This is a genomic window from Psychrobacter sp. DM8 (assembly GCF_051307025.1).
Taxonomy (GTDB): Bacteria; Pseudomonadota; Gammaproteobacteria; order Pseudomonadales; family Moraxellaceae; genus Psychrobacter.
Genome location: NZ_CP195538.1, coordinates 865,071 through 922,741, shown reverse-complemented (window position 1 = coordinate 922,741; position 57,671 = coordinate 865,071). Strand labels below are relative to the sequence as shown.

General features: G+C 44.5%; 55 protein-coding genes, 2 tRNA genes and 1 other RNA gene (2 of these 58 cut by a window edge). 21 read left to right on the top strand and 37 right to left on the bottom strand.

What is annotated here, in order from left to right; genetic code table 11:
- Positions 1-837 carry the 5' portion of an ATP phosphoribosyltransferase regulatory subunit gene (locus ACR64J_RS04105; RefSeq protein WP_435950563.1) on the bottom strand. Its footprint begins 438 nt before the window's first position, so the window shows 837 of its 1,275 coding nt (coding positions 1-837); its start codon is at positions 835-837; its stop codon lies beyond the left edge, outside the window.
- 449 nt (positions 838-1,286) lie between these two features.
- On the opposite strand from ACR64J_RS04105, the gene ACR64J_RS04100 reads away from it, so the two are divergent.
- Both ACR64J_RS04100 and corA read left to right on the top strand, forming a co-directional pair.
- Positions 1,287-1,676, top strand: a complete 390-nt coding sequence (locus tag ACR64J_RS04100; protein WP_317199939.1) for a DUF2237 domain-containing protein — start codon at positions 1,287-1,289, stop codon at positions 1,674-1,676.
- 18 nt (positions 1,677-1,694) lie between these two features.
- Positions 1,695-2,897, top strand: coding sequence for a magnesium/cobalt transporter CorA (gene corA, locus ACR64J_RS04095; RefSeq protein ID WP_435950561.1), 1,203 nt, complete (start codon positions 1,695-1,697; stop codon positions 2,895-2,897).
- Positions 2,898-2,959: 62 nt separating this feature from the next.
- Here corA and ACR64J_RS04090 read toward each other — a convergent pair whose 3' ends face one another.
- The 8 genes from ACR64J_RS04090 to ACR64J_RS04055 all read right to left on the bottom strand — a co-directional run bounded on the left by ACR64J_RS04090 (position 2,960) and on the right by ACR64J_RS04055 (position 9,664).
- On the bottom strand, positions 2,960-3,478 hold the full coding sequence (locus tag ACR64J_RS04090) for a phosphate-starvation-inducible protein PsiE (protein ID WP_435950559.1): 519 nt from the start codon (positions 3,476-3,478) through the stop codon (positions 2,960-2,962).
- A gap of 103 nt (positions 3,479-3,581) precedes the next feature.
- The gene (gene folD / locus ACR64J_RS04085; protein ID WP_435950557.1) at positions 3,582-4,478 is read right to left on the bottom strand and encodes a bifunctional methylenetetrahydrofolate dehydrogenase/methenyltetrahydrofolate cyclohydrolase FolD; all 897 of its coding nucleotides are present in this window, start codon (positions 4,476-4,478) and stop codon (positions 3,582-3,584) included.
- A gap of 201 nt (positions 4,479-4,679) precedes the next feature.
- A complete protein-coding gene (locus ACR64J_RS04080) occupies positions 4,680-5,105 on the bottom strand; it encodes an amidohydrolase family protein (protein WP_435950556.1) in 426 nt (141 codons plus the stop codon).
- A 65-nt stretch (positions 5,106-5,170) separates the two neighbouring features.
- The gene (locus ACR64J_RS04075) at positions 5,171-6,211 is read right to left on the bottom strand and encodes an amidohydrolase family protein (RefSeq protein WP_435950555.1); all 1,041 of its coding nucleotides are present in this window, start codon (positions 6,209-6,211) and stop codon (positions 5,171-5,173) included.
- A 23-nt stretch (positions 6,212-6,234) separates the two neighbouring features.
- Positions 6,235-6,504 (bottom strand): hypothetical protein, encoded by a 270-nt coding sequence (locus ACR64J_RS04070; protein WP_435950553.1) that lies wholly within the window; start codon positions 6,502-6,504, stop codon positions 6,235-6,237.
- Positions 6,505-6,671: 167 nt separating this feature from the next.
- Complete coding sequence (locus tag ACR64J_RS04065; protein ID WP_435950551.1) at positions 6,672-7,406, bottom strand: hypothetical protein; 735 nt, start codon at positions 7,404-7,406, stop codon at positions 6,672-6,674.
- A 176-nt stretch (positions 7,407-7,582) separates the two neighbouring features.
- The gene (locus tag ACR64J_RS04060) at positions 7,583-8,482 is read right to left on the bottom strand and encodes an SMP-30/gluconolactonase/LRE family protein (protein ID WP_435950550.1); all 900 of its coding nucleotides are present in this window, start codon (positions 8,480-8,482) and stop codon (positions 7,583-7,585) included.
- 570 nt (positions 8,483-9,052) lie between these two features.
- Positions 9,053-9,664, bottom strand: coding sequence for a DedA family protein (locus ACR64J_RS04055; protein WP_435950548.1), 612 nt, complete (start codon positions 9,662-9,664; stop codon positions 9,053-9,055).
- A gap of 269 nt (positions 9,665-9,933) precedes the next feature.
- Between ACR64J_RS04055 and ACR64J_RS04050 the strand changes: the two genes are divergently transcribed.
- Complete coding sequence (locus tag ACR64J_RS04050) at positions 9,934-11,439, top strand: phosphatase PAP2/dual specificity phosphatase family protein (RefSeq protein WP_435950546.1); 1,506 nt, start codon at positions 9,934-9,936, stop codon at positions 11,437-11,439.
- On the opposite strand, the gene ACR64J_RS04045 is transcribed toward ACR64J_RS04050, so the two are convergent.
- From ACR64J_RS04045 to msrB, 6 genes are all read right to left on the bottom strand, one after another.
- On the bottom strand, positions 11,436-11,909 hold the full coding sequence (locus ACR64J_RS04045; protein WP_435950545.1) for a hemerythrin domain-containing protein: 474 nt from the start codon (positions 11,907-11,909) through the stop codon (positions 11,436-11,438). The two genes, ACR64J_RS04050 and ACR64J_RS04045, sit on opposite strands and share 4 nt — an antisense overlap.
- A gap of 202 nt (positions 11,910-12,111) precedes the next feature.
- Positions 12,112-13,113 (bottom strand): D-cysteine desulfhydrase family protein, encoded by a 1,002-nt coding sequence (locus ACR64J_RS04040; RefSeq protein ID WP_435950543.1) that lies wholly within the window; start codon positions 13,111-13,113, stop codon positions 12,112-12,114.
- Between the two features lie 118 nt (positions 13,114-13,231).
- Positions 13,232-13,308 (bottom strand) — tRNA-Asp (locus ACR64J_RS04035).
- 52 nt (positions 13,309-13,360) lie between these two features.
- Positions 13,361-13,436, bottom strand: a tRNA-Val gene (locus ACR64J_RS04030).
- A gap of 343 nt (positions 13,437-13,779) precedes the next feature.
- Positions 13,780-14,265 carry a glutathione peroxidase gene (locus ACR64J_RS04025; protein WP_317199929.1) on the bottom strand — a complete coding sequence of 162 codons (486 nt, stop codon included), beginning with the start codon at positions 14,263-14,265 and terminating at the stop codon, positions 13,780-13,782.
- 143 nt (positions 14,266-14,408) lie between these two features.
- Positions 14,409-14,831 carry a peptide-methionine (R)-S-oxide reductase MsrB gene (msrB, locus tag ACR64J_RS04020; RefSeq protein WP_317199986.1) on the bottom strand — a complete coding sequence of 141 codons (423 nt, stop codon included), beginning with the start codon at positions 14,829-14,831 and terminating at the stop codon, positions 14,409-14,411.
- Positions 14,832-15,098: 267 nt separating this feature from the next.
- Between msrB and ACR64J_RS04015 the strand changes: the two genes are divergently transcribed.
- Complete coding sequence (locus tag ACR64J_RS04015; RefSeq protein ID WP_317199928.1) at positions 15,099-16,787, top strand: aminotransferase class I/II-fold pyridoxal phosphate-dependent enzyme; 1,689 nt, start codon at positions 15,099-15,101, stop codon at positions 16,785-16,787.
- A 73-nt stretch (positions 16,788-16,860) separates the two neighbouring features.
- Here ACR64J_RS04015 and ACR64J_RS04010 read toward each other — a convergent pair whose 3' ends face one another.
- On the bottom strand, positions 16,861-18,468 hold the full coding sequence (locus ACR64J_RS04010; protein WP_317199927.1) for an anion permease: 1,608 nt from the start codon (positions 18,466-18,468) through the stop codon (positions 16,861-16,863).
- 524 nt (positions 18,469-18,992) lie between these two features.
- Positions 18,993-20,672 carry an ATPase gene (locus tag ACR64J_RS04005; protein WP_435950541.1) on the bottom strand — a complete coding sequence of 560 codons (1,680 nt, stop codon included), beginning with the start codon at positions 20,670-20,672 and terminating at the stop codon, positions 18,993-18,995.
- A 220-nt stretch (positions 20,673-20,892) separates the two neighbouring features.
- Between ACR64J_RS04005 and ACR64J_RS04000 the strand changes: the two genes are divergently transcribed.
- The 5 genes from ACR64J_RS04000 to ACR64J_RS03980 all read left to right on the top strand — a co-directional run bounded on the left by ACR64J_RS04000 (position 20,893) and on the right by ACR64J_RS03980 (position 26,040).
- The gene (locus tag ACR64J_RS04000; protein WP_317199925.1) at positions 20,893-21,603 is read left to right on the top strand and encodes an FFLEELY motif protein; all 711 of its coding nucleotides are present in this window, start codon (positions 20,893-20,895) and stop codon (positions 21,601-21,603) included.
- A gap of 84 nt (positions 21,604-21,687) precedes the next feature.
- Complete coding sequence (locus ACR64J_RS03995; RefSeq protein ID WP_435950539.1) at positions 21,688-22,398, top strand: FFLEELY motif protein; 711 nt, start codon at positions 21,688-21,690, stop codon at positions 22,396-22,398.
- Positions 22,399-22,639: 241 nt separating this feature from the next.
- Positions 22,640-23,578: a bifunctional demethylmenaquinone methyltransferase/2-methoxy-6-polyprenyl-1,4-benzoquinol methylase UbiE gene (gene ubiE / locus ACR64J_RS03990; protein ID WP_435951022.1), complete on the top strand. Its 939-nt coding sequence runs from the start codon at positions 22,640-22,642 to the stop codon at positions 23,576-23,578.
- Between the two features lie 87 nt (positions 23,579-23,665).
- Positions 23,666-24,358, top strand: coding sequence for a ubiquinone biosynthesis accessory factor UbiJ (locus ACR64J_RS03985; protein WP_435950537.1), 693 nt, complete (start codon positions 23,666-23,668; stop codon positions 24,356-24,358).
- Between the two features lie 26 nt (positions 24,359-24,384).
- Complete coding sequence (locus ACR64J_RS03980; protein ID WP_435950535.1) at positions 24,385-26,040, top strand: ABC1 kinase family protein; 1,656 nt, start codon at positions 24,385-24,387, stop codon at positions 26,038-26,040.
- Positions 26,041-26,107: 67 nt separating this feature from the next.
- Here ACR64J_RS03980 and ruvB read toward each other — a convergent pair whose 3' ends face one another.
- The 5 genes from ruvB to ACR64J_RS03955 form a co-directional block, all read right to left on the bottom strand.
- Positions 26,108-27,088: a Holliday junction branch migration DNA helicase RuvB gene (gene ruvB, locus ACR64J_RS03975; protein WP_435951021.1), complete on the bottom strand. Its 981-nt coding sequence runs from the start codon at positions 27,086-27,088 to the stop codon at positions 26,108-26,110.
- 159 nt (positions 27,089-27,247) lie between these two features.
- A complete protein-coding gene (gene ruvA / locus ACR64J_RS03970) occupies positions 27,248-27,868 on the bottom strand; it encodes a Holliday junction branch migration protein RuvA (protein WP_435950534.1) in 621 nt (206 codons plus the stop codon).
- Between the two features lie 73 nt (positions 27,869-27,941).
- Positions 27,942-28,976 carry a class II fructose-bisphosphate aldolase gene (gene fba, locus ACR64J_RS03965; protein WP_435950532.1) on the bottom strand — a complete coding sequence of 345 codons (1,035 nt, stop codon included), beginning with the start codon at positions 28,974-28,976 and terminating at the stop codon, positions 27,942-27,944.
- Between the two features lie 262 nt (positions 28,977-29,238).
- Positions 29,239-29,625, bottom strand: a complete 387-nt coding sequence (locus ACR64J_RS03960) for a hypothetical protein (RefSeq protein ID WP_317199919.1) — start codon at positions 29,623-29,625, stop codon at positions 29,239-29,241.
- A 150-nt stretch (positions 29,626-29,775) separates the two neighbouring features.
- Positions 29,776-30,978: a phosphoglycerate kinase gene (locus ACR64J_RS03955; protein WP_435950530.1), complete on the bottom strand. Its 1,203-nt coding sequence runs from the start codon at positions 30,976-30,978 to the stop codon at positions 29,776-29,778.
- Between the two features lie 265 nt (positions 30,979-31,243).
- Between ACR64J_RS03955 and ACR64J_RS03950 the strand changes: the two genes are divergently transcribed.
- Positions 31,244-31,573: a TraR/DksA C4-type zinc finger protein gene (locus tag ACR64J_RS03950; RefSeq protein ID WP_435950529.1), complete on the top strand. Its 330-nt coding sequence runs from the start codon at positions 31,244-31,246 to the stop codon at positions 31,571-31,573.
- A 110-nt stretch (positions 31,574-31,683) separates the two neighbouring features.
- Here the strand turns inward: ACR64J_RS03950 and ACR64J_RS03945 are convergent, their stop codons facing one another.
- On the bottom strand, positions 31,684-32,784 hold the full coding sequence (locus ACR64J_RS03945) for a serine hydrolase (RefSeq protein WP_435950527.1): 1,101 nt from the start codon (positions 32,782-32,784) through the stop codon (positions 31,684-31,686).
- 414 nt (positions 32,785-33,198) lie between these two features.
- On the opposite strand from ACR64J_RS03945, the gene ACR64J_RS03940 reads away from it, so the two are divergent.
- From ACR64J_RS03940 to ACR64J_RS03930, 3 genes are all read left to right on the top strand, one after another.
- The gene (locus ACR64J_RS03940) at positions 33,199-33,834 is read left to right on the top strand and encodes a response regulator (protein WP_317199915.1); all 636 of its coding nucleotides are present in this window, start codon (positions 33,199-33,201) and stop codon (positions 33,832-33,834) included.
- Between the two features lie 117 nt (positions 33,835-33,951).
- The gene (locus ACR64J_RS03935) at positions 33,952-35,604 is read left to right on the top strand and encodes a sensor histidine kinase (RefSeq protein WP_317199914.1); all 1,653 of its coding nucleotides are present in this window, start codon (positions 33,952-33,954) and stop codon (positions 35,602-35,604) included.
- Between the two features lie 104 nt (positions 35,605-35,708).
- Positions 35,709-37,394: a sigma-54-dependent transcriptional regulator gene (locus ACR64J_RS03930; protein WP_435950525.1), complete on the top strand. Its 1,686-nt coding sequence runs from the start codon at positions 35,709-35,711 to the stop codon at positions 37,392-37,394.
- A gap of 66 nt (positions 37,395-37,460) precedes the next feature.
- Here ACR64J_RS03930 and ACR64J_RS03925 read toward each other — a convergent pair whose 3' ends face one another.
- Positions 37,461-38,921 (bottom strand): S41 family peptidase, encoded by a 1,461-nt coding sequence (locus ACR64J_RS03925; RefSeq protein WP_435950523.1) that lies wholly within the window; start codon positions 38,919-38,921, stop codon positions 37,461-37,463.
- A 212-nt stretch (positions 38,922-39,133) separates the two neighbouring features.
- Positions 39,134-40,801 (bottom strand): 2,3-bisphosphoglycerate-independent phosphoglycerate mutase, encoded by a 1,668-nt coding sequence (gene gpmI, locus ACR64J_RS03920; protein ID WP_435950521.1) that lies wholly within the window; start codon positions 40,799-40,801, stop codon positions 39,134-39,136.
- A 213-nt stretch (positions 40,802-41,014) separates the two neighbouring features.
- On the opposite strand from gpmI, the gene ssrS reads away from it, so the two are divergent.
- Positions 41,015-41,210: non-coding RNA, 6S RNA (ssrS, locus tag ACR64J_RS03915), on the top strand.
- Between the two features lie 165 nt (positions 41,211-41,375).
- Here the strand turns inward: ssrS and ACR64J_RS03910 are convergent.
- Positions 41,376-42,011 (bottom strand): FxsA family protein, encoded by a 636-nt coding sequence (locus ACR64J_RS03910; protein ID WP_435950520.1) that lies wholly within the window; start codon positions 42,009-42,011, stop codon positions 41,376-41,378.
- A 158-nt stretch (positions 42,012-42,169) separates the two neighbouring features.
- Here ACR64J_RS03910 and ruvC point away from each other — a divergent pair, with 158 nt between their 5' ends.
- Positions 42,170-42,754 (top strand): crossover junction endodeoxyribonuclease RuvC, encoded by a 585-nt coding sequence (gene ruvC, locus ACR64J_RS03905; RefSeq protein ID WP_317199909.1) that lies wholly within the window; start codon positions 42,170-42,172, stop codon positions 42,752-42,754.
- Here ruvC and ACR64J_RS03900 read toward each other — a convergent pair whose 3' ends face one another.
- From ACR64J_RS03900 to ACR64J_RS03875, 6 genes are all read right to left on the bottom strand, one after another.
- The gene (locus tag ACR64J_RS03900; RefSeq protein WP_317199908.1) at positions 42,755-43,675 is read right to left on the bottom strand and encodes an META domain-containing protein; all 921 of its coding nucleotides are present in this window, start codon (positions 43,673-43,675) and stop codon (positions 42,755-42,757) included. It lies immediately after the preceding gene.
- A gap of 209 nt (positions 43,676-43,884) precedes the next feature.
- A complete protein-coding gene (locus tag ACR64J_RS03895; protein ID WP_435950519.1) occupies positions 43,885-44,541 on the bottom strand; it encodes a glutathione S-transferase family protein in 657 nt (218 codons plus the stop codon).
- 166 nt (positions 44,542-44,707) lie between these two features.
- On the bottom strand, positions 44,708-45,346 hold the full coding sequence (locus ACR64J_RS03890; RefSeq protein WP_435950517.1) for a peroxiredoxin: 639 nt from the start codon (positions 45,344-45,346) through the stop codon (positions 44,708-44,710).
- Between the two features lie 257 nt (positions 45,347-45,603).
- Complete coding sequence (locus ACR64J_RS03885; RefSeq protein ID WP_435950516.1) at positions 45,604-46,353, bottom strand: phospholipase D family protein; 750 nt, start codon at positions 46,351-46,353, stop codon at positions 45,604-45,606.
- A gap of 108 nt (positions 46,354-46,461) precedes the next feature.
- A complete protein-coding gene (locus ACR64J_RS03880; RefSeq protein ID WP_435950514.1) occupies positions 46,462-47,475 on the bottom strand; it encodes a patatin-like phospholipase family protein in 1,014 nt (337 codons plus the stop codon).
- 102 nt (positions 47,476-47,577) lie between these two features.
- Positions 47,578-49,305, bottom strand: a complete 1,728-nt coding sequence (locus tag ACR64J_RS03875; protein ID WP_435950513.1) for a glutamine--tRNA ligase/YqeY domain fusion protein — start codon at positions 49,303-49,305, stop codon at positions 47,578-47,580.
- 322 nt (positions 49,306-49,627) lie between these two features.
- Here ACR64J_RS03875 and ACR64J_RS03870 point away from each other — a divergent pair, with 322 nt between their 5' ends.
- Together ACR64J_RS03870 and ACR64J_RS03865 are read left to right on the top strand one after the other, a co-directional pair.
- Entirely contained in the window at positions 49,628-50,140 is a 513-nt protein-coding gene (locus tag ACR64J_RS03870; RefSeq protein WP_435951020.1) for a peptidylprolyl isomerase, read from the top strand.
- A 63-nt stretch (positions 50,141-50,203) separates the two neighbouring features.
- Positions 50,204-51,043 carry a UDP-2,3-diacylglucosamine diphosphatase gene (locus tag ACR64J_RS03865; protein ID WP_435950511.1) on the top strand — a complete coding sequence of 280 codons (840 nt, stop codon included), beginning with the start codon at positions 50,204-50,206 and terminating at the stop codon, positions 51,041-51,043.
- A 100-nt stretch (positions 51,044-51,143) separates the two neighbouring features.
- Here the strand turns inward: ACR64J_RS03865 and orn are convergent, their stop codons facing one another.
- Entirely contained in the window at positions 51,144-51,731 is a 588-nt protein-coding gene (gene orn / locus ACR64J_RS03860; RefSeq protein ID WP_317199901.1) for an oligoribonuclease, read from the bottom strand.
- A 152-nt stretch (positions 51,732-51,883) separates the two neighbouring features.
- On the opposite strand from orn, the gene rsgA reads away from it, so the two are divergent.
- From rsgA to secB, 4 genes are all read left to right on the top strand, one after another.
- Positions 51,884-52,987, top strand: a complete 1,104-nt coding sequence (gene rsgA, locus ACR64J_RS03855; RefSeq protein WP_435950509.1) for a ribosome small subunit-dependent GTPase A — start codon at positions 51,884-51,886, stop codon at positions 52,985-52,987.
- A gap of 117 nt (positions 52,988-53,104) precedes the next feature.
- The gene (locus ACR64J_RS03850; RefSeq protein WP_317199899.1) at positions 53,105-53,557 is read left to right on the top strand and encodes a rhodanese-like domain-containing protein; all 453 of its coding nucleotides are present in this window, start codon (positions 53,105-53,107) and stop codon (positions 53,555-53,557) included.
- Between the two features lie 311 nt (positions 53,558-53,868).
- The gene (gene grxC, locus ACR64J_RS03845) at positions 53,869-54,132 is read left to right on the top strand and encodes a glutaredoxin 3 (protein ID WP_317199898.1); all 264 of its coding nucleotides are present in this window, start codon (positions 53,869-53,871) and stop codon (positions 54,130-54,132) included.
- Positions 54,133-54,239: 107 nt separating this feature from the next.
- Positions 54,240-54,692: a protein-export chaperone SecB gene (gene secB, locus ACR64J_RS03840; RefSeq protein ID WP_317199897.1), complete on the top strand. Its 453-nt coding sequence runs from the start codon at positions 54,240-54,242 to the stop codon at positions 54,690-54,692.
- A gap of 147 nt (positions 54,693-54,839) precedes the next feature.
- Here the strand turns inward: secB and adk are convergent, their stop codons facing one another.
- From adk to ACR64J_RS03820, 4 genes are all read right to left on the bottom strand, one after another.
- Complete coding sequence (gene adk, locus ACR64J_RS03835; protein ID WP_435950508.1) at positions 54,840-55,496, bottom strand: adenylate kinase; 657 nt, start codon at positions 55,494-55,496, stop codon at positions 54,840-54,842.
- A 224-nt stretch (positions 55,497-55,720) separates the two neighbouring features.
- Positions 55,721-57,001: a c-type cytochrome biogenesis protein CcmI gene (gene ccmI, locus ACR64J_RS03830; protein WP_435950506.1), complete on the bottom strand. Its 1,281-nt coding sequence runs from the start codon at positions 56,999-57,001 to the stop codon at positions 55,721-55,723.
- A complete protein-coding gene (locus ACR64J_RS03825; RefSeq protein WP_317199894.1) occupies positions 56,998-57,594 on the bottom strand; it encodes a cytochrome c-type biogenesis protein in 597 nt (198 codons plus the stop codon). Before ACR64J_RS03825 ends, ccmI begins: the two co-directional genes overlap by 4 nt.
- On the bottom strand, positions 57,591-57,671 hold the end of the coding sequence (locus ACR64J_RS03820) for a DsbE family thiol:disulfide interchange protein (protein WP_317199893.1). Its footprint extends 555 nt past the window's final position; the window shows 81 of its 636 coding nt (coding positions 556-636); the start codon falls outside the window, past its right edge — the gene reads right to left on this strand; it ends in the stop codon at positions 57,591-57,593. Before ACR64J_RS03820 ends, ACR64J_RS03825 begins: the two co-directional genes overlap by 4 nt.

Here is a 57,671-nt window from a genome sequence, read left to right as displayed (position 1 = left end):
ATCCTGTAGATGGCTTGTAAGCAGTTGTAGCTCATCGATCGCGCTAGCGATTTGTTTGTCTTGCTTGGCATCATCTGATAGCTTTGCCAATAGCTGCTCGGTATCGTGTCCATTGCGTGCTAGGACATAAAAATCTGTGCCCATCGGCAGGGACTGGCAGACTCGTTTAAGCTCTGGCAAGTTCTTGTTGGCATAGAGATACATGAGCTGCTCAGTATCATTATCTGATAATTCAGCTAGCTCGCTTAGACGCTTAAAGATAGCCACATGACCTAAGTCAATGTGCAAATTAGCGCTCATTTTTAGCGCCGTTATCATCGTCATCAGCACATCTATCAGCTCGATATCGGCGTCAATAGCATGACAGCCAAAAATCTCAGCGCCTAATTGCAGCGGCGTACGCGAGCCAAACAAGCCCGATGGCAACGTATGAATAACGTCGCCTGCATAACAGTAGCGAGCGATTGCTCTGCCGCCGTGATGAGCATCAATACGCAAAATCTGCGGAGTGATATCCGCGCGCACCCCCATCAAACGCCCAGTCAGCTGATCGATAATCTTAAACGTTTGCCTTTTTAGATCCTCTGAGGCGTCTCTTAGCAGAGACTCAGTAAACTCAATTATCGGCGGATTAACCAGCTGATAGCCATGGGTGATGAGCTGCTGGATCAATTGATGACGCAAGATTTCTTGCTTTTGCGCATCATCAAATAAGACGTCAACGACGCCATCAGGCAGTAGCCAATGATTGGCTGTTTCCCCTGCAAATTGGCTAAGGTGAGCACTGCTTAGAGTCGGCAGAGCATTAGATTGAGCAGAATCAGAACTAGCAGGCACAATAAATCCTTGTTTGGTATATCGCTTACCAAAAACGCAGTATGATAAAAGGTGACGATCAAATAAAAGTTTTTAGCACACAACACTATCTGCCTAATGATACTAAAATTATTAATACCAAAACTAGGTCATACCTAAACGGTGGCAGTAGAGATTATTGAGAGGCTAAAATAGATAATCAAAATGCTTTTTACTGGTTATATAACCAAGTACTTGTTCTTAATACTTTGCTATTTAAGCACTTTGCGCTTAAGTTTAGCATAGCGACTAGAGTTCGCCTAGCCATAATTAACGCCAATAACGACTGATTATTTATATTCTTTCGCCTGCGGCGCTACCTGCTGGCTTAAGCTTTACCATTGGCAGTCAACCTAGATATAAAATCTGCCATGGCAGCAAGATAGACTCATGGTACACTAGCGCTTACTTATCATTTATCTGGAAATCTTATGTCGATTGACCACCACCCAAGTCCCGATATCAACCAAACCAACGTATTAGGCACCGCTCTTGCTAGCTGCTGCTTTGATCCTATTACTGGCTACTACCGTAATGGATTTTGTCACACAGGTCACTTTGATGTCGGTCAGCATACTGTCTGCGCCAAGATGACTAGTGAATTTTTGAGCTTTTCAGCCGATCGTGGCAATGATTTGATCACCCCGTTACCTGAGTATAATTTTGCTGGTCTCAAACCTGGTGACTACTGGTGTATCTGCGCGCTGCGCTGGGTTGAGGCGCTCGATTTTGATATTGCTCCGCAAATCAAGCTAGAGGCTTGTCATGAAAGCTTACTGACCTTAGTCGATATCGATACGCTAAAACGCTTCGCTCTTTAGTTTAGGCATGGATAAGAGATGATGGATAACGACGATCTTGCGGTAAAAACCAATACCCATATCACCCCTGATACCAACCTCAAACATATCTACTCAGGTCAGCCTTATATTGCTGATTATGACAGCTATATCTATGGCGACGCTGATAGCACGCTTGCAGATACTATCGAGACCATGACGGTTTATGATCCAGATTCTGAGCGCTATGAAGATATAGAATATACCAGCATTGATGAAGTCGTCAGCTGCTATTCCTACTCACGTAAAACAGGTGAAAAGATCACTCAAGTGGCACTCAACGATGTCAGCCGCGCTCTAAGTAATAGCGGTCAGTTTATCTGGCTCGGTCTTTATGATCCCAGTCTTGAGACCATGATAAAGGTACAAAACGCCTTTGGACTCCATGAGCTGGCGGTTGAGGATGCTTTTGCCGATCATCAGCGCGCTAAGGTTGAGAACTATGATAATGACATGGTATTTGTCGTTCTGCGTACTGCCAAGTTAGAGGACAACGTCATCCGTTACGGTACTACCGCGATATTTATGGGCAAAAACTATCTGATTACCATTCGTAATGGCCCCTCAAATTCCTACGCGCCTGTGCGCGAGCACTGCCATCGTCGCCCTGAGAAGTTGCGTATGGGGCCTATCTTTGTTTTGCACGCCATTCTCGATTTTATCGTCGATAACTATATGCCTATCACCGATCGCTTAGGGCAGTATCTGCGCGAGCAAGAGCGCTATGTCTTTACCTATGAGTTTAATAAGAGCACATTAAAAAACCTCTATGAGCTCAAATCACAACTAGTGCATATGCGCGCTATTATCTTGCCCGTACAAGACATCTGCAGCTTTTTTATCAATCACAAAAAGAGCGAGCTGGTCTCAGGCTTCTCACAAGCAGCTAAACCCTACTTTCGTGATGTGAACGACCATCTATTACATTCTTTAGACGCCATTAATGGTCTCAATGAGATGCTCAGCGTGGTAATGAATACCTATATGGCCATGGTCAACATGGGACAGAACGAAGTGGTGCGTAAGCTGGCGGCTTGGGCAGGTATCTTGGCAGTACCAACGGCTATTGCGGGTATCTATGGTATGAACTTTGACTTTATGCCAGAGCTACATTGGAAGTACTCTTATCTGGTCATCATGGGACTCATTCTTGCACTGTGTAGTTATCTGTACTACAACTTTAAAAGGTTAAAATGGTTATAGAGCATTATATAACACAGCACTACCTACTATAGCTTAGCCAGCTGTATAATTTTTAGAAGCCCTTATTTATGATCAGATTTCGGCTCGTTATTTGAATTTTGAGCATTTTGCAGCAGTAGTGTTTTTAGTGTTGTATCTGTATGTTGGCGCTGAATATTATCCTCTGGTCGACCAAACGTTTTTGCCGTCCACGTTAGAACGACAATAGACGCGCTCAACGCCAAGATAGCTATAGAGATGGTTGCCAGTAGCCATAGATGAAAGTAATCCGATACAGCCTGCACATCAACTACTAAGTGTCGTGATAAAGCGGTAATCGCAATGAATATCAAAAACTGAACAGGCAGACGATGGGTTTTAAAATAAATACCGATCATAGCGAGCAGCTCAAGATAGATAAATAGCATTAAAATATCTTTCAAAGCCGCTGAACCTTTTTGAACAATATAAATAAACTCTTTGCCTGCAGTCCAGATGACTACCACACTGATCAAAAACAATATAATGTAATGCGCAACATCTAAAAATTCTCTGCCGATACTTTGTAGTCGCTTATGAATATCTACATCTCTTTTAGTCATTTCAGATTCTACCTACTGGTAATGATAGTTTAAGTGAGTACATTCTCAAACGTTTTAGGTACTGGCGATCAGTGTAGAAATGCTCAGCGAAAATTTAATACGTTTACACTTTGAGTGCCAACCCTGCTGATTTTTCAGCGGCCTCTACTGTTTGGCGAATAAGGGTATTGATAGTCATCGGTCCAACGCCGCCTGGTACTGGCGTGTAAGCACTGGCTATTTCTGCTATCCCTTGCATTTGAATATCTCCAACGCCGCCGTCATCTGTTGGATGAAAGCCTGCATCAATAACAACCGCGCCTGCTTTTATCCATTCTGATTTGATTAGCTCAGGTACGCCTACTGCACCGACGATGATATCAGCGCGCTGTACATGAGCGGCCAAATCCTGCGTTCTAGAATGACAAATCGTCACCGTACAATTAGCATTTAATAACATCATCGCCATCGGCTTACCTAAGATGGGACTACGACCTACGACCACTGCTTCGCGACCTGCCAGCTCAATATTATAATGCGCGAGCAAATGCATGATGCCTTGGGGCGTACACGAGCCGTAAGCAGGCTGCTGCATGCTCATACGACCAAAGCCCAAACTGGTCACGCCATCGACATCTTTTGCTAGTGCGATCTGCTCAAAACAGGCACGCTCATCGATATGCTCAGGCACTGGATGCTGAAGCAAAATACCGTGGACATCAGCGTTGTTATTGAGTTCATCAATCTTTGCCATCAGCTGCTCAGTCGTCGTCTCACTTGGCATCTCAACACGAATAGAGTCCATACCGACACGCTTACAAGCATTGCCTTTCATACGCACATAGGTGGCAGAAGCAGGGTCGCTGCCGACTAATATCGTCGCAAGGCTTGGCGTGCGTCCTGTCTTAGCTTTGATCGCTGCAACGCGAGTCTGTAGTTGCTGCTCTATCTCTTTGGCAAGGGCTTTGCCGTCCAAAACAGTAGCAGAGTGAGCGGTTGACGACGCTTGAGCAAGTGACATGATAACTCCAATAAAAAAGCGAAAAAATAAGGACAGCGCGCGTAAGTATCTTACATGCCTGTCCTTTGCTTAATAAGTCTCTGTGTATATCTAGTATTGTACCTGCCTACGCGCCAAAATCCTAGAGCGTGTTGAATGGTTAATATCAATACAAAAAAACGGCCTAATAATAGACCGATTCTTTATCGCAATTTCAATAATTTACTTGGCGTTTTGATAACCGCCGTAGTATTTTACCGGAGACCAGTTTGGAATCACAGGCGCTAGTGTTGGCGCAAGTTTACTGTATTTACCGGTGCCATATACTACGTCACCACCAACGACGGTAAGGTCGGCTTCGATAGTTTTGATTTTCTCATCGGGGACACTAAAGTAATCATCAGACAATAGTGCAAAGTCAGCATACATACCTGGCTCAAGAGTACCTTTTACCGTTTCTTCATTTGAGAACCAAGCGCTGCCTTTGGTATACACCTCTAGTGCATCTGCTCTAGAGAGAACGTTATCTTTGCCATATAGCGGCGTGCCGCCGACTGTCTTACCTGTCGTCATCCAGTACAGCGCAATCCAAGGGTTATAACTTGAAACTCGCGTACCGTCAGTACCTGCCCCAAGTGGAATACCCATGTCAAATATCTTTTGAATGGCGGCGAAGTACTAGCAGCCTCAGCGCCGTAACGATCTAAGAAATACTAGCCTGCATAGGCCATGCGATCTTGTATCGATATGCCGCCGCCTAGACGTTTGATTTCTTTAAGCGTTTCATCATTGACAGTTTCGGCATGATCAATTGCCCAGCGCATCTCATTGCGAATTTTGCCATTGTTCTCGCGGTCAATCTCATCAACCAAATCGACGATCAGGGCGGTGTTCTCACCATAGGTCGAATGCTGCCTAAATGACCAGCCCTCGTTGACATGCATCTGAATAATCTCTTTGGTTTGCTTGCGCCAGCCTTCGTTATTTTTGATCAAAGGCTTAGGAGATAAAAAATTCTCAAAGTCGCCTGCCGCCCATGTCATATACTCACCACCACCCTTTAGCTCGTAGCCGTGTTCAAGATCGCTATCTTCATTGACATCTGCGGTATTGTTCGCCATCCATTTCTCAAAAGCGGCGCGCTCCTCGCCTGCCTTTTGCGGGAATAGATAGTAGGAGACACGTAAAGATGACTCTCCTGCTTCTGCGAGTGTCTTTGCCGCTTCGTAATCTTCAGGATAAGTATGACCGCCACCACCTGCATCAATAGCACTGGTCAGACCAAAACGATTAAGCTCACGGTTAAAGTGCTTGGTTGAGTTGATCTTTTCTTGATTAGATAAAGGCGGCAGTTTACCGATGACTTGGTACAAGATCATGGCGTTAGGCTCTGCTAGCAATACGCCAGTCAGCTTGCCGTTTTTATCTTTTTCATAGCGGCTTTGATTGTTAGGCGGTTTGGTATTTTCATCGATACCCAAGGCGTCAAGGCCCGCTTGATTGAGCCAGCCACGACTGTAGAGATACAATACGAAAGTTGGCGTGTCACCTGTCGCCTCATTGATCTCCTCAATGGTCGGCATACGCTTTTCTTCAAACTGATAAGGGGACCAGCCGCCAATAACCCGTACCCACTGTCCTTCAGGCGTCCGATCTGCCTGTTCTTTTAGCATGCGCAAAGCTTCTTTGAGTGATGTAACCCCATCCCAGCGCAGCTCTGAATTATAAAAGCGCCCACCTCGCGTAACGTGCAAATGCGAGTCATTGAGTCCTGGTATCACCGTTTTGCCATCAGCATTGATGACTGGGTATCGCCATCACGCAGACGCAATATATCTTTGTCACTGCCCGTACGCAGTACTTTGCCATCTTTTATCGCTATGGCTTGAGCGATACTTCTTTTGTCATCCATTACCGCAATTTTGGCATTAGTCACGATCATATCTGCTGCTAGTGTCGTAGGCATACTCACACTTGTAGGTGGATTTTGTACGGCGCAAGCGCTCAACATGCCCGCCGCGCCCGCTAGTAAAATCAGATTTTTCATTATTAAGTCTCCCCTTTATTAAGAATTACCTTATGACCCTTTATAATTCATCATAACAACTTAATAATTACACCATTAGGTTAACTTTAATTAAACAAAAAAAATACCGCCTTTCTTTAGATTAGAAAGACGGCGTTTGCTTGTACAAACGGCTTAGAGTAAAAACTTTATATACTATCTAACAGCTGTATTGGAAAAGTCACCACATCAAAGGCCAGCGCAAAAGGTAATAACACTAGCTTACCAGCCGTACTCGTACCGCCTGAATTGACTTGGGTTTGCTTAGTTTGACCATAAAAGGTCACAGTATAGGGTTTGCTCAAAGCACGGTACTGCGATTGAATCATGCTCAAATTGCTCACCTGCGGGTAGATAGCACCTTTGACTGGTACGGTAAAACAAAAGCGCTGTGCATTGATACGTAAGTCACTGGCAGAGGTACAATCTTGTCCGCCGTTTTGTAAAAAGAACTGGTAATCGCTGCGGGCAAACTCATCCTTTAGTTTGGCATAAGATAGCTTCATCTGCCCTTGAAAGTAGCCATCATTATTTGGTACGGTAAAGCTCATATCGTTTTCGACTTGGATATTTTTTGGGGTCAGATTGGTCAGCAGATTGACCATTTCAGTTCCACCTTGGGTGAGGACATAGCTGTTCTTTTCACCAACGATGACCATCGTCGCATTTGGCGTTTTAGGCAGTATTTGCGCAGGACGCCCAAAAGCGATGATTTGATCTTGCGATAGCAGGGTCTTGACAGAGCGCTCGCTCACTGTATTGTTATCTTGCAATAAAGAATTGGTCGCGCAGCCTGAGCTGGCTAGTAGCGCAACTACTGATACGCCTAGCACCGCTAATTTTAGAGTAAGTTTGCCAGATAAAGGGAGTGTATTTGTAGCCATGATAAAACGTCCTTGTAGGTGATGACTCTATATAATATAGCTCATATTGCTTTATATTTAGGGATAAAACAAGATATTTGCTTGCTCTTTGACACTCTCTAAAAGAGCTTTTCTTAAACCAAAAAAAGCAACCACATTGCTGTCGTTGCTTCTTAATTCAATGATAAAGGGTTATTTTAGGGTGTACCATCGTGAGCGACTTCAACTCGCGTAGATAACATGCGCCCTTTGGTTTCAGCCTTGCGCGACTCCTCATCCCAATCGAGCGCTGCACACATAAATAGCGTTTTGCCATCAGCTCCGCCAAGCATGACTGCAAAGATGCCTTCAGGGGCCGTCTCGACAACCTCTAGTATCTCCCCGCCCTCTTTGATACGTGCAACGCGATGATTGAGAGTATCGGCAATCCAAACCGCGCCTTCTTGATCTAAGGTCAAACCATCGGGTAGAATCTGAGCGCGCTCAACACGCTTAGATAGATCTGGCTCATCACCAAGCTCGCCAAAGTTTGCAAAGTCTCGTCTTGGTCCTAAGGTGCCATCATCATACACCTCAAATTGCGAGATTCTATTGCCAAACATCTCGTTGACGATCAAGGTCTTTTCATCTGCTGAGATGACCATACCATTTGGAAAGCATAACCCTTCGGCGACTACTTGTGAGCTACCATCAGGTCTAACCAGCACTAACCCTGTTTCTTTAAAGTCCTCACCGCCTGTTAAATCAAACCCAAAATCACCAATATAAGCATTACCATTTAGCGCAACCACCATATCGTTGGCATGTCCGCCGCAATGCTTAGAGATATCCGCATGAACGACTAGCTCGCCATCGTCTTCTAAACGTAGTATCTTTCGATCTTTCATGGAGACCACTAACATACGACCATCAGGTAACCAGCCTAAGCCTGAGGGTTGTTCTTCAACATGGACGATCTTTTCAGCGTCGCCAGCATCATTGATACGGTACACGCCTTTAGTATAAAAATCGACGAACCACAAGGCATCTTGGTACCAGCGCGGTCCTTCTAAATAATGGAAGTCATCTACTACCACATTTAACTCGTAATTTGACATTGTCATCATTCCTAATTTTTAAACTCGTATTTAAAGTGTTGGTTTAAAATAACGACTGCTGCGCGCAACATAATTTTTGAACTAGTCGTAAGGCAAGTTAAATATCGATGACAATATCTTGGTTTAATATTCATATCCATAATGACAGCTGCCGACGATGTGTCGTATTGCTGAGCTAAAGTGATAAGCTTTTGGTTCATACTGTCAGCTTTAGTCATGATATGACCGTTGGTATAGAATTTTAGACCTGTCACTCCATTCATCCTTGATTTTTGTAGACAGGTTATTTATAACATATTTTTTATTGATGTAAACGTAAGCAATTATGATACCAACTTTCATACAAGATGATTGACAACAGTGCTTTCACCATATTTTGGCGTCTTTTAGAATCAATTAAACTGCTCTCAAGCTATATATAATCATGTATTAAGATTTAATATTTAAATAAATTCATATATAACATCCGTTTATACGAATAATAAATACGTTTACAAAAAACTTTTTTATTTATAGTTATCAATAAGTTAAGAGCAATAATTAAAAACATTTGTCAGGATATTATTATCATTATTGGTCATTTAAACGTCGTTTAATCACCAGTCCAATGATCACAATCACTATTGCGATACCTATTATCTTAGAATAAGGGGCAAGTACGCCTTCAATAACCTCATAGTTTTGACCCAGGTAATAGCCTGCTAAAGTTAATACCGTTGTCCAAATACTTGATCCCAATGCTGTTAATGCTAAAAATGGCACTATTGCCATTTTATTCATACCTGCAGGTATAGATATAAGTGAGCGCACTCCTGGCACCATCCGCCCAAAAAATACCGCCATTTTGCCATGACGATCAAACCAGTCATTAGCGGACATCACATCTTGCGCCTTTACGAATACAAATTTGCCGTACTTGTCGGTAAATGCTGCCAGACGCTCTTGATCAAATACTCGCCCTAAATAGTATAAAGGCAATGCGCCAAGTACCGCGCCAAGTGTCCCTGCCAAAATCACCAAGACTAGGCTAAGATCCCCTTTGGAGGCGGCAAAACCAGCCGCTGGCATGATGACCTCAGACGGTATCGGCGGAAAGACATTTTCGGCAAACATTGCAAAGATAATGCCAAAATAACCAAACTTGGCCATAATAGACAATACCCACTCGCTGATTTGACCCATAACGCCACCTTTTAATATCAGTTTTTTTCGTACTGCAATTATGTCGATATCAATTGCAATCTCGAATAGTAGTTTTGTTTTGAGTGTCTTTAACTTGTAAAAATAACTATAGTTGATATCAAATAAATGAATACGTTTAAAATAAATACGTTGAACATCGCAAGATTAGAATAATTTTGTCTAGCATGCTGTGCCTACGCTGCGTGATGCTGCAAAAACCATCCTAATCTTACGGTACCGTTTTTACATTGAACTGACCATAGGATGCTATGAGCCTAAACAAGGTACAGAAAAAAACGAGGCGACTCTCATTGACTATAGCTTTGGGGCTATTTGCGCTTTTGTATACGGTGACCAACTTTTATGCTCACACTTTATTTGACGATATTCAGCAGCACCTTACCTTTAGCCTAGTCCCCAAGACTATTTATGAGTTATCAGTGCCGCTTGATACGTTTATACCCTTTATACCTGTGATGATCGTGCCTTATAGCTGGTCGATTTTGTTGTTTTGCGCCAGTTTTTTTGTGGTAAAAACGCCTTGGCAATTATCTTTGCTTACGCGCCGATTGATTTTAGCAACTGTCTTAGGCTGCCTGATTTTTTACCTGTTTCCAGCAAGATTTAGTTTTGTGCGTCCTCTGCCTACTGATTGGACGCGCTTTGGCTATCAGTTTTTAGGCCTTACGGACAAGCCCTTTAATCAGCTGCCATCATTGCATGTCGCTTACGCGCTGGTGCTGGGCGCTACTCTATGGGAAGTTTATCGCTCCGTTATTTATCGAGCGCTACTGTTTGTAGTCTGTAGCCTCATCATCGTCTCTACTGTATTTACTTATCAGCACCACGTTTTAGATATCATTGGTGGCTGTTTACTCGCCGCATCTGTTATATGGCTTGCAAATAACCTTAGAAATAACCTCGTTTTAAAGTATGTAGCCGTTGCCGTATCGGGATTTATACTTCTATCTGTACTCGGTTATCTATTGAGTCGTCAGACAAATGAGTTTATTGAGATAATCTGCCTGCTATTAGCTGGGTATTGGCTTATGAGCTTCTTATCTTTAGCTTGGCTTTATCAGTATCCTAATCATGTTAAAAAATGGTTTAAAAAGGATAAGCAAGGTCGCTTGAATGCGCAAGCATGGGTAGCATTTGCACCCGTGTTAAGTGGTTATTATCTAATGTGGTATGTCGTGCAGCGCTATAGTGTTTATCCGCAAAAAGCCAAGCAGACGCCGCATCATTTATCAGAATATAAGTGTGTATATTCAGTTGCCAGCGCTAAAGTGTTCAATGTGCTAAGTCATAATCTCTATAGTGCCTTAGACAGCCAAGCTGTCGTAATCGTTGACTGCGCGGTAGAAGCCAATAGTCATTACTCACCTGCCAAAAAAGCATTGACTGATCATACCAATGCAAATTTATGTTACCTTTACTTTCCTATCTTAGATCTACAATCATTTGTAGACATTGATAGCGATGAGATGATTGAGCTATTTAAACAAATAAAAAAAATAGAAGCAGACAAAGCATTGGCAAGTGAGACAGGAGTTGTCATTCATTTTCATTGCATCATGGGATTTTCGCGTAGCATTGCGCTACAGGTGCTGTACTTAGTATATTGCCAAGTGTTGACGGTAGATAATTATAGGGACTGGATAGCTACAACTTATCCAAAAGCGCATGTCAGCGAGGATTATTTACCGCTATCAGTTGTTAAAAACATTTCTATTAAGACAGATCCTAGCCGTCATCACATCGTTGGAGTTTAGCGATTCTCATCTATACGTTTAACATTATCTGCGCTCGCGTCATAAATATTATCGAGCTGCTCATTATTTAAAAACTCTTGGGCAATAAGAAATAGCTCACGCTCTTTAAAACGCATGTGATCATACAATAAGTTGCCCAATTCCCTGACTTGTTTAGCCGTAACGGTATGCAGCTTTTGCCCGTTTGGGATATCAGTCATGAATGTACGCAAGGCGCGCTGCTGCTCATTAAGCGTAGCCAGTACGGCTGCTACCTTAGGGTTAGTATCCTTATAAGGCTGCAACGCCGCCTTGATTGAATGATCTGCACTCTCAAAATGACTTTGCATCTCGTTGAGATAAGTGGTCAAGTTTTGCCAATGTTTGTCAATATCTTGCGGCATGTCAAGACATTGTTTAGCATGACGAGACAAGTTAAGACCCAGATGATGCTGGCGAGATAGCGGTTGTAGTTGATTAGCGCGCTTCATAGAATGCTCTCTTAACTAAGTTCAGTATTCACTATATCGTAAAGGCCGACTATAAGCTGAGATTTTAGACTTATAAAATAACAGGACTTTACTGGTTCTAATTGAACAATTTATGCCTTTAGATATTAAAAAACCTCAAACCACGTTTGGTTTGAGGTAAAAGGGTGAGTCATTAAGCGTTAAATGAGTCGCTCGTTGTGAATTAACCCTTTTGTGCAGCGTCCAAATCATCTGAGTAAGCAAATAGCGCAGGCGCGCCGCCTGTATGCCAGAACAATACGCTATCGCTGGGTTTTATCTGACCTGTGCGTATCATATCAATTAGCCCGCCCATAGCACGGCCCGTGTACACAGGGTCTAACAAAATGCCCTCAATCTGCGCAGTCATCTCGATAGCTTCGTTCTCCAATGCGCCAACCACGCCATACCCTTCACCAACATAATCAGAGTTTAAGATTAAATCATTATCTGAAAAGCTAATATCAGCCTCTATCAACTTTGCTGTGCTATTGGCTAGATTAATAATGTGCTGATCAAAAGGGACTTTATCCATCTCCCCTTTATCGATGTTAATACCGATAATCTGACAGTCGCTACCAATCATTTTATTGCCTATCATGAGTCCTGCATGAGTCGCCCCAGAGCTTGAAGCAAAGACTATGTGAGTAAAGGTCACATCCATACTTTGGCGCTGCGTCTCCATCTCTTTAAATGCTTGTACAAAAGCAGTAGCGCCAAGCTCGTTCGAGCCACCATACGGGATAACGTAAGGTTTTTTACCCTCTGCCTTTAATTGATCAACGAGTGCAGGAATATCCTCACCCTTGCGATTAGCGCCTGCCCAGTGGATATGACAGCCAAATATTTTATCGAGTAGCAAGTTACCGCCAGCCTGTTCTGGCTCTTTGCCGCCTAGTACCAAATGACACTCAAGACCTAAACTCGCCGCCGCTCCTGCCGTCTGACGACAGTGGTTGGACTGTGCGGCACCCGCGGTAATCACCGTATCAGCGCCCTGCTTTAGAGCATCACCCATGATGTATTCAAGCTTACGCGTCTTGTTACCGCCGAGCGCCAGTCCTGTATTGTCATCGCGTTTCATAAAGATTTTGGGACCGCCCAGCTTTTTACTTAGTCGAGTCAATTCGATCAGTGGCGTTGGAAAGTATCCTAGAGGCTGCCTAGCTATTGTATTGTCGTCCATGTCTTATCCATTATAAAAGTATTATTGAGTATGAGCTTACTAGATTAACACCCACAAAAAAACCCCAAACAAGCTAATGTTTGAGGTTGAAACTTGTGCAAAGCTTAAGTTTTAAATATGGCGCAGCGGACGGGACTCGAACCCGCGACCCCCGGCGTGACAGGCCGGTATTCTAACCAACTGAACTACCGCTGCTAAGGTCGTACTAGCATCTTGCCCTTATCAATAGGACCCACTTGCTATTAAGTGGTGGGTGATGACGGGCTCGAACCGCCGACATTCTGCGTGTAAGGCAGACGCTCTACCAACTGAGCTAATCACCCTGAGAAGCGTATAAAAAAAGCACTGCTTTTTTAGCTTCGCAAGGAAAATCCTTTAAATAGGATTTTCAAAAACTTGACACCTAAACGAAATATTGTAAATAACATCGTAACTTTAGGCGCAAAAGAAAATCTTTAATAAGAATTTCCGAAAGTCTTATCATCCAAAGTTGTCACCCTTTGAAAAACTTCCCACAACATGAAGACTATCAAAGCCCCTTGCTGTGGGTGTGTATTATATAGACTTACAGAGGACTGTCAAATATTTTTCGCCACTTTAAGCAAAGTATTTTTTGCTTGTTAGCAAGCAGCTGTTTTTGTTGCGTTTATTAGCGCAACCATTTAATTATTTGTTGCTCAGTGCCTTTTCGATATCTGCTTTGATAGCGTCAGGTTTAGTCGTTGGCGCATAACGGTCGATCACTTGCCCATCACGACCAATCAAAAACTTGGTAAAGTTCCATTTGATACCGTCTGTGAGCACGCCGCCCTTTTGGTCTTTTAGCCAGTTGTAGATAGGATGTGCATTTTTGCCATTAACGTCTGTCTTTGCCATCATAGGGAAGCTGACGCCGTAATTTTTTTGGCAAAATGCGCCAATCTCGTCGTTGCTACCAGGGTCTTGACTCCCAAACTGATTACAAGGAAAACCAATAACCGTTAATCCTTGTTCTTGATACTCCTTACTAAGCGTCTCTAGACCTTCAAACTGCGGCGTAAATCCACATTTGCTCGCCGTATTGACCACGAGTAATACTTGTCCCTCATAATCGGCAAAGGCTTGTGAGGTGCCGTCCATACGCTCGGCGTTAAAATCATAAATCGTGCTCATAGTCGCTCCTTGATAGCTTGGCGTGATAATTTCTTGCGTTTATAAAGTATTAACATAAAACGCTTGTTAATATAGCAAAAAAAAAGCGAAGCCATCGTAATGTTACGATAACTTCACTACTTTTTAATCGTTTAAATACTCGCTTATTCAGCTTGATCCAAATCAATAGAGACTGAATTGATGCAATAGCGCATACCTGTTGTCTCACGAGGCCCATCAGGGAAGACATGGCCTAAGTGCGCGCCGCAGTTGCTACAAGTGACTTCAGTACGGCGCATACCGAGCGAGTCATCGACGTGCTCATCGATAGCCGCATTATCAATCCCTTGATCAAAGCTTGGCCAGCCGCAGCCTGCATCAAACTTACTATCAGAGTCGAACAATTTGGCGCCGCAGCCCTTACAGCGGTAGATACCTTTGTCATTGACATCGTTATAGACGCCAGTAAAAGGACGCTCTGTACCCTTTTCACGCATCACATGATATTCATCGCTACTTAAGCGCTCCTTCCAGTCCGCTTCGGTAAGTTGGCTGATCTCTTCTTTGGTTAATTGATTATCTTGCATCGTATATTCCTTTAATTGTAAGTCAAATTGATAAACGTTTTGATAGATAAGATATGGTAGTTATCTGCTTATTTACAAGTTTTGCAGAGCTACGTTTACTAAATGCACACGTAGAATCTAGACAAAGCTTAACTTTTGAATAAAATTGATAAACCTTGCAAGTTATGCTTGCAAAGCTTAATAATAGTGCTTGCATCAATTTTATAAATGCAATAATATCTTGCATTATTATTTGATAAATCGATAACGATTTAAGGCACCTTGATAATGGCAAACCATGAATCACAAGCGGAACGTTTGGCACAGCTACGCCGTGATAGAGGCTTGACTGCTGAGCAATTAGCGCAAGCGATGACGGATGCAGGCGCAAAAGTAAGCCGCGGCGCTATCTCTAACTGGGAGCGCGGTACTAATGGCATTGTATCGTCGAAACTACCGACGCTTGCACGTATTTTAGGATGTAGTGAAGGCTACTTGCTACGTGGTGACAATGCCAATGATGATAATGCCAATGGTGACAATACCAGCGCTGATAGTGGCAGCGGTGACAAAAGCAGCAGTGAGACAAATCATAAAAACAATACGTCTACGATCTCAAAACCAATACCGCTACCTTCTACAACAAAAAACGATGCCAGCGAGTCAGTATCCTTTAACCGTACAAAATTACCATCTCAAATGACGAGCACTATTTCTATGACCTTATCTACAAATACGCCAAATAAACCTGAGCTTAAAAAGTCAGAAAAATTACAGAACGTCTGCTACGACATTCGTGGTCCACTACTGCAAACGGCGAACAAGATGGAGAGCGAAGGCACACGTATACTTAAGCTTAACGTCGGTAATCCTGCGCCCTTTGGTCTGCAAGCGCCGCATGAAATCTTGCGCGATGTGGCGATGAACTTGCCTGAGGCAACTGGCTATTCGGACTCGCAAGGCATTTTTGCCGCGCGAAAGGCAGTGCTGCAATACTACCAATCTAAGGGCCTACTGTCCGCGGTCGATGTACGTGATGTCTACTTGGGTAATGGCGTCTCTGAGCTGATTGTGATGACTATGCAGGCGCTGATGAACGATGGCGATGAGGTATTGATTCCGATGCCTGACTATCCCCTTTGGACGGCAGCGACCAACTTATCAGGCGGTACGGCCGTACATTATCGCTGTAACGAGGACGACAATTGGCATCCAGATATTGAGGATATCAAATCAAAGATTACGGACAAAACCAAGGGCATTGTCGTCATCAATCCCAACAATCCAACGGGCGCGCTGTATTCTGACGAGATACTCCAGCAAATCATAGCCGTGGCGATAGAGCACAATCTGGTCATTATGGCCGATGAGATCTACGATCGCGTCCTCTATGATGACACAGTGCATACGCCTATGAGCACCCTTACGGATGAGGCTTTGGTATTATCATATAATGGTCTGTCGAAGTCGCACCGTATTGCAGGGTTTCGTGCAGGTTGGCTTATGGTATCTGGCAAAAAACAACATGCCACTGACTTTATTGAAGGTTTAGATATGCTCGCCTCCATGCGTCTGTGCTCAAACGTCCAAGGTCAGTACGCGATTCAAACTGCGATGGGTGGCTATCAAAGCATGCAAGCACTTACTGCTAACACAGGACGGCTGTATAAGCAGCGTGAGATGGCAGTGTCACGCCTGAACGCTATACCTGGTATCTCATGTACTATGCCGCAAGGGGCGTTTTATTGTTTTCCAAAGATGGATCCTGACATCTACCCTATCGAAGATGATATGCAGTTTATGATGGATTTGCTGATCGATGAAAAGGTTCTTATGGTACAAGGGTCAGGCTTTAACTGGGATGCACCCGATCATTTTCGCGTAGTGTTCTTGCCCAATTTGTACGAATTAGAGGACGCTATGGATCGCTTAGATCGCTTCTTTGCCAAAAAGCGCCAGCAATTTGGCACTGCATAAGATCGTTTAATACACAAAAAAACGCTTATTTGCATAAGGCGAATAAGCGTTTTTTTGACTTACGTATTATACATTAAAAAATATAACTTAAGACCACAAAGCTAATCGCTGACAAGCCTGCGGCAACAGGTAGAGTAATCACCCAAGCCAGTCCAATCGGTTTCATTAGCGCCCAGTTGGTGTCTCTGTTAACGATACCGATACCTAGTACGGCTCCGACCAAAGTATGCGTACTAGAGACTGGCAAGCCCATCGTTGATGCGCCCATAACCACTGCCGCTGCCGCCAGCTCCGCTGAAAAACCAGAAGCAGGATGCATTTTGGCAAGGTTGGTGCCGACCGTTTGAATCACCTCTTTACCGATAAACCACAGACCGACGATAAGCGCCACACCAAAGGTGAGCATGACCGCAGGTGGTACAGCAGCTTGCGAGGCAATCTCATTGGTGCGAATCACGTCCATAATTGCAGCAAATGGGCCGACCGCATTGGCGATATCATTTGAGCCATGACTAAAGGCAAATGCTGAAGCGGTAAAGACTTGCATCCAGCTAAACAAAATAAAGGTCGCCTTGGTCAGATCCTCTTTGTGCTTACCGCGAATACTTTTGGTATAAATAAAGGTCGCAAGCCACACTAGCGCTGCGATCATGCCCATAATCAAAAAGCCTTGTAGGGTCGTCATATTGCTATTGACGTTTTTTAGGCCTTTAAAGACTACTAACGAGGTCATGACTGCCCCGCCTAATGCGGCAATAACGGGTACCCACTGCTTGATGGCTTTTAGAGTATCAAGGCTGCTGCGTTCATGCTCAATCTCATACAGGCTTTTGTAGTAGTCTGTCTCTAGGTCATCAACGGCGGTATCGTCGTCTTTATATATCTCTTGATCACGCAGCATCGCTGAGGTGTATGCCAGTTGCTCTGACTCTGATAGCTCATCTAAGTACGCTTTATGGTTTTGCTTCAAAACTTTTTTATCAGCTTTAAGCTCACTAATATGAGCTTCGGTTTTATCATTATATTCAATGATGTTTTTCTTGATTTGACCGTAAAGCAGATAGGCTAAAACGCCGCCTAAGAGTGGCGATAGTACCCAAGAAATCGCAATAGTGCCTATCGTGCCCCAATTCACGGTCGATAGCGCCATCTCCGTACCACCTAAAGTGATACCTAGTACGATAGAGCTACCAACCACCCCGCCGATAATAGAATGCGTGGTTGACACCGGTAAGCCTTTACGCGTGGCAAATAACAGCCAAAAGGCGGCCGCGATAAGGGCGGAGAGCATGACATAGATGAACTGGTTGGGCGTGACGCTCAGACCATCTAAGTCGACGATACCTTTACGGATGGTATCCGTCACCTCGCCGCCTGCCAGCACAGCGCCCGATACTTCAAATATCGCCGCCACTCCTAGCGCTTGCGGAATAGTCAGCGTCCCTGCGCCCACTGAAGTACCAAAAGAGTTAGCGACATCGTTACCACCGATGTTGAATGCCATAAAGACACCAAAAGCGGTTGCTACAATAAATAGCGTCGTCTGCTGACGCATTGTGTAATCGAGTCCCCACCATAAGAAATAGCTGGTCATCGCAATCAGTAAAATAGCAAAAAATAAATTGATTCTCATAGAGCCAACAGCATTGGTTGACCCAGTCGAACGGTTGCTAGTACCCATAAATTTATATGCCCTGCATAAGCGGATTGAAGAGATTTGCGATCAATGACACTGCGCTGTGATTGGTGGCATTGCCTAAGTTGGCAAGCGCTACTAATCAAAACGCCACTTAGTATTTAGCTTTAACTGGTATAAATATTTCACATTGACTTAACGAGTGGTCATAACCCGCAATCATGCTCATTTAAACCGTTATCTTTATGCATTTAGAATCTTTTAGGATTTAGAAATGTCATAAAGCCGCAAAGATATCGCCAAATCGTTCGATTGGTGCATTTTGCGGCTTGTAACATGAACGTGCTAAACCAAATTAGGTCTAGATTGTCATACTGCTCTTGGATGTTAGGTTCTGGCATCCCAGTTATTACGCGCTCATTATATTAAATATGAGCGCATAATGCAGGCCGATATCATGAAATTTGTAACTATAAATGTATCGCCCATTCACCGTTTTGATTTGACGATAGCCCTTATTTCATAAAGCTATTGAGAGCAAAGATTGTGCCAGTTTTGTTAGGTACGTTTTACTCATTTGCATACGCTGACAACTGTTCAATCGCATGATCTAATACTTGTAGCCGCGCAACGCGTTTGTGGTTGGTTGCGATCACATGCCAAGGCGCAACTTCGGTATCGGTGCGTGCTAGCATATCCGCCGCTGCTTGTAGATACTCTGACCATTTTTCGCGATTACGCCAGTCATCATCGGTGAGTTTAAACTGCTTGTGCGGCGTCTTTTCACGTGCCTCAAAACGTTTGAGCTGCTCATCATCATCGATAACGAGCCAATATTTGATGACTAATGTACCCGCTGCCATCAAATCAGCTTCAAAGCGATTGATCTCCTCATAAGCGCGTTGCCACTGCCTATCTGTCGCAAACTGCTCAACGCGCTCAACCAATACCCGTCCATACCAAGTACGATCAAAAATAGCGATACGGCTGATACGGTCGGTCTGCTCGTTTGGCAGACGCGTCCAAAACCGCCATAAATAAGGGTGCTGTAGTTCATAGAGCATGGGCGCGCCAATGTTATAGACCTGATACTCGCGCGGATCAAGCGGCGCAACCAAACGCTTAATCGCCCCGCCCTTGCCAGCAGCATCCATTCCCTCAAAAGCAAAGACAACATGACGACCGCCGCGCGCGCGCAAAAGCTTAGCCAGGCGCTCTTGCTTGTCTTTGAGCTGTTTACGGTATTTTGCCTTATCGATATTATCATCGTCTATATCTGTTAATTGCTCAGATATTTTGGCAAGCTCAAAGGGTACAGGCGTACAAATCGTTTGCTGGGTGGTATCAGAGCTTATGCAAGTATCGTCTTTGACTTGCTGATTATTATCGTCTATCGGCCGGCTCGCTATCAGCGCCGTTTGCATGGCCTCTAGTACCTCATGACAAAAAAGCGTAGTGGCTTTATCTTTGTCACTACCGTCGATTACCACCCAATCGTCTTGCTGCTGCAATAGTACTGCTGCCACTTGATTGAACTGCTCTAACACTTCGCTATCGCTCCAATCGATTTGATAAAGGTAAGCGGGGTCTGCCTCTTTATCCGTTAAACGCTTTTTCAAAGTCTCTGCATCGATATGAAACCAGCACTTTAATAGTTTAGTTTGGTTGAGTGCCAGATCATCTTCAAATGATTTGAGCGCTACTAGCTGCTCGCTAAGATAGTCTTGCCACCCTTTGTCTGGTAACGATTGAAAATGACGTTTGGTAGCTGTGTCGTGTTGAGCGTCGCTTGCCTCTTTATACTGGGTTGCCATCAGCATAACTTGATGGAGCAGATCAGCGTACCAGTTGCCAAAATAGACCATAACGTCGCCATGACGCGGCATCGCCTTGGTATGCGCCTGCCAAAGCGGCTGATAGGCAAGTGGCGGATAGCCGATAGTTGCCTCAACCTTGAGCAGGCGTGGATCGACCCATTGGCGTAGCTGCTTGACAGCGCTACCCTTGCCAGCTTGCTCCATACCATTGACGAGCACCAGCAGGCCTGTAGGCTGATTACTGCTCGGTGGCGACTCTTGGCGCGTGGCTCGTAGCGCGTATTGCGCAGTCACCAAAGCCAGTCTTAGGGTCTCTTCATCCATAAAAACATGATTGAGCGGATTAGGCGTTAGGCGCGCATCAACTACCTCTTGGCTTAACTGTTCGCTGACCGTTTGCTTGTTTTTTTTCTTATTGTGTTTTTTACTCATATTATTCTCACTACAGTAAAGAGATGTTGACGCCAAAAACAGGGTTATTTGATCTTAGTCGCGATAACGGTTTAGGGTTTGTATATATTATATTTTATTTAAAGTTATCACCTTAAGTGAGTGGTATGCTTTATATATAGCACTTAGATGTCATAATTGAAAATATTATATCAAGACCTGTTTGCTAACTAACGGATTAAACTACGCAGGATTAACGGTCATGACTGCTTTTTTAGAGTTACAACAACACTTAACGCGTTACTGGGCACTGCCCTATCATGATGATGAAAATCTCAGTGAGATGCTCGCTCAAGTACAAGCATGGCAGCGCATTCGTATCAAAAACACCCACAAAGAACTCTTTGAGCAGCCCAAGCATCAACCAATGGCGAACTATTTTCTCACTCAGCTTTATGGCGGCGAAGAATTTAAACTGCTAGCGGTGCAATTAGCGCGTATTTTACCTAAAGCGCAAAAGCTTGAGCGTATGATAAAAGAGTCGGTTCTTGAGACAGGTAGCATGGCAATTCAAGCCGCAGTCTTGGCGATTGAGATGGATCTGCATCTGGCTCAGTGGCTTGATGATCGCAATATGCCAGTTAACGAAAAAAACATTATGATCGCCTATAGCGCTAGTGATAAATCTGATGAACGCCGCGATCAAATCAGTAACTTAAAAGAAGTGTGTTATCGCAGTGATAAATACTTTAACTCATTTTTTTTACAAAAAGCTTTTAAATTAGCAAAGAGTACGGCTTATAACAATAACTATCAGCCCCTTTATGATTTTGTCGAAGCAGGCTTTGACGCTATGGGTCCCCTTGAGAGTGTTAGTAGCTTTATCGAGCCCTTTTGTACGCGTGAGCTGATGATTATTGATCAAATACAAAAAGCGAGAGGCGACAAGCTTGCAAAGTCTGGTGTATCATAGACGCATCTTTTTCTACGGCAATATCTCACTGTTTGAGCCTATTGTTGGTAGGACACTTATTAGATCTTTATTTGAGAGTTTACTATGTCCGCATTGTCAGAATTACAAAACCATCTAAACCGTTACTGGGCGCTACCGATTCATGAAGATAAAGTACTTGAGTCCAAATTATACGAAGTACAGTCTTGGCAACGCGAGCGTATCAAACGCTCTCATAAAGCGCTGTTTGAGCAACCAAAAAACCAGCCCATGTCAGAGTATTTTTTGACTCAGCTTTATAACGGTGAAGAATTCAAAAAACTCGCAGAACAGATCACCCGTATCTTGCCAAAAGCCAAAAAACTTGAGCGCTTAGCAAAAGAGGCAGCATTAGAGACAGGTAGCAAGGCTATAGAGGCTACTATTCTCGCTATTGAGCTGGATATGCATTTAGCTCAGTGGCTAATCGCTAATGATTTGGATGTTAATGAAGACAATATGATGAGTGCTTATCGCACGGTTGATGAGTCAGATGAGCGCCGCTTACAGATTAATAATCTAAAAGACGTCTGCTATGGCACAGATAAGCATCTGAACTCATTTATGCTCAGAAAAGCATTTGGACTGGCTAAAGGCACCGCCTATCGTCATGGCTATCAGCCTTTATATGACTTTATCAACTTAGGGTTTGCGGCGATGAAACCGCTTAAGAGTGTGAGCAGTTTTATCGAGCCGTTTTGTGAGCGCGAACTCACTATCGTAGACCAAGTGCATGCGCCTGATAGTCACGGTAAACCTGCTGGGTTTGGTGTATGATAATCATCATTTACTAACCATTTTTAGACAGCTGATACTCCTTTAGTATCCGCTTTATTTATCCATATTAGTACAACAGGATACCCCTATGAGCGACACTTCTAACAACGATAGCATGCCCAATAACGACGCTGCGACGCAGTACGAATTACAAGACAAATTGGTCAAGGACAGTATTGCACAAAACCAGAACATCACTGCACAAGTAAAGGCAAGTCACCATGTTGATAAAAATGCCAATATGGACTTTACTCAAGTGCAAGATCTGCCAACAGGGACGCCTCAAGGTCAGCAAACCACTATGCCAAGTAGCACTAGCGAGACTCATAATCAAACCAAGACAGCAGGCGCACAGGCTCCTACTGCTGACTTACCCAAGCAAACCCTATTTAATCAGCGCGATGATATTAATAATCCGCACACCCCTGATACTGATGGCTTAGAGCAGACGCATTTTGGTTATAAAACAGTCAACAAAGCAGAAAAACAAGCGCGCGTAGCAGACGTCTTTACCTCAGTCGCCAAAAAATACGACATCATGAATGACTTGATGTCGTTTGGTATTCATCGTTTATGGAAGCGCTACGCCATTAGCTTATCAGGGGTTCGCGCCGGTCAGCACGTGCTCGATATCGCAGGCGGTACGGGTGATTTGGCAAAGGTATTTAGCCGTGAAGTGGGCAAAAGTGGTCATGTAGTATTGTCCGATATCAATGCAGCAATGCTAGAGGTGGGCCGTGAGCGCTTGATAAATGCTGGCTGCAATAACGTTGATTTTGTCCTTGCCAATGCCGAGACGTTAGCGCCTTTTGATGATGAAAGCTTTGATCTTGTCACTATCAGTTTTGGTTTGCGTAATGTCACCGACAAAGATGCTGCGCTTAAATCCATGTACCGCGTGCTCAAGCCCGGTGGTCGCTTGCTAATATTAGAGTTCTCAAAACCTGTGTTTGAGCCTTTATCAAAAGCTTATGATCTGTACTCGTTTACAGCCCTACCTATGATGGGCAAAATCATCGCCAATGATTCTGAGAGCTATCAGTACTTGGCCGAATCAATCCGCATGCATCCTGATCAGCAGACACTTAAGCAAATGATGCAGCAAGCAGGTTTTGAGAACTGCGATTATCATAACTTGACGGCAGGTATTGTCGCCGTGCATCGCGGCTTTAAAGCTTAAAATTAATACCATAAGCAGTGCTAACAGACTAAGCACTTTTAACCGAGCGATAGCTTTTACATCTGCCCTGACATAGACGAGACTATTATGCTAACTGTACTGCTTTTAGCAGGTGCCGAAAAACTCATTAACGTCGCTATCGCAAGCGATGATATTACCCGTGCAGGACTAGTGCCACTAGCAGGCAAAGTGCTGCGCCTTGAGATGGCGATGCCTGAGCTGCATTTGGATATCTTATTTAATCATGATCGTTTGCGTTTTGAGCCGGTTACGACCGAGAGCGTATTTGAAACCGCAGGCGGTTTAAGTGAGCATGAAAAAGCCACTATCGCTATGGCAGGATTAGGTCATAGTACTCCTGACTGCGTTATCACTGTGCAAAATCCTGCTCAGCTACTAAACCTTATGCGCGGGGCTGAGGGCAACTTGCCTATTGCAGGCGACTACAAAGTACTGATGCAAGTTAAGCAATTAGTAGCAGGCTTTGATCCTGATCTAGCAGGGCAGCTTGAGCCGTTTATTGGCAAGCCTATGGCAAGTCAATTGCAGCTGCTTATCTCGCAGCTCAAAGGTAGCTTTCGTCATAGTGCCAAGCGCGCCTTTGATGATGTCAGTGATTGGGCTAATGATGTCGCAGGCATGAGTGAACCTGATCCTGTACTCAAAACGCAAGCTGATGAGCTCAAGCAGCAGCTGCTCAAACTGCGCGCTGATATCGAGCGTGAAGAGACACGCCTAGCCGTTATAAAAGCCGAACAAGCGCGTTTATTAAACAAATAAATATCTGATTTAGAGTAAGGTTGCTCATGCTATTATCTCATCGCGCGCGTCTACTTGAGCTTTGGCGCATCGCTGCCAGTTATCGTATTGATACGCATTTTTCAATCGAAGAGGCGCCGCAGTTGCAACCTTTGGCGCGCCTTATACGCAGCCATCCTGCCGCTTGGGGTAAAAAACACCAACCCAATGCGATTAAATACGCATTAGAGGACATGGGTACGCTGTTTTTAAAGCTTGGGCAACTACTCTCAACGCGCCGCGATCTTGTGCCACCAGCTATTATCGATCAGCTTGTCCAGCTGCAAGATCGGGTCAAACCTTTTTCATCTGACACTGCCGTCACCCAGATTCAAGATTCCAAACATGGCTTAGGTCAATCTATTGATGAGCTATTTGCGCGTTTTGACATAAAACCTTTGGCCGCCGCCTCCATCGCGCAAGTGCACACCGCAGCCCTTCACGATGGTCGTGAGGTCGTCGTCAAAGTCGTCAGACCTGATATTCGTACCACTATCGTTAACGACTTTGAGCTACTACGTGAGCTTGCCAGCTGGGTGTCCGCGCGCGTGGAGGCGGCGCGGGCAGTACATATCATAGATATCGTTGAGGACTATCGCCAAGTGATGCTCAATGAGCTTGATTTGGTGCTTGAGGCGGACAATACCACGCAGATGCGCAATAACTTTTTGGGTTCCGCGCTAATGTATGTGCCTGAGGTTTATGCTGCTGCCAAAAACGTCATGGTTATGGAGCGTATTCAAGGGGTGCCTATCTCGCAGACGCATATCTTTGATGAGCTTGGTTATGACCGCGCAGCCCTTGCTCAAAAAGGTTTGACCATATTTTTTACGCAAGTCTTTCGTGATAACTTCTTTCATGCTGACATGCATCCAGGTAACGTGTTCGTTGAAACGCCTAGCATCAACAGTATGGCGGATGGCGTCAATAGTATCGCTCATGAGCCGCGTTATATCGGTCTTGATTGCGCTATTATGGGTTCGCTATCTCGAGACGATCAACTGATCGTAGCGCGTATGCTACTTGCAGTTATGAATAATAATTTTACTGCTGTTGTCGATATCGTCAGCCGCGCAGGCTGGATACCGCCGAACACTGACAAGCATGCGTTGATGCGTGATATGAAGCGTACTGTCGGCCCTATGCTACAAAAATCAATTAACGAGATCGACTTCGCTGGCGTACTCATGCAGATACTAGATATCGCTCGCCGCCATCATATGAGTATCCCGCCGCAGCTCATGCTACTGCTTAAAACCTTGGTCCATGTTGAAGGGCTTGGTCGTGACTTGTACCCTGATTTGGATATCTGGTCACTTGCCAAACCTATTTTGAGTAGCTGGATCAAAGAGCAGCTCGACCCGGTACGCAACTTACAACAGCTACGTACCCAATTGCCTGAGATATTACTATCAAGTACCGATATACCTAAACTGCTCGATCAAGGTCTGCAAAGTCTGGCGTCACAAGGCGCGCGACAAGACAGTCAACTACGCGAGATACAACAAATCCGCGCTGATATGCTCAACGATCGTCGCCGTGATTGGCTCGCATTAGCAGGGTTCGGTATTTTTATTGCTATTGCCACCCAAGTGGTTGGCTGGCTATCTCCCATCTTTTATATTCTTGCTACCTTGGCGGTGGTTTGGCGTATATTGGGATAAATGCCAGTCAAAAAAAGCGCTTACCTTCTATAGAAAGTAAGCGCTTTTACGTGTTTAAATCACGAAATTATAGCATCTGATCAATCGCCATTTGCGTCAAGACTCGGCCGCGAGCGGTACGTAGTACATAACCTTGCTGTATCAAATACGGCTCAATGACATCCTCTAGAGTACCGCGGTCCTCCGCCATCGCCGCTGCTACCGCTTCAACGCCCGCTGGACCCCCATCAAAACGCTCATGCAATATCTCGATATAACGACGATCTAAATGATCTAGACCACGTCTATCTACAGCCAGCATATCAAGCGCGCTTGCGGCGATATTACCATTGATGCCGCCATCGCCTTTGACCTCGGCATAGTCTCTAACTCGGCGTAGCAGTCTATTAGCGATACGCGGTGTACCACGAGCACGGCGTGCAATCTCAGTGGCGCCATCTTCCGTCATCGGTACGCGCATCAAACCTGCAGCTCGGCTCACAATCGTCGTCAAATCAGCTATGCTATAAAACTCTAAGCGCTGCACAATACCGAAACGATCTCGTAGTGGTGAGGTGAGCAGACCTGCTCGCGTCGTTGCTGCGACTAAAGTAAACGGCGGCAGATCAAGTTTGATAGAGCGCGCGGCAGGTCCTTCACCGATCATAAGGTCTAACTGAAAATCCTCCATCGCAGGATAGAGTATCTCCTCAATAACAGGGCTTAATCTATGAATCTCATCGATAAAGAGAACGTCACCTGCTTCAAGGTTAGTCAACATTGCTGCCAAATCACCTGCACGCTCCAACACAGGTCCTGAGGTTGAGCGCAGATTGCCGCCCATCTCACGTGCGATGATGTTGGCAAGTGTGGTCTTACCAAGGCCTGGCGGACCAAAGATTAAGGTATGATCTAGCGCTTCTTCGCGTCCGCGCGCCGCACCAATAAATACCTCCATTTGCTCGCGCACCACTGGCTGACCGATATATTCGGCCAAAAGTGCAGGGCGAATATTGGCATCAGGAGCATCACTTGCGCCCTCGAGCGGATTAATTAAACGATCTTGCATCATAGGTTTTATCATTATATAACGATTAAATAAGTACAAATAGCATAACTAAATCATGACCATAAGTCATGTAAAAAGGCGATATCAAACAAAACAAGCGACAAATAATGTCGCCTGAAAGGTCAAAACTAAGCCACTACAATGTACAAGGATCTTAAACTAAAAACTAGATAATTGCTGCAAGGTCGCCTTAAGTAGGCTTTGAGTATCGCCAAAGGTTGCACCATTACTCTTAGCCGCTTTAATCGCTTGCTGTGCTTCTCTTTCTTTATACCCCAAACTTATCAAAGCTCCTTCGACCTCAGCAATAATACTGCCTTCATGCGATACCTCAATAGGCTGCATAGCAAATTCTAAAGCGCTGTCATCTACTTCTATGTTCTTAAGCTTGTCCTTGAGTTCGATAAGAAGGCGCTGCGCTGTCTTTTTGCCGATACCTGGAATACGAGTAAGCGCGGTCTCCGAATCTTGCTCGACATGCATTTTGAGCTCAGCCGCCGACATTGCTGATAGCATAGCGAGTGCCATCTTTGCACCGACGCCGTTGATCTTTATTAACTGACGAAAGACATCTCGCTCCTTACGATCCATAAACCCAAAAAGCAACTGTGCATCTTCACGAACATGAAAATGTGTCCAAATACTCGCCTCTTGTCCTACTTGCAACTGACAAAACGACGACAATGGCAGCTCGATATCGTAGCCCACCCCTGAGCTTGTCATTACGCACGCGACAGGTGCCATCAAATGTAGTACTTGTCCGCTAATCAGTCCTATCATGTCTCACACCTGTTTGATTGTATTAAATATAAAAACTGCTCAATGATTTGCCTTGCTAACCTTTACTCACCTATTAATAAAACTTGACCATATTCTCGAGGCTGATCGGACGAATTTTGTGCGCTTGTCCGGCAGAGCCAAAGGCTTCAAAACGATGATTACAGATATCAGACATCGCAGTCATTGAAGCTTTGAAGTATTTGCGCGGATCAAAGTTACTCGGGTTATCAGCTAAATGCTGACGTATTGCTCCTGTCGATGCCAAACGCAAATCGGTATCGATATTGATTTTGCGCACGCCATGCTTAATCGCTTCGACGATTTGCTCAACAGGTACTCCGTAGGTCTCGCCAATATCGCCACCATAATCATTGATGACTTTGAGCCACTCTTGCGGTACTGAGGACGAGCCATGCATCACTAAATGAGTATTAGGAATACGCGCATGAATCTCTTTGACGCGCTCGATAGACAAGATGTCGCCTGTGGGAGGACGCGTAAACTTATAGGCGCCATGACTGGTACCAATAGCGATTGCTAGCGCATCAACATTCGTATCTCTCACAAAATTTTGCGCTTCATCCGCACCGGTTAACAGCTGCTCATGACCTAGCACACCCTCAGCCCCTGAGCCATCTTCCTCGCCTGCCATACCCGTCTCAAGGCTACCCAAACAGCCAATCTCACCTTCTACAGAGACGCCGCACGCATGAGCAAGCTTAACCACTTCTCGAGTTACCTTAACATTATAGTCATAATCCATAGGCGTCTTGCCATCCTCACCAAGCGAGCCATCCATCATAACCGATGAAAATCCGAGCTGAATGGAGCGCTGACAAATCGCAGGCGACATGCCATGATCTTGATGCATGACTACAGGAATATGCGGCCACTCTTCAATTGCGGCAATAATGAGATGACGCAAAAACGACGCACCCGCATAGTCGCGCGCGCCAGCACTAGCCTGAACGATAACGGGCGAATCAGCAGCATCTGCTGCCATCATAATAGCGCGCATTTGCTCTAAATTGTTCACATTAAAAGCAGGCACGCCGTAGCTGTGCTCTGCTGCATGATCAAGGAGTTGACGCAAAGAGATTAATGCCATAGAACGCTCTCAAGTTGAGTTTAGCAATAGGAGATGAACCCCAATAGTAAGGGTATAAAGCAACTAAATTGTTAGCTCATTATTATAGCAAATTTTGACTAGCATCCGTAGCACTAGCCTTTGTTTATCTGCCTTGAGCGTACTTAATTTTAACTTGATATTGCTAATTGCTAAATGCAAAAAAGCCTTGGCAATAACCAAGGCTTTTTAAATATTGTAATATGACAATCTTAACCATTACTTATCTAGTATAAGCTAGCAATTAGTACTGTTGATCTTCAGAAACCTGATTCGCTTGAGCATCAGCAGCAACGTCAGATGCGCCGTCAGCGACTGCGTTTGCGCCGTCAGCGACCGCAGAGGCTGTGCCTTCTACGACTTCGTTAGTACCTTCAGCAATAGCATCGCCTGTGTTTTCAAGAGCATTGGTAGCAGCAGCACCGGCAGTTTCAGCGCCGTCAGCAATCTCGGTACCTGCTTCTTGAGCAGCCATTTCAGCTTCAGTAGCAGCAGCATCTGTATTGGCAGCAATATCATCGCCTGCAGACTCAACAGCAACTTCAGCGTTCTCTTCAGTCTGTTGGCTACATGCAGTGACTGCAAAAGTACCAGCTAGAAGGCTGGCAAGTAATAAATGACGTTTTAACATAGTAAACCTCTCATAAAAATACATGTCAAGATACATGGTGGCGTTATTTTATAGATAGCATATAGCACTTGCAATATAAATCATCTGAGTATTAACAAATAATAACTACTTAACAGTCTGTGTTTACTATCTTCAATCCATTACGCGTCTTTACTCTTTAATCTGCAATGCCGCTACTGCTGGCAACACCTTACCTTCTACAAATTCCAAAAACGCACCGCCGCCTGTTGACATATAACTGACGCCATTCGCTACTTGATATTTATCAATAGCTGCTAGCGTATCACCGCCGCCTGCGATTGAAAAACCTTCACTATCGCTCACCGCTTTCGCCACTATTTGCGTGCCTTTGCCAAAAGCATCAACCTCAAAGACGCCTACGGGACCATTCCACAGTATGGTCTTTGCATTTAAGATTGCATCCGCTAACTTTTCGGCACTAGCGGGCGCGATATCCAAAATCATATCTTGCTCACCAATAGCATCAACAGACTTAATGGTGGCAACCGCTTTTTGTAGTGAGCCGGTAAAGTCTGCAAAATCAATATCGTCTTTGCTTGCCACTACCACTTCAGACGGTAATAAAATCTCTGTTTTGTTCATGATAGCGCGTGCAGTATCTACTAGATCCGCTTCATATAGCGATGCTCCTACGCTGTGACCTTGAGCTGCCAAAAACGTATTGGCGATGCCGCCACCGACGATGATCTGACTACAAACCTCTGCCAAACTGTGTAGCACTTCAAGCTTGGTCGATACTTTAGAGCCACCGACGATCGATAGCATAGGCTGAGCAGGTGTTTCAAGCGCTTGGCTAAGCGCATCAAGCTCGGCTGCCAGCAGTGGCCCTGCGCATACGGTTTTGTTGTCTTGACGCATCATTTGCGTGACGCCTTCGGTTGAGGCTTGGGCGCGGTGAGCGGTGCCAAAAGCGTCCATGACGAATACATCACAAAGATTGGCATATTTTTGTGCCAGTGCTGAGTCGTTTTTCTTCTCGCCTTTATTAAAGCGTACGTTTTCAAGCAGCAACACTTGTCCTGCTTGTACATTGACCGATTCACCTAAATAGTCACTACTCATCGCCACAGGCTGCTCTAATTTCTCACTTAAATAATCAGCCACAGGTGCCAGCGAATATTTGCGCTCATAATTGCCTTCTGTAGGACGGCCTAAATGCGAGCAAACGATAACTGCAGCCCCTTTATCAAGCGCCATCTGAATCGTCGGTAGGCTAGCTTGCAAGCGAGCATCACTAGCCACCTTACCATCTTTGATAGGGACATTTAAATCTTCGCGGATTAAGACCACTTTGTCCGTCAAATCCAACTCACTCATACGCAAAAAATTCATGGTCTACTCCGCTCATTTTTATTTATAAATCATCGATGGCTTATGAATAAAACTACCATTACTCACAAACGCTGTATTCTAGCAGTTTTTATTGATTTCTCATAAATAACTGATGCAAATTATTGCTATAAGCGTCTATAAATACATCCCTAAATAGCTTATCGAACATCAAGTTGGGTTCTTGATAACATTTCGTGGTGGTAGTTGTACCTCGTTACTACTATGATTAAGCGTCAAAACAATAAAGATTTATTAGGAGAAAACCATGAGTATAGATATAGACCAAGCAAAAAATGAGTTGTTAAAATTACAACAAGAGTATCAGACGCGTATAGATAATATTGAAGATCATATTCAAAACCCGCAAGACGATCTTAATGAGCATTGGGAAGACCAAGCCATCTCATATCGTCAAAATGACATGAGAAAAAGTCTAAAAGCGGAGGCGCAGCAAGGTCTCATTTATGTCAATAATGCCTTGAGCCGTATCGAAAATGGTACGTATGGCGAGTGCGAGGTATGCGGCAGAGATATTGAAGACAAGCGCCTTGAAGCTCTACCTTATGCCACCTTATGTATGGAACATGCTGAGTAGCCCTCAAGCTTGTCTTTAAATGGTAAAAATAAATGATCAAAGTAAAAAAGACCGTTATGTCATATATAACGGTCTTTTTTTATGTTTAACATTTATCGTAGCATTAATACTTATACCGTACGGCGCGTGGCCAAACTGTTCAAGATGTTTTTGGCATCACCCCAGCGCGTCGCTGAACTATTAGCGCCTAAGATGACGATAATCGCGGGACGATTATTGACGCGAGTCTCCATTACCACGCAGCGCCCAGCCTCATTAATAAAGCCTGTTTTGGAGATGCCAATAGGATAGTTACCTGAGCGTACTAAGCTACTGGTGTTATTAGCCTTATAAGTACGATTGCCGTTTGAGTAATTCGACACATAAAAATCGTAGCTTTTGGTGGTCGAAAAACGACGAATAACATCATAATTACCCGCGGCGCGTACTAGTTTGACGAGATCATTTGACGAGGCAACGTTGCGCTTATCAAGGCCTGTTGGATCACCAAAAAATGCAGTGGTCATACCCAAATCTTGTGCTTTACGGTTCATGGCGCGCATAAAGGCACTATAGCCCCCTGGATAGTTACGTGCCAGACTCTTTGCCGCAGGATTTTCTGATTTCATAAGTGACATCAGTAGCATCTCAGCGCGGTTGAGGCGATCGCCTGATTTAAGACGTGAGCTTGCACGCTTAGGACCGACAAAATCCTCAGGGTCAAGGGTGAGCTCCTCTCGCATATCAAGACCGCTATCGAGCACCACCATCGCTGTCATAATCTTGGTAATACTTGCCATAGGACGAGCGACATCAGCGTTTTTCTCATAGATAGACTCACCGGTTTCGGCATCAATTACCGCCACACTACGTGAGTTGGTACTAATGGGAATCATGTCAGTGGTACTACCAAAACTGCCGCGGTAGGTTGTATTGTAGTTATTAGTAGTGTTGTAACTGTTGCTACTACTACCATAGCTGCCAGCATTAGTTAGGTTGGTTGTACCATAACCGTTGTCTACTTTTCTTATAGTAGAGCCACTATTGGTAGAGCCACTATTTGATTTGTACATAATATTGCGAGCTTCAGACAAGCTATCAGCGCCGCCCCAACTCATACGAGCGCTTGCGCCACTATCATTGATCGTTAGCGCAGCTTGCGCCATGCTACCTAAACTAAGTGAGATCATAGTAGCGATAAGTTGCTGTTTGCTTATAGGTAGATGTTTCATTCTTCCCCCTGCTGTCGCTCTAGTACTCATTTTAGGAAGTATCACTGGCAAGCGTAGCGTTTATAAAGATGTTTGTATAGACTCGGTAAGAGTTGCTGTATTTTTAGTGTATCATGGATTGCGTTTTAGTTTAACGCGTTGCACTCACTTAACAAGGGCATTCGTTGACGGTTCAAACTTTATTACATTTGCTTTATATTACAGTAATATTGATTAACATTTGAGCAATATTTACGATTTGCCTTTATAGCATCAATATTTTTTGTGGTAAAAAGTCAACAAAAACATTACTCTAGCTACTTTGGTTTAATCACGAAGGTTTATCGAACATGCCTACAAAGTATAGTCGTTAATGCTGCGCCCATTTTCTTTACAATTTATACCCTATAATGATAGATAGCAAAGAGTAAAACTATGATTCGAGTATTAGTAGTAGATGATCATGATTTGGTACGTATGGGTATCAGCCGTATGTTATCAGACAGTCCAGATATTGAAGTTGCAGGCGAAGCGGACAGTGGCGATATGGCTATCAAGCTTGCCAAACAGCTGCGTCCTGATGTCGTTTTGCTCGATGTCAATATGCCAAACATCGGCGGCCTTGAAGCCACCAAACGCTTGATTCAGTTGGATATGGGCATCAAAATTTTGGCAGTGAGTAGCGTGGTCGCTCAGCCCTACCCTTCTATGCTGCTAAAGGCGGGCGTGAATGGCTATATTACTAAGGGTACGCCATTAGATGAGATGATACGTGCGGTCAAAAAAGTCTATCAAGGCGGGCGTTACTTTAGCAACGATGTCGCTGAGCAATTGGCAGAAGTGCTGCTTTCAGATAAAGCAGCCTCCCCTTTTGATCTATTAAGTGATCGCGAAAAACAAGTCGCTATGATGGTGGTCAACTGTCAAAGCCCGCAGCAGATTGCGGATCAATTATTTGTCAGTGTCAAAACCATCAACACTTATCGCTACCGAATTTACGAAAAGGTCGGTGTCGATAGCGACGTCAAACTTACCCATCTAGCAATACGTCATGGTTTGATTCAGCCTTAGTCTTAGTCTTAGTCTTAGTCTCAATAATATCGATAGAAATAGAAACAACAACTATCGTCAAAACCAAATCAGCCTTACGTTATATTCAACCAACCTCTTACCTTTACTGATTGATATATGAAATATGCGACTAGTGCGGCGTCGGCCTTAACTCAATATCTGCAAAGAGGCGATACGCTACCGCTTACGCAGCTGCGTAGGCTTGGACTGATCTATAGCAGTTACCGATTAGTCATAAGTCTATTTTTCATACTGATGAGTTATGCTTCTATCGGTTCTGATGACAGCTCATTATTGCCAAGCTTACTACAGCAGACTGCTCTCGTTTTTTATGTCATCCTCAGTTTAATCTTGTTAGGTTTGTTTTATGTCGTGACCAAAGAGCCACGCCAGCAACTAATATTTGGCTTAGCGTTAGATATTGTGATCCTAAGCTTGCTGCTATATACCAATGGCGCGCCTGATTTACAGCTCACCATGCTCTATATGGTGGTCGTGGCGGCAAGCTTTATGTTGCTAAGCGGGTCACAGGCGTTGATCATCACCTTACTTGCGATTATCTTTGTTATTTACCAGCAGTTTTTTTATGCTATTGCTAATAGCATGAGCCTTAGCAATCTTGGCGACGCGCTCCTTATGTCCGCCAGCTTTTTGACCGTCGGGTTTTTGAGCTGGTCGATATCACAACGTTTGGTACAAGTTGAAAAGCTAGCCGCTAAGCACTCAAACGAGGTAGAGCGGCTCAACACTATCAATCAAGAGGTTATCAAACAAATGGTCAACGGCGTCATTGTCATTGACCAAAAGCGCGTGGTTCTAGCCAACCGCGCCGCCCATCAGCTGCTCAATATCGCCTCTCGCTTTGAGGAGCAATTTAGTCAGCGTCATCCGCAGCTGTTTGCAGGTTGCCTGTCTGTTGCACCCGGTCAGTCGCGTCTGTTTATTTATGAATTACCCAAATCAGATAGCGCCTCTATCGTTGGTAAACTGCGCGTACAACTCACTCCTTTAAAGGGTTCAAGTCAACTTATCATACTAGAAGATTTACGCCGCGAACAAGCCAGCGCGCAGCAGTTAAAGCTGGCATCTTTAGGTCAATTGACTGCCAGTATCGCACACGAAATCAGAAACCCTCTTGCCACTATCTCCCAAGCCAGCGAGCTATTGATGGAAGATACTTTGGAGGCTGAAAACGAGAGTGAGTTGTCAGCATCGGTGGCTAACAACCACGAACTGTACAAGATGATATTTACGCAAACCAAACGCGTCAATCGTATCATTGAAGACATTCTAAAGTTATCTCGCCAGCAAAGCGCAGCGCAGCAAGCTATTGCTTTGGCTGGGTGGATACCTGAATTTATAGAAAATTACTTTAAAGAGCATGATGTGTTTTTGAGTATTCAAGATCAGCCCATGATTCAATTTGATCCGCATCAATTAGAACAAGTACTGATCAACTTGATTAACAATGGCCTGCGTTACAGCAGCTACTCGCACCCTCACGCTTATGTCAAAATTGAGATCTATTACATCAATAATGAAATAGCTATTGATATATTAGATGATGGCGCAGGCGTGGACTTGGCCGACATAGAGCAGTTGTTCAACCCGTTTTTTACTACAGATACTTCAGGTACAGGTTTGGGTTTGTATTTGTCACAAGCCTTTTGCGAGGCTAATCAAGCGCGCTTAACGTATGTCCCTGAACACGAAAAAACTTGTTTTCGTCTAATTGCTCCTGCTATCGACAAACAAATGATGAGAACGTAAACTAAAAGTCGTTATATACTGATATTATAACATTCAGCACTTTGTGAACGAGCACTTTATAAGCCGATAGCTGTCTGCGCTACCTGAATACAATAAGGATATCTATGACCACGACTGCCCTTGTCGTCGACGATGAAGTTGATCTATGTCGTCTGATGCAAATTACCTTGACTAAAATGGGTATCAAAAGTGATGTCGCTTATACTTTGGCGCAGGCAAAAGAATACTGGCAAGAGAGCCACTACGATTTTTGTTTGACGGATCTAAACTTACCTGATGGTTCAGGTCTAGATCTGGTCAAGCTCATTAGTAATAGCTCAACCAGTCCAGTTGCGGTGATTACTGCTTATGGCAGTATGGATCTGGCTATTGAGGCTCTAAAGATTGGTGCCTTTGATTTTGTCAATAAACCCCTTGAGCTTCCGCGCCTACGGCAACTGGTAGAGAGTGCGCTAAAGGTAATTCACCAAGATCATAAAGCTGAATCTGAACCTGAGTCAAATCCTGAACAGCAGATGTTAGATGAGCGCCTTATCGGCAACGCTAAGGTTATGCTCACGCTCAAAAAAACGGTACTCAAGCTGGCACGCTCGCAAGCGCCTGTGTTCTTATCTGGCGCGTCAGGCACGGGCAAAGAGGTCGTCGCGCGCTTGATTCATGACTTAAGTCCGCGCCGCGAGGGTAGTTTTGTCGCTGTAAACTGCGGCGCTATTCCCTCAGAGCTGATGGAGTCAGAGTTTTTTGGTCATAAAAAGGGCAGCTTTACAGGTGCGGTCGCAGATAAACAAGGGCTGTTTCAACAAGCCAATGGGGGTACGTTATTTTTAGATGAAGTGGCTGATTTGCCGCTTGCCATGCAAGTCAAACTACTGCGAGCTATTCAAGAAAAAAACGTCCGCGCCATTGGTGATACCAAAGAGGTGCCTGTAGATATACGTATACTATCAGCGACTCACAAAGATTTAGATCAATTGGTACAAAGGGGTACATTTAGGCAAGATTTATATTATCGCATCAACGTCATCGAGCTTAAACTGCCGGCGCTCAATACTCGCCGTGATGATATCCCTATTTTGACGACGCATTTTTTGAATATGATCGCGCGCGAATGGCAACTTGATACGCATCCGACAATTACCGATGAGGCTTGCCTGCGCTTGCAGCAACACGAGTTTGCAGGCAATGTGCGTGAGCTGCGTAACTTACTTGAGCGCGCGATTACTTTGGCGGATACCTCAGTGATCGATGTCACCCATTTAGGACTTGGTGAAGTATCAGCACCAGAGCAAACGACAAACGCAAAAACCAGTCTTGCAGACGATCATGCGGCTGACAACGCAGTACCGCCGACTACACAAGATAGCAGTAGCATTCAAGATAATAGTAGCATTCAAGATAATAGTATAGACAAACCGCATTCTACGGCGGCGTATCCTTATCGGACGACCACTCAGCACTACCCTTCTGCTATTAGACACACGTTAGCGATCGAGCGCGGCGCGGTAGCTTTTGATAATCCGATTGGTCAGCAAAAACCAGAGCACGTCACCTCTACTGACGAGCAAGCGACTGATGCTAATGCGATCGTGTCTCAAACTTCTGTAGAACAGTTGCCAGTAGAGGGACTCGAGCAGTATCTGTTAGAACAAGAAAAACAGTTGATTCTCACTGCTTTGAAACAAACTGACTGGAATAAAACTCAAGCCGCCGAGCGTTTAGGGACTACGTTTCGCTCCTTAAGATATCGTATGAAAAAACTAGATATCGCAGAAGATAAGCAAGTAGATTAGCAGCAAGTCAGTAAGGTTACATCCCTGTCACTTGGTAAAACGCTAGATGGCTGTATTATTCATAACTTATTGACCTTGGGTTTTTTGTTCTTTTTTATTTATAAAGCGTATGCCGTCAGTCTGTATCTGCTCACGCAATATAGACAGCGCCTGCGCCTCCCACGTTTTTTCTTTATCTAATAGCATGACATCAGGTTTAACGCCGATTGCATCAATCTCATCGCCATTTGCGGTTAGATAATGCGCGACAGTCAGCTTGATAGCTTGCTCGTTATCTAATGGAATTACAGACTGCACCGAACCTTTACCATAACTGATCTCACCGACGATCAGCGCACGATTTTGTGCTTGTAGGCTACTTGCTAACACTTCCGCTGCTGAGGCAGAATATCTATTTTGCAAGATCACCACAGGTAATGGTTTGAGAATAGCGACGCCTTTGGTGCTAAGCGTACGCGGATCTGCATTGCGGCTTTTGACTTGTACCACGTCAGTATCTGTCATAAACAGACTAGCAATATTAATCGCTGACGATAATACGCCGCCTGGATTATCACGCACATCTAGCAAGATACCAGAGACTGGCGCGTCAAGTCCGACCACGCCTTCAATGATTTTTTCACGGCTGTTATTTTGAAATACAGGCAGTTTGATGATAGCGATACCATCGACTAGTCGGGTTTCTATGGCTTTTGGATTACTATTATTACGCTGTAACGTCGTTGTATGCTTGCGCCTACCTGCTCTAGAGGTAACCACATCTACCTGCGTACCAGCAATACCAGATAATAGCTGTTTGACATCATTACTTCTGTTGTTTTCGTCCAGCTCAAAGTCATCAATTTGGTGCAAATAATCACCAACATCGATATCATTTTCGTCTGCCGGCGAGTCGGAGATGACGTCCGTGACTACCCAGTACCCCGCTTGAGGCTGATACATAACGGTGATACCGATATCTCCAACATCTCCTTGGGTAAACGCACGCAGGTTGTCATAAGCTTCTGCATCCAAAAACTCAGCATGACTATCAAGCTTAGTCAGCATACCGCTAATCGCATTATTAAATAGTGCCTCATCGTTTACCGCATTGATATATTCTCGCCGTACCAAACCGACGACCTTGACAAAGGTCTTTAGCGTATCAGGACTAATAGCATTGAGAGAAACGCGTGACACCTCCTCTGGTATATCCGAATCCAAATCATCGGAGTCGTCCATTGGATACTCCAAATCATCATCAGAGTTGTCACTACCGAAGTCATCGCTGTCATCCAAAGCACTGTTATCAGGAGCGCTATCGACATCGTCATCGGCATCACTGTCGCTATCGTCATATTCACTTGAGAGACTTATAGCGCTAACTTTAAGCGTATTTTTGTCAGTAGGCGCAGCATAAGTATTGCTCCCTATGATACTCAATGACCCAAACAAGCTGAGCGCTAATGCGTAATGCATTATCGCTGTAGGTTGCAGTACTATAGGCTTATTCAAAGCCGTGTAGATAGAAGATCGCAGGTAGGACATAGATGACTCATCTAAAAAACAAAGAGGATATCTCGTTAATAATAGTGTAATTAAACGCCCTAAGCCATATAAAAAAGGGAGAGATAATAGTATCTCTCCCTTAATCAATGCTCACTACAGTAGACAAGCGTGTTAATGATCAGTAATAGCAGTTATAGGTCATACTATCTAATAAAGCGTATAGCTTTAATGACGTACTAATCTTAGGCACATCAATGGGCTTTAACCAGCAAACTCTCACCAGTCATCTCCCCTGGTGCCGCCATCTCCATCAAGGCCAAAATCGTCGGTGAGACATCACTAAGCTTACCGCCGCTGCGCACTTGTACCGGCTGCTCACCGACATAGATCAAAGGCACAAATTCAGTCGTATGCTGAGTATGCACCTGCCCGCTATCATAATCATGCATCTGCTCGCAGTTACCATGATCGGCGGTGATAAGCATATGACCATTTGCTGCGCGTACCGCTGATTCAACGCGGCCTACACATTCATCTAACGCTTCAACCGCCTTTACCGCAGCAGCAAAATTGCCCGTATGCCCGACCATATCACCATTAGCATAGTTGACAACGAGGACATCATGCTTACCCGAATCAATGGCGGCGACGAGCTTATCGGTAAGCTCAGGCGCACTCATTTCAGGCTGTAAGTCATAAGTGGCCACATCAGGTGACGGCACTAAAATACGCGTCTCACCCTCATACTCAGCTTCACGGCCACCACTAAAAAAGAAGGTGACATGCGCGTACTTTTCAGTTTCAGCGATACGTAACTGGGTTTTGTTGTGATCTTGCAAAAACTCACCGAGCGTATTGTTTAGCGAAGTTGGATAATAAGCAACGCTGGTTTTTGGGTTGTCTGCAAGCTCATCTGAGTATTTGGTTAGCATGACAAAGGCGGCAAGCTTTGGCTGCTTTTGACGGGCAAAACCTGAGAACTCATGATCAGGTAGTATAAACGCCTGCGCCAGCTCACGGGCGCGATCTGCGCGAAAATTCATAAAGATTAGCGCATCGTTGTCATCAACGGTAAAAGGCGTCTCGCCGTGCTCTATAACGGTTGTGGGGCTGATGAACTCATCGGTTTCGCGTGATTTGTAAGCCGCTTGTACCGCGCCATCAGCACGAGTTGACATGCGATCGGCTTTGCCTTCGGTAATCAACTCATAAGCTTTTTGCACGCGATCCCAACGATTGTCACGATCCATCGCATAGTAGCGACCAATAATACTAGCGATTTGCACGCGACCACCTTCATAATGAGCGTTCAATTTATTGATATGCTCGCGCAGACGATTGATGTATTTATCAGCAGATTTAGGCGGTGTATCACGACCATCTAAAAAACAGTGGACAAAGACATTTTTAGCACCATGAACCAGTGCTGAGTGGCACATAGCCTCGATATGATCTTGATGCGAATGCACGCCGCCATCAGAGACCAGACCCATAATGTGCACGTTACCACCTTTGTCATTAGCAGCGTTCACAGCGTTCACCAGCGCTTCGTTTTTGTAAAACTCGCGGCTGACAAGCTCACTTGATATCCGTGTTGAATCCTGATACAGCACGCGCCCTGCGCCCAGATTCATATGACCTACCTCAGAGTTGCCAAACTGCCCCTGGGGCAAACCAACATCTTCACCTGATGCCGATATCAGTCCGTGCGGATAACGCTGGTAGATACTATCTAAATGCGGGGTATTTGCAGCAGCTATCGCATTATCATCGCTCTCTTCACGATGACCAAAACCATCCAAAATCATCAAAACATGAGGTGTTTTTTTATTATTCTGATCATCAGTTTTATTATTCTGATCGTCAGTATGTGTCTGACTGTCATCAGTAGACTTAGGCTGGGTCTGCGTATTGCTCATAGATTACCGCTCCTCAAGTGAATGAACGCCGTTATTTGGGATACTAAAAGCCCTATATATTACCACACATCTTAAAATACTTGAAAACTGAGCATTCTTTACTCATTTACTCACGTTTGAGTTTGACAATTAGCTCATAAGCACCTTAGTACAAAAGCTACGTATCAAACTGTAATCGCACTTGCATTAGCCTAATTCATTGGTTACTATGATTATATTCTGAAGTGTTGGCTAGTAGATGTTTATTCCCTGAGCCGATAATGCTTTACCAGGATGCGCTATCTATTATCTCATTGTGTATGCCTGCACCGCTTGCGGTGTATCAGGAAACCTGCAGAGATGATGACGTATCCGCCCTGAACTTCACGGTTCATGGGTCACCATCTTACGGCGACACTTCGGTTGTTTTATATGATTAATATGATTTGTCACTTAGCTGATATGCTACTGAGAGTTGTATTAAGAAAATCGTATTGAGTAGTACGAAAAAGTCCCTATCTTTTCAAGGTAGGGGCTTTTTTATGAGTACCAATTTATAAGTATCAAAAGAGCACTACAAAATAAGAACTAACGCTTATTCATCATTGGCAGACTTAGTAATCTTTTTGACATCTTTAGGGATATTTTTGGCAGTACCGTCAATGGTAGTGTTCTGTTTAAGAACATCACCGAATGGGTTTTGTTGCTCAAAAGGATTTGGCTGCTGACCAAAGGGGCTTTGATTGTTCATGCCGCCTTGTCCACCAAATGGGTTTTGGCCATTCATACCGCCAAATGGGTTTTGGCCACCCATCTGTCCACCCATCTGTTTTGCCATCATCTCCATCATCTTTTGCTGATTGTTCATAACATAGTTATTAGCGACATCTTTGAGCTTCTTTTGAACAGGTGGCAGGACCAGTAGCAACGCGATCAGATCACTAATGACTCCTGGTATCAACAACAAGATACCTGCGCCAGCCATCGCTACGCTTTTGAGCATTGTGGCTTCTTGCGGGCGCATGGATGGGTTCATCATGCCGCCAGCTTTCATTTGCTGCGCCATAGGATTTAGCGCCGCCATACCTTTACGGATGAGCGCGATGCCGATAACAGCGGCAATAATAAACCATATAAATACCCACCAGCCACTAATGGTCTGAGCAATCAGATACCAAATGAGCATCTCGATAATAAACCAAACAATGGCGATACCAACTATCTGACCCATAAAATGTCGTCCTGTAAAAAACTTAAAATGTAATCGTCAATAAAAAATCGTTAACGTATGATGTATATGGGGATGGCTTGCTATACTATCAAACTTAGCGCCGCATTTTAAGTGCAAAGCTGCCAAACAAAATATACGCAACACAAAAACGGACCCTTATGGCAATTATTATTGGAATAGATCCAGGCTCTCGTATGACAGGGTATGGCATCGTCCAGCAAACCGGTGACAAACTAACCTTTATTGATGCAGGTACTATTCGTACGGATACCAAAGAGATGCCCGAGCGCCTAAAGCGCATCTTTAACGGTCTCACTCGCATCACTGAATATCACATCAAATATGCTAATGAGCCTATTTATACCGCTATCGAGCAAGTATTTATGGCAGAAAACCCCGACTCAGCGCTCAAGCTCGGTCAGGCGCGCGGAGCTGCTATTGCCGCTATGGTAGCGCTGGACTTAGAAGTGTCAGAGTATACCGCGCGCCAGATTAAGCAAGCGGTCTGTGGTTATGGCGCAGCCGCCAAAGAGCAAGTACAAGAAATGGTTTGTCGCATACTGTCGTTAGATGTGGTGCCTCAGCAAGATGCGGCAGATGGTCTCGCCTGCGCAATTTGTCATGCGCACTCGAGTCACTCTATGAACAAGCTGATACTTAACAGTGCCATGCGCGGACGCGGTAGCTCCAAGAAAAAAGGACGCTGGCGTCTAAGCGAAGAGGATCTAGGTAACATACGCTAATTAATTGACTTCAGTTTGCTCAACGATAGTGTCGAGCACATAAGCATAGTTAGTGTCTGACGCATTTTGCATACTATCATTGCTAGCGTTTAGAGCATAACGGTGCAAACGTAGCACTTGATCGAACTCACTACTATGCTCATAGCCATCTATAGTGCCTGCAAACTCTACGCGCTCGCCCTCGCTAACCTTTATACCTTGATCGTCGTACACTACAGGTTTTACTTGTAAGCACACTTGCGCGCTATTATCTGTGCACGGCGTAGTCTGAGCATCTATTGCCCAAAATATCGTCTCGCCTCGACTGCCATACTTAGCTTTTGCCGTCATTTTGCCGCGCCACTGCAGAGTAACTCCATTATCAGTTATTTGAGTTAGTATCGAGCCATTGTCTTTATCATTAGTAAGCTCTAACTGATTGACCCCTTGCATTAAATCGTTCAAGCGATTTTCAACCAAATCTAAGTCAGCACATGACATTTTAGTGCTCATGCTGTTGTCGATTGTCATCTCATTGCCTTGTAGCTGATAGCCTGCACTCATCGTGTTGCAGCCGACGCTATAGATTAAGCTGTTTTTGCCTTGACGCTGGATGAACGATGCAGTGACTTGATTTTTGATATCTAAAAGTGAAGTTAAAGGTTGACTCTCAACACTGAGTGCATCTACCAAAATCCAGCGATACTGAATGAGATCATCAATCAATTTGTCTTCTGCGCTACTATTATCAACAGAAGGTGCCTGTTCATCAGCTAAGGTGGTGGTATTATCAGCTGGGGCAATAGTATCATCAGACAAGTCTGTATCATTTATGCTTGAGCGCTCTACGTTTGAAGCGCTGCTCTGCGCAGGATCACTACAAGCGCTAATACCTAAAGCGGCACCAACCAACACTCCAAACACTTTATATACTGATGTCATACCGCTATCACCTTACGCAGATTCTACCTATATCGTTATAGATAAAAGTTTAAATTAATAATGGTTCAACTAAAAACTATATGAGTGATAAGAAGTACTTATCACTCATATCATCATAACTAGCAAATATTAGATTACGCTGTAAAAACTTGTTTGTTTTTCTCACACAAACTTTACAACGTTTTAGATCATTTAAGAGTTTTATATTCCTATTCTTTAGCAGGCTTAGCTTTAGCCATATTTTTAATACTAAAGCGCTCATGCATATGCTGATAAAAACGAGCTAAATTGTCCCCTTGTTCAGTTGGATTTACCTTGAGCGCTTTCCCAAAATCCAGACCTAAGTACAAGACAATATCTGCAAAACTCAATTGATCACCTACTAGATAATCACGACCCTCTAAAGCTTTTTCAAAATAAGGTAGCGCTTGTAAGGCACGATTGATGGACGGCGTTACAAAATCGGCTACCTGCTCTACGCGCTCAGCTTTTGAGGGGTGGCTGTGCTGGAAGGCTAACATAAAGTTGTAGAGCACTTCAAACTCAGCGACGCGGCGCATTGAACACACTTGCGCGCGCTGTACCACATCATTGCCCATGACTGAACGCTCGCCGTAAACGCGGTCAAGGTACTCACATATTGCTTGTGAGTCATTGAGTACGGTCCCATCCCCTAAGGTTAGTACTGGCACTGTCTGCATCGGGTTAATCTGCGTGAATGCCTCGCCCATCTGCTCACTGCTACCAAAGTCAATATCTACAATATCGATATCATCAACATCGTCGATATCTATACCCTTTGACGCCATTAAAATAAGCGCTTTGCGTGGGTTGGGAGCCGTGCGGGTCACGTATAATTTTTTCATAATAAAATCCTTTTATATAGTTTAAGATAATGGTTTGTTAGTAAGCCACGTTAATATATTCTACGTCTTGAGTCTAGCACAGCAATCAATCTTTAAATAATAATAGACAACAAAAAACCCCATAACGTGACGTTATGAGGCTCTTAGTGTGCATGCTAAATACGACTTACTTGTTTGGTGCAGGCGTGGTACGCAAGTAAGGCTTAATCTCAGTATGACCTTTAGGGTAATTTGCCGCGATGTCTTCGTTTTTGACACTTGGCGGAATAATAACGTCATCGCCATCTTTCCAGTCTACTGGTGTGGCAATATTGTACTCATCAGACAATTGAATAGCATCAATGACTCGGATGATCTCATCAAAGTTACGACCACAGCTGGCAGGATAGGTCAGAGTCAGGCGGATTTTTTTGTTAGGATCAATAATAAAGACACTACGTACGGTATGCGTGCTGTCAGCATTAGGATGCATCATGTCATACAGCTCAGCCACTTCTTTATTAGGATCAGCGATAATTGGGAAGTTCAAGTCCGTGCCTTGTGTCTCGCCGATATCTTTTGCCCACTGATGATGATCTTCGATACTATCAACAGAGATACAGATTGGCTTGACGCCGCGCTTTTGGAACTCGCCATTTAAGGCAGCAGCGCGGCCAAGCTCAGTCGTACATACAGGAGTAAAATCAGCTGGGTGCGAGAAGAACACTACCCAGTTATCACCCGCCCAATCATAAAAGTTAATCTGACCATCTGTGGTATTTGCATCAAAGTTTGGTGCATCATCACCTAAACGTAAATGTGCCATGTAAAGCTCCTTGTTGTCAATTTTAGTGTTATAAATTATTAGCGCTATCTGCGCCACTTGTTTAATTATACTGATCATTTAGTCATGCTGATGTTGACAAGCTACTAAAGTATACCGCAATAAATAGCAGCTAGGCAAAATAGTCGCTAGGCGAAACCTAATCTTATTTTAGCAAATCGGTTATGACTATGCTGTGAGCAATTGTAAGATATTTATTCCATTTTTAACTATACATGAATACTTTTGTTTATAAATATTTAGATAACCATACCCGATTCCCATAGGCAAAATTCACCGTATCTTCCGCGTTTGCTACTACCGCCTGCTGTACGTCCTGCCTCGGTCAATACCAGCTCGCCTTCTTTATCCTCTAAGTAACCTGCTTCAAGTAGTTTACTATTGAGCTCTTGCGTCTTTAGCCCCAGCTCTTTGGCTAGTTTAGCCGTTGTTAATTTAGAATAGTTGGGTGTCATCTCTACTAGTTTGGTAGAAGAGTGATTGTCTACCGTTTTATTTTTGTCATCAGTAATCCTGTTGTCAGTCGCAGCCGCCTTCTCACTTACTTTTTCAAGTGACATGCGTACCTCATCACTGATACGGATAATACGCTGCGCTTCTTCATAAGTATCTGCATATAGCTTGGCATCATCATTGCGAAAGATTAGTACACCCATCTCATTGTTATTCACTTGGCTAAATTCATACAGATTGAGGCTAGTGATGATGCATTCATTCTCATTTAAGTAGCATTTAGCATGCAGGTTCTTGCAAAAGCTAGTGCGTATAAAGGTAAGGTTTTTGAGCCAATTGATCTCTTCTGGATGCAGATCATTTTTGCCATAAACGATACGAATATCAATTTTGAGACGATTACGGTCTTCTAATAACTCTTTGATACGCTCGTTCAGCTTTAGATAAGGGCTAATAATAATCAGCCGATCAGAAGCATTTTTAATCAGCTCTTCTAAATGGTAAGTTGTGCCGCTACTGTTTAAAAATTTCGCCATTGCCTCGTCCTTAATATTTTGCGCTTATAAAAAAACCCATCTCAAGCTTACTTGAAATGGGCTTAATTGCAAACTACTAATGTTGAGTTTAAGGCTGGTATCACGTGTTTATGAAAACTCGCGGCGCAAATCGAAGGTAGACTCCTCACCTAGTCTGTCATAGTTTTCGTCTAAAAAGGCTTTCGCTGAAGCGCGGCCAATATCACGTAGATGTGTCAAAAACGCCCACTCAGAGTTTATCTTACTAGATGCTGACAGCGGATTGATCTGTTCTGTCTCTTCAATACGGTGTACTAGAACCTCAGTGTAGCGTGTTCTATCAAGCTTGTTCTCACGCAATTGACGACTAACAAAATCAATGGCGCGCAGTTCTCTAAGTAATGATGAGTTAAAGGTAATCTCATTAATACGGTTTTGTATTTCGATCGCGCTTTTGGGTGTCTCGTTGCGCTCAATCGGATTGATCTGCACGATCATAATATCTTTGGACTTAGTCGTATGAAACAGAGGATACAGAGGCGGGTTACCCACATACCCGCCATCCCAATACGGTACGCCATCAATTTCAACCGCTTGAAAGTAAGAAGGCAAACATGCTGAAGCCAGCAGCATATCTGCGGTCAACTCGTCACGGTCAAACACTCTTATTTTGCCCGTATGGACGTTGGTTGCCGCTACAAACAGCTTTAGTACACTACAAGCTCTAACCTTGTCAAAATCGACAGTGGATTCAATCAGATCACGTAGCGGATTGATATTCAAAGGATTGGTATTATAAGGTGAGGCTACGCGGCTAAATAAGTCCATCATAAGATAAGCGGGCGAGTCATCCATCGCCCAGCTCCCTGTCAGAATACTCAAAGGACTACGCTTGATAGGACTAAGCGCGCCCATGTAGGCCACTCGACTCCAAAACTTCTCAAGCGATTCGCGCGCGCCATCTGGGCCGCCCTCCATGTAGCCCTGCGCCAGTACCGCCGCATTCATCGCGCCAGCACTGGTACCTGTGATGCCCTCGATACTGACGCGGCCATCTTCCATAAAGTGATCCAAAACGCCCCAAGTAAAAGCGCCATGCGAGCCGCCACCTTGTAGTGCTAGGTTAATCGATTTTTTAGTCATAAACGCGTTACTCTTATCATTGCTATGAGTTTACATATTAAAAGTTGAGTCTGCCTTATAAAGCCAGACAAATTTCTGATATAAGACGATTGTAAATTGGCATCAAGCCGGCTTATAGCTATCACGTAAGCTGACAATCTGATTAAATACTGGCGTATCGGTACTGTGCTCTTGGCTATCTGAGATAAAGTAGCCTTCGCGCTCAAACTGAAAGCGCGTGCCTGCATCCGCTTCAACTAACGAAGGTTCGACGACTGCGTTGAGTACGGTTAATGAATTGGGGTTCAGTGCTTCGTGGACATCGCTGACGCTACTTGGGTCTTCGACACTAAATAGCGACTCATAAAGTCGTACTGTGGCAGGAATACCTTGGCTCGCCGATACCCAATGAATGACGCCTTTGACCTTGCGGCCTTCAGGATTTTGTCCCAAAGTGGTCGGATCTATGGTAGCTTTTAGCTCAACAACGTTGCCGCTATCATCGGTGATATGCTCTGTGACTGCGAGTACATAAGTATTACGCAGGCGTATCTCAGGCTTTTCTGGCGACAGACGCTTATAACCTGCTGGCGGCTCTATCTCGTAATCGCCTTGATCAATGTACAGCTCCTTAGTAAAAGGAATCTCGCGCTCGCCCATATCGACATTAGGGTGCTTGGGCTGAGTCAGCCACAAAGTTTGCGCGTCTGCGTCCCAGCGGGCGTTGACGCTATCGGCTTTTAAATCTTGCCACTGACTAACCGCGTCGCTAAAGTTCGTAATGGTTACTTTTAGCGGTTTGAGTACTGCCATACCGCGTGCTGTCGTATCATCTAAGGACTGGCGAATGCTAAATTCAAGCAGGCGCATATCGGTTACGCCATCTGCCTTTGATACACCAACACGATCACAAAAGTCGCGCAAGCCCTCAGGCGTATAACCACGGCGGCGCATACCTGCGACCGTTGGCATACGCGGATCATCCCAACCGTCAACAATACCCTCGTCTACGAGCTGCTTGAGCTTACGCTTACTGGTCAACGTATGATCGACGTTTAAGCGACTAAACTCATACTGATGCGGCGGCGTCTCAAAGCCAATCTTTGCCACAACCCAATCATAAAATGGACGATGATCTTCAAATTCAAGCGTGCATAACGAATGCGTGATGCCTTCTAATGCATCGGATAAAGGATGGGCAAAATCATACATCGGATAGATGCACCATTTATCACCCGTCTGATGATGCTCTTGATGCATGACGCGGTAGAGTATCGGATCGCGCATATTCATATTAGCATCAGACATGTCTATCTTGGCACGTAGTACGGCCTCGCCATCGGCAAACTTACCGTCTCTCATATCAGCAAAGCGCTTGAGATTGTCCTCGACACTAGCATCGCGCTGCGGTGACGGTGTGCCAGCCTCATTAAATGAGCCACGATTCTCTTTGATTTGTTCAGGGGTTTGCAAATCAACATAAGCATCGCCTTGCTCTATCAGTTGCACCGCCCATGTATAGAGCTGATCGAAGTAGCTAGACGCGTGTAGTGCCTGCCCTGCCCATTCAAAACCGAGCCATTTCACATCGTTTTTGATATTGTCGATGTAGTCCTGCTTTTCAGCAGTTGGGTTGGTGTCGTCATAGCGCAGATGACAGATACCATCGAACTCTTTTGCTACGCCAAAGTTAAGGCAAATGGATTTAACGTGCCCTAAATGCAAGTAACCATTAGGCTCAGGCGGAAAACGAGTAACGATTTTCTCGTATTTTTGTGCTTTTACATCTTGGCGAATAATATTGCGGATAAAATCGTTTTTTGGCTCGTTAGGTTTTGTATGCTCAGTCATTAATTTGTGCTCCTAAGCCTTTTACGGTAGGCTCTAATTTTATATAAAAAATAAATTAGCGTTATTCTATCAGCTTTTGCAAACTCATTAACAGCCAGATACATGACATGACATGAAAAAGCCGTTAGACTAGCCTCTAAATTAGGATTGCCTTTTAGAGACACAAGGAAGATCTATGCACGCTATCAAATCATTTGGGTTTGCCAGCTTATTTGCCCCTTTATTTATATTAGGTTGCGTTAGTAGCACCAATAGCGCTAGTACGACCACTACAGACAGTCAGCCCGATCCATTAACCAACGCAAACAATCAGGAGATAACCATGAGCAACATGCCAGTCGTAGAGTTGGAGACCTCAATGGGTAACATCACTATTGAACTCAATGAAGAAAAAGCACCAAAAACAGTAGAGAACTTCTTAAATTATGTCAATTCTGGGCATTATGAAGGAACAATCTTTCACCGCGTCATCGACGGCTTTATGATTCAAGGCGGCGGTATGGACGCCCAAATGAATGAGAAAAAGACCAATGCGCCAGTAGAGAATGAAGCGGATAATGGTCTAAAAAATGATAAAGGATCAATCGCTATGGCGCGTACGCAAGACCCGCATTCAGCGACCAGCCAATTCTTTATTAATGTTAAAGACAATGACTTTTTGAACCATAGCGGTAAAAACGCGCAGGGTTGGGGTTATACTGTCTTTGGTAAAGTTACCAGTGGTATGGATGTCATCGAAAAACTGCGCGGCGTTCCGACTGGTCGTTTCGGTATGCATGCCGATGTGCCAAAAGAGGCGGTCGTTATCAACTCTGCTAAAGTCGTTTCTGAGTAGTTTTTGCTCGGCTATTTACCCCTTAGTTGTAAATAGCCTATAAGATAAAAGAGGTTATGATAGATGCAAAGCTTTGATCACTTACTCACCACTCGCCCGCATGATATACGGCAAGTACTGATTAGCGATTTGCATTTATCGCTTGATGAGCCTGCCCTTGTGCAGGCTTTTTTGGCACTATTAAATGACTGCTTAGCGCTGCCAAATCTTAAACGGCTGTTTATATTAGGCGACTGGTTTGAGGTCTGGCTCGGTGATGATATGTATCTGTCACTAGAGGATGAGGCACGCACAAGCCACTGGCTAACCCCTTTAATCAATAGGCTAAAACAGCTACGTGTGCAAGGCTGCGAGATCTTGGTCATGCATGGCAATCGAGATTTTCTGCTTGATCGAGGATTTCTCAATCTATTTGGCGGTGAGCTAATTGCTGAACCTTATCCATTGACGATTGGTGAGCAAGATTTTCGCCTAGAGCACGGTGATGCGCTATGTACAGATGATAAAAAATATCAGCTGTTTCGTAAAGCGATTCGCAGTCCACTGGCCAAATGGTATCTGCTCAATAAATCATTAGAGAAGCGCCTCGCCATCGCCGACAACATACGCACTAAAAGTAAGCAAAATAATAGTAAAAAGGCGGCCTACATTATGGACGTCAATGAGCAGTCCGTCGCACAGGCGGTTAATAACGATGATGCCTTATTGCATGGGCATACGCATCGCCCAGATATTCATCAAACGACTAATAACAAAATACGTTATGTGTTAGGTGATTGGCGACTGATCGATACAGAGTCAAGACAGCCAAAAGTGAGCGCGGTGATTGGCGCGGTAGTGGCAGACGAGCATTTAGATGAAGCAGAATTTGCACTGGTTGAGTTTCAGTATTTAGTGAGATGATTTATTTAGTGTAGATTGTAGGGTGCATTTCACGCACCATCCAGACCTTAATTATCTTCAATTAGTGCGTAAGGCGCAACCTACAACTCCGACAAAAACCTTAATCCATCAATTTAAAAAAGTGCTGGCGATAGTGCTTAAGCTCGCGAATTGAGTCGCGGATATCATCTAAAGCTAAATGACTACCGCCCTTTTCAAAGTTTTTTAGGATATCAGGACGCCAGCGAAAGCACAGCTCTTTGATCGAGGACACGTCTAAATTACGATAATGAAAAAAGCGCTCAAGCTCAGGCATCTGCCGCGCCATAAAACGTCTGTCTTGGCAAATCGAGTTGCCACACATCGGCGACTTACCACTATCGACCCATTTATTCAAAAACTTAATGGTTTCCTCTTCGGCTTCAGCTAGTGTCACTTTACTACGACGCACGCGATCGACCAGACCTGACTGACCATGCTGCTTGGTGTTCCAGTCATCCATCTTGTTCAAGATTTGGTCAGAGACTTTAATCGCAAAAACAGGCCCTTCGGCTAATACGTTCAAATCCTCATCCGTCACCACTGTCGCAATCTCGATGATCTCATCGTTCAAGGTATCAAGCCCTGTCATCTCAAGGTCAATCCAGACCAAACCCTTCTTACCTTGGTTTTTGATTTTGATCTTGTTGGGATGGTCATCGGTACTCATAAGCGATCCTATTAGTAGTATGCACAGTGATGATGTACAAGTGGTTTGCAGGCTTTACAAAACCTCTGTCAAGCTTAGGCTGTATGTTATCAAATTTTCACGCTACACTGAGACATATTTTTATCGCAATTAAAACAACACAGGCAGTACTTATGGCATTGATACGGCAGCGCAAACTCACTAAACAGCAGATTCGTCGTATAGACAAACAACAACTTGCCAGCCAAGACAGCATCGATGATAGCTTGATGGATGGCGTGGTGATGGCGCACTTTGGTAAGCAATTGGAGGTACAAGTCACAAGCTTACCTGCTGTGATACCTAAGCAGCCTGAGTTTGCCCCTGATGACCCTGAGCCGTTTTGGCAGGAGTTGGCCTTGGGTGATGTCTGGCGCTGTCATGTGCGTACCAACTTGCCGATGCTGGCTGCAGGTGACCAAGTGCGCTGGACGGCGGACTCCAACACAGGTTTTGGCCGTATTGAGTCAGTAAAACCGCGCACCTCGATGATATCTCGCCCCGATCGCTACCATAAGCTCAAACCGGTTGCCGCCAATATCGATATCTTAGCGATTGTCTTTGCGCCGCTACCTGCTGCCGCGCCTACCTTGATCGATCGCTATCTTGTGGTTTGTCATCATGCAGGCGTACAACCTCTGCTGGTACTCAATAAAGCGGATCTATTAGAGGGCGAGTCTACTGTCAATACGCGTGAACTATTAACGCAATATGCAGCGCTTGGTTATGATAGTGTCTTGACCTCAGTGGATTGTCCAGAGAATGTATTACAGACGGGTGAACAACAAGGACTTGGCGAGCTCAAACGCTATATCGATAACAAGCTGGTGATATTTGCCGGTCAGTCTGGCGTCGGTAAGAGCAGTCTGATTAATGCGCTGCTGCCAGAGTCGGCGCAAAGCGTTAACATCATCTCAGAGAACTCACAGCTTGGGCAGCATACGACAACGACTAGCCGTTTGCTACCCTTCAATCCAGCTGATCTAACTCAAGGTGGCATCGTCGATACCCCAGGTATTCGTGAATATGGTATCTGGCATCTGACTCCAGATGACATCATCTCAGGATTCGTTGAGCTTGCACCGCTATCAGGCTACTGTCAGTTCCGAGACTGTCGCCATACTCATAACTCCAAAGGCTGCGCGCTATGGCAGGCAGTCGCTGATGGCGAGGTTCTTCAGCGCCGCGTTGAGAACTTGGTGACCCTTACCGATGAGGCAGATACCAAGCCTTATTAAGACAGACGCATTGAGTAGTTTTCATACGTTTACTATAGACAACCTAGTCGGTATAATAGCGCCTTGTTCATTTTTATCAGGCCAACTGATAGAACACTTATATTTTGGAGGTCTAGTTTGGATCGTGCACTTGAATTTATGGGTAACCACCCGTTCTTATTCGGTATTTTAGCCGTACTTGCTATCTTGTTTTTTACTATTGAGAGCAAGCGTAGCGGCAAAAAGATATCTCCAAACACTCTCGGTATGATGGTCAATTCGCAAAACGCGCAGCTGATTGATATTCGACCTGCCAAAAAATATACGACAGGCTATATCCAAGGCAGTCGTAATATTCCATTCACTCAGCTCAAAGATCGCTTGGATGAGATACGGGCTATCGAAGATCCAGTAATTATCATCTGTGACATCGGTGTACAAGCAGGCGCGGCGATACAAATGATTGGCAAAGACAACGTCTATCGTCTAGAGGGCGGTATTGGCGGCTGGCAAGGCGCTGGTATGCCACTCGTTGGCCTAAAAGACACGCAGAATAAAAAGGGCAAATCTAAGCCAAAACTGAGTAAATAAGCAGTAGCGATTTAGATATTCAAACCAGACATCATAACTATATGGTGTCTTTTTTTATGCTTTGTTTCTCACTTTAGTGATAAAAGCAAAACACTCTGAATGCTTAAAACTTGATTTTAATAGGCCAAGCCCCATTCTATAGATGACAATAATTAAAGTTATCATTGCCATTAACTCATTGGCAATTGATAATATGGCTGTCTATACTGTCTATTATACGATTCACTTTATTATTATACGATTCACTACTGTAGCGTCTACTAATGATAACGTTGCATCCCTACTCCAATAACTATTAAGGAAGAACTATTATGAGCGTACCTGTTAAAGTATATACCACTCCTATTTGCCCATATTGCACTAACGCCAAAAAACTATTAGAGTCCAAAGGCGTAAGCTTTGAAGAGATTGGCATGCACGACATCAGCAGTGATGAGCGCCGCGCTTTGATGCAAAAAACCAATAACTACCGCACAGTGCCGCAGATCTTTATCGGTGATACTTTTGTTGGCGGGTTTAATGAGCTCAATCAGTTTAATCAGCAAGGCAAGCTCGATGAGCTACTAGCGGGTTAATCTGCTATATTACCTTTTTTACTTACTAAATCTTGTGACCTATTAAATAGTCGTTTGGCCTTATCGTCATATTGGCTATATTTTGTTTAAATTTATAAGGAATTATCATGGCTGAAGAACAAGCACAACCGCAATTGGCACTAGAGCGCATTTATGTTAAGGACATGTCACTTGAAGTCCCAGGCGCAGGCGTATTTACCAAAGAGTGGAATCCTGAGCTTGATATCAACTTATCAAGCAATGCTGAAAAACTTGATGATGATCATTATCAAGTGATTCTGACGGTGAGTGTCAATGCAAAGAATGCTGAAGAGCCGGCCTTTATCGCTGAAGTTCACCAAGCCGGTATCTTTTTATTAAAGAACATCCCTGAAGATCAAATCGGTCAAATCCTAGGTGCATATTGCCCTAACGTTTTGTTCCCTTATGCTCGTGAAGTCATCAGTGATATCGTCACTCGTGGTAGCTTCCCGCAGTTATTGCTTGCGCCAGTCAACTTTGACCAAGCCTACGCGCAAAGCCAACAGCAAGCACAAGTAGACGCGCAAGGTAATGCTTAAGCTCTTGTATTAAAAGCTAAGCATTAAGTGAGTAAAAAAACCGCCCTCTTTTTTAGTTGGCGGTTTTTTTGGTTTTAAAATACAAAAAACCTCGACCATAGCAGTCGAGGTTTTTATAACTATAAATAAAATTAGCCTTAAATAAAACTAGCCTTTTAGCGCTGACAAAATTTGTGCCTTAACGTCTTCGATAGGCTGCGTACCATCGAACTTATCATAGTTAGGTGCACTGCTACCTTCTTTGGCTTTTTCTTGATAAAAACCTACTAGCGTTGAGGTCTGCTCATGATAAGTCGCTAGGCGATCACGAATCGTCGACTCTTTGTCATCTTTACGCTGGATCAAAGGCTCGCCTGTGACATCATCGATACCTTCAACCTTTGGCGGATTGTGATCGATATGATAAACGCGGCCTGATCCTGCATGCTGGCGACGACCCGATAGACGCTTGACGATCTCATCATCAGGGACGCTAATCTCGATAACATGGTCGATATCGACGTTAGCTGCAGCTAGTGCCTGCGCTTGCGGAATGGTACGCGGGAAGCCGTCTAAAATACAGCCATTAGCACAATCAGGTTTAGCGATGCGCTCTTTGACCAAATTAATAATGAGATCATCTGATACCAGACCACCTGCGTTCATCACGCCTTCAGCTTGTTTGCCAAGCTCGCTACCTTCTTTGATCGCCGCACGTAGCATGTCGCCCGTCGAGATTTGCGGGATATCATACTCTTTTGAGATTAACTGGGCTTGGGTGCCTTTACCAGCGCCTGGTGGACCTAGCAAAATAATACGCATCATGTAGCGACTCTCCTTAAAAGGGTTTTGGGATAAGGTTTTATAACAAATTGTAATCAGGGATTGGTTGATTGCAAGCTCACCTTACCTTGTGGCTTTGCAAAGCTCAAGTTTTTTCATAACTTAGACATCAATTGTCATGACTTCACTGTTCAAATAATACTATTGCGCGCCATTATGGCGCTAGGTAGTTTGTCTTAAAGTAGTTTCTCAGCTCATTAAAATCATTAGGGTACTTGCTGATTGATCGCAACATTGACTTGATTTTGCTCGCTGCTAATAACGACAGGATTGCCCGATAAGTCGCCAGACTCTGCAATAGCATTACCGCTATGACTAATACGTGCCACGACTGCCAGCTGTACTTTATCTGCGCGTGCTTGTGCTAGCGTACGCTCAGGCATCATCGCATCCAGATCACTAAGACTGATACTCGCCTCGCCCTGCTTAATCACACTAATAGGCAAGCGCTTAGCAGCAAACGGTGGTCCGCCGTTGACATCGCGAATAGCGACAAAGAGCACATCATCACCTTTAATCAAAGGCAACAAACTGCTATTGACGGTTACGGTTACCTCGACACCTTGAGCCGCTTGCTCTTGCTGCGCGTTTACGTTAGCGCTGAGCTCATCCAAACTTGCCAGCGCTTGGGTATGATCGCCAGGCTTAGCGGCAATACTGCCGCGCAAACGGCTGATCCAGCTTTGTGCTTCGTCAAAGTTGCTGCTACGCGCCTCGCCCATTGCCATGAGCATCTGCGCGCCTTCGTGTTGCGGGTTTTTGGCCAGCAAATCTTGCAATACGCGGCGACTGTCGGCGTTGAGTTGACCTTCATTGGCAAAGAAGCTGATTTGGGCGTAAGTGGCGGCAATCTCTTCGTTATCTGGAGAGAGGCGGTACGCACGCGATAGGGCTTCGATCGCAGACGGCGTGGCCTCAAGCGATAAGAACAGCTCGGATAAGCGCATCCAACGATCAGGGTCATCAGCATGACGATGCACATTGGTCTGCATGGCACTAATAAGCTGATTGCCATCTTCAATTGCCCACGCAGGCGGCTGATCGATTTTACCCGTTAATAGATCATCAGCCACTTGACCGACTTTATCCTCGCTTGCCCAGAGATTGAATACAGGCGTACGATCACCGATTAATAAATAAGCTAACGCTGCCAATACAGGTACCCATATCATCACAATCAAACGGCTTTTGACGCCGGGTACGACCATCGGCGTAATTTCACGCTGCGCATCGAGCAGCTGGCGCTCAAGCTCAAGCTTTTGGTTTTGATAATGAGTGTCGTCAATGACGCCGCTTTCTTTATCTGTTTGCAGCTCAGCGAGGCGCTCGCGGAACACTGCGACGTTGATATCGAGTAGCTGATTATCTACTGGATTCTCAGGTCTACGAGCCGCACGCAACCAAGGCATAACAACGATGACCGCTAGTACTAAGCTGATTAATAGGCTTAGGGCGATAAATAAGCCAAAAGTAGAAAATAGGGTCATTTTTTATCCTTTATGCTGGTGATATCATGATCTACTCTATCGCGCGCGTTGCTTCGTGATAGTAAGCGATCCAGCTCCGCTTTTTCTGCCGCACTCAACGCCTCTGTATGCTCGGCAGCAGTACCTGTTTGACCACGAGCAACAATTTGACGACGCCGACTTTGCCAAAACCAGCCACCAATCAATAAAATCAACAGCAGCGGCGGAAAAAACCATAATATCCAAGTTGAGGGGCGTACTGGCGGCTTGTAGCTAATAAAGTCGCCATAGCGCTCTTGCATATAAACGCGAATCTCGCCATCACTACGGCCATCTTTGACCATATCATAGGTTTTTTGTTTGAGATCTTGCGCGATAGGGGCGTCAGATCCTGCTAGATTTTGGTTTTGACATTTAGGGCAGCGTAGTTCCTCGATCAAGCCTCGATACTGCGCTTCTTGCTGCACTGAGTCAAAATCATAGACGTCAATTGCCGCATTAGCATTCACTCCTATTACCAAAGATAGTACTAGAGCTAGCAACACGCTTGCCAACCTTATGACTCGTTTACTAAAGCCATTTTTATTGATGACATTATAGTTACTAATGATCATTGGCAGGCCTCCTCAACTTGAGTAGCATCTGGTGTGCTAGCAGTCTCATTGGCTTTATTGAGTACCATAAGGCATGG

Coding starts and splice junctions, on each gene's coding strand:
- grxC (WP_317199898.1), top strand. CDS start 53,869: ATGAGCGTACCTGTTAAAGTATATACCACTCCTATTTGCCCATATTGC.
- ACR64J_RS03960 (WP_317199919.1), bottom strand. CDS start 29,625: ATGTTAAAACGTCATTTATTACTTGCCAGCCTTCTAGCTGGTACTTTT.
- ACR64J_RS03955 (WP_435950530.1), bottom strand. CDS start 30,978: ATGAATTTTTTGCGTATGAGTGAGTTGGATTTGACGGACAAAGTGGTC.
- ACR64J_RS04100 (WP_317199939.1), top strand. CDS start 1,287: ATGTCGATTGACCACCACCCAAGTCCCGATATCAACCAAACCAACGTA.
- ACR64J_RS03945 (WP_435950527.1), bottom strand. CDS start 32,784: ATGAAACATCTACCTATAAGCAAACAGCAACTTATCGCTACTATGATC.
- corA (WP_435950561.1), top strand. CDS start 1,695: ATGATGGATAACGACGATCTTGCGGTAAAAACCAATACCCATATCACC.
- ACR64J_RS03995 (WP_435950539.1), top strand. CDS start 21,688: ATGTCCGCATTGTCAGAATTACAAAACCATCTAAACCGTTACTGGGCG.
- ACR64J_RS03825 (WP_317199894.1), bottom strand. CDS start 57,594: ATGATCATTAGTAACTATAATGTCATCAATAAAAATGGCTTTAGTAAA.
- ACR64J_RS04000 (WP_317199925.1), top strand. CDS start 20,893: ATGACTGCTTTTTTAGAGTTACAACAACACTTAACGCGTTACTGGGCA.
- ACR64J_RS04005 (WP_435950541.1), bottom strand. CDS start 20,672: ATGAGTAAAAAACACAATAAGAAAAAAAACAAGCAAACGGTCAGCGAA.
- ACR64J_RS03875 (WP_435950513.1), bottom strand. CDS start 49,305: ATGACTGAGCATACAAAACCTAACGAGCCAAAAAACGATTTTATCCGC.
- ACR64J_RS03925 (WP_435950523.1), bottom strand. CDS start 38,921: ATGTCCTACCTGCGATCTTCTATCTACACGGCTTTGAATAAGCCTATA.
- ACR64J_RS03935 (WP_317199914.1), top strand. CDS start 33,952: ATGAAATATGCGACTAGTGCGGCGTCGGCCTTAACTCAATATCTGCAA.
- ACR64J_RS04045 (WP_435950545.1), bottom strand. CDS start 11,909: ATGAAGCGCGCTAATCAACTACAACCGCTATCTCGCCAGCATCATCTG.
- ACR64J_RS03910 (WP_435950520.1), bottom strand. CDS start 42,011: ATGGGTCAGATAGTTGGTATCGCCATTGTTTGGTTTATTATCGAGATG.
- ACR64J_RS03980 (WP_435950535.1), top strand. CDS start 24,385: ATGCTATTATCTCATCGCGCGCGTCTACTTGAGCTTTGGCGCATCGCT.
- ACR64J_RS04070 (WP_435950553.1), bottom strand. CDS start 6,504: ATGAAAAATCTGATTTTACTAGCGGGCGCGGCGGGCATGTTGAGCGCT.
- ubiE (WP_435951022.1), top strand. CDS start 22,640: ATGGACTTTACTCAAGTGCAAGATCTGCCAACAGGGACGCCTCAAGGT.
- rsgA (WP_435950509.1), top strand. CDS start 51,884: ATGGCATTGATACGGCAGCGCAAACTCACTAAACAGCAGATTCGTCGT.
- ACR64J_RS03930 (WP_435950525.1), top strand. CDS start 35,709: ATGACCACGACTGCCCTTGTCGTCGACGATGAAGTTGATCTATGTCGT.
- ACR64J_RS03895 (WP_435950519.1), bottom strand. CDS start 44,541: ATGAAAAAATTATACGTGACCCGCACGGCTCCCAACCCACGCAAAGCG.
- ccmI (WP_435950506.1), bottom strand. CDS start 57,001: ATGACCCTATTTTCTACTTTTGGCTTATTTATCGCCCTAAGCCTATTA.
- ACR64J_RS03900 (WP_317199908.1), bottom strand. CDS start 43,675: ATGACATCAGTATATAAAGTGTTTGGAGTGTTGGTTGGTGCCGCTTTA.
- ACR64J_RS04090 (WP_435950559.1), bottom strand. CDS start 3,478: ATGACTAAAAGAGATGTAGATATTCATAAGCGACTACAAAGTATCGGC.
- msrB (WP_317199986.1), bottom strand. CDS start 14,831: ATGCAAGATAATCAATTAACCAAAGAAGAGATCAGCCAACTTACCGAA.
- ACR64J_RS04050 (WP_435950546.1), top strand. CDS start 9,934: ATGAGCCTAAACAAGGTACAGAAAAAAACGAGGCGACTCTCATTGACT.
- ACR64J_RS03890 (WP_435950517.1), bottom strand. CDS start 45,346: ATGGCACATTTACGTTTAGGTGATGATGCACCAAACTTTGATGCAAAT.
- ruvA (WP_435950534.1), bottom strand. CDS start 27,868: ATGATAGGACTGATTAGCGGACAAGTACTACATTTGATGGCACCTGTC.
- ACR64J_RS04010 (WP_317199927.1), bottom strand. CDS start 18,468: ATGGGTACTAGCAACCGTTCGACTGGGTCAACCAATGCTGTTGGCTCT.
- orn (WP_317199901.1), bottom strand. CDS start 51,731: ATGAGTACCGATGACCATCCCAACAAGATCAAAATCAAAAACCAAGGT.
- ACR64J_RS03880 (WP_435950514.1), bottom strand. CDS start 47,475: ATGACTAAAAAATCGATTAACCTAGCACTACAAGGTGGCGGCTCGCAT.
- ACR64J_RS03870 (WP_435951020.1), top strand. CDS start 49,628: ATGAGCAACATGCCAGTCGTAGAGTTGGAGACCTCAATGGGTAACATC.
- adk (WP_435950508.1), bottom strand. CDS start 55,496: ATGATGCGTATTATTTTGCTAGGTCCACCAGGCGCTGGTAAAGGCACC.
- ACR64J_RS04040 (WP_435950543.1), bottom strand. CDS start 13,113: ATGGACGACAATACAATAGCTAGGCAGCCTCTAGGATACTTTCCAACG.
- gpmI (WP_435950521.1), bottom strand. CDS start 40,801: ATGAGCAATACGCAGACCCAGCCTAAGTCTACTGATGACAGTCAGACA.
- ACR64J_RS04025 (WP_317199929.1), bottom strand. CDS start 14,265: ATGAGCACGATTTATGATTTTAACGCCGAGCGTATGGACGGCACCTCA.
- ACR64J_RS03950 (WP_435950529.1), top strand. CDS start 31,244: ATGAGTATAGATATAGACCAAGCAAAAAATGAGTTGTTAAAATTACAA.
- ACR64J_RS03940 (WP_317199915.1), top strand. CDS start 33,199: ATGATTCGAGTATTAGTAGTAGATGATCATGATTTGGTACGTATGGGT.
- ACR64J_RS04015 (WP_317199928.1), top strand. CDS start 15,099: ATGGCAAACCATGAATCACAAGCGGAACGTTTGGCACAGCTACGCCGT.
- ACR64J_RS04055 (WP_435950548.1), bottom strand. CDS start 9,664: ATGGGTCAAATCAGCGAGTGGGTATTGTCTATTATGGCCAAGTTTGGT.
- ruvB (WP_435951021.1), bottom strand. CDS start 27,088: ATGCAAGATCGTTTAATTAATCCGCTCGAGGGCGCAAGTGATGCTCCT.
- secB (WP_317199897.1), top strand. CDS start 54,240: ATGGCTGAAGAACAAGCACAACCGCAATTGGCACTAGAGCGCATTTAT.
- ACR64J_RS03885 (WP_435950516.1), bottom strand. CDS start 46,353: ATGGCGAAATTTTTAAACAGTAGCGGCACAACTTACCATTTAGAAGAG.
- ACR64J_RS04060 (WP_435950550.1), bottom strand. CDS start 8,482: ATGTCAAATTACGAGTTAAATGTGGTAGTAGATGACTTCCATTATTTA.
- ruvC (WP_317199909.1), top strand. CDS start 42,170: ATGGCAATTATTATTGGAATAGATCCAGGCTCTCGTATGACAGGGTAT.
- ACR64J_RS03865 (WP_435950511.1), top strand. CDS start 50,204: ATGCAAAGCTTTGATCACTTACTCACCACTCGCCCGCATGATATACGG.
- fba (WP_435950532.1), bottom strand. CDS start 28,976: ATGGCATTAATCTCTTTGCGTCAACTCCTTGATCATGCAGCAGAGCAC.
- folD (WP_435950557.1), bottom strand. CDS start 4,478: ATGTCACTTGCTCAAGCGTCGTCAACCGCTCACTCTGCTACTGTTTTG.
- ACR64J_RS04065 (WP_435950551.1), bottom strand. CDS start 7,406: ATGGCTACAAATACACTCCCTTTATCTGGCAAACTTACTCTAAAATTA.
- ACR64J_RS03985 (WP_435950537.1), top strand. CDS start 23,666: ATGCTAACTGTACTGCTTTTAGCAGGTGCCGAAAAACTCATTAACGTC.
- ACR64J_RS04080 (WP_435950556.1), bottom strand. CDS start 5,105: ATGGGTATTCCACTTGGGGCAGGTACTGACGGTACGCGAGTTTCAAGT.